Origin of the sequence: Pseudorhizobium tarimense (assembly GCF_022968135.1) — a bacterium.
GTDB lineage: Bacteria > Pseudomonadota > Alphaproteobacteria > Rhizobiales > Rhizobiaceae > Neorhizobium > Neorhizobium tarimense.
On the sequence record NZ_JALJRA010000001.1, the window covers coordinates 163668 to 221338 of the forward strand.

The following is a 57671-nucleotide window of genomic DNA, read 5'->3' on the forward strand; positions in this document are numbered from 1 at the left end:
CGGGAAATTGATTGATCAGCGAATGGAGGTTCAGCTCGTTGATGACGAGCAGTGCCTCGCTAATATCCGCTTTGGTGGAGACTCGCAGGAGACGGGTACACAGCTCCTCCAGCGACACCGAGTCGGGGTGCAGATGCACGTCATGTGACACAGGACTTTCCATCCAATGCCTCTCCTCATTCGCTGGGCTAACGAAGATGCTTCACTCGGTTCGCAGGATACTGAGGCGCAAATCCTTAATCTTCTTTAAGATAATGCGGTAAAATGCCGACTTCGGCAAAGGAACCGCGCTTGCCTTTCCTCACCGGCGCGGCGCAGGACGGCGGAGGCCCAGGTGATCACGAGGCGGAATACACTTGCCATGCTGGCTCTGGCGGCAGGATCCAGCTTTGCCGGCCGGCGCGCCTCGGCAAATCCGGCGCTGTCCCTGACGGATCTGCGTGGCTCCCTCGACGCTGGCGCAGCCGGACTTTCACCCGGACGCGAGGATCAGACCGGAAAGCTTCTCGCCTTGATCCGTGAGGCAGTCCGCACGAATCAGTGGGTCTTTCTGCCAGCCGGGCGCTACGAGGTTGGCAGGCTTTCACTGCCCGACAAGACCCGGCTCGTAGGGATTGCCGGAGCGACGGAGATTGCCTTTGCCGGCGGCGGGAGCTTCCTCGGTTCCGAAGGTGCGGGACGGATAGAGCTTTCCAACATCACCTTCGACGGCGCCGGTCTGCCGCTGTCGGAGAATGCGCCGGCGATGCTGCATCTGCGCGATGTCGATGAGCTTTCGATCAACAACTGCGTGGTGACGGGATGTAGAAAGACCGGCCTCCAGCTGGAGCGCTGCGGCGGGACGGTCCGTGACTGCCAGATTTCCGGCATCGGCGAATACGGCATCTATGCACTCGACAGCCGCGGCCTTTCGGTGCGGGAGAACAGACTTGCCGACTGCGGCAATGGCGGCATCCTGATCCACAGAAGCGAAGTCGGCGAGGACGGTTCGATCGTTTCCGGCAACCGCATCACGCGGACCGGCGCGACCTATGGCGGTACGGGACAGTTCGGCAATGCGATCAACCTCTACCGCGCCGGCGGGGTGATCGTTTCCAGCAACCACATCTCCGACAGCGCCTTTACCGCCATTCGCGCCAATGCGTCCTCCAACATCCAGATATCCGACAACCAGTGCCTCCGTTCAGGCGAAACAGCAATCTACTCTGAATTCGGCTTCGAGGGCGCCATGGTGACCAGCAATCTGATCGACGGAGCCGCCAATGGCATCAACATCGCGAACTTCAACGAAGGCGGCCGGCTGGCGATCGTTTCCAATAACATCGTCCGCAACATTTCGCTGACGGGTCCTTACGAGCATGACAGCGTCGGCTTCGGGATCGGCATCGGCGTCGAGGCGGACACCGTGGTTTCCGGTAACCTGCTCGAGAACGTTCCGCGCTTCGGCATGCTGCTCGGTTGGGGTCCCTACCTGCGCAATGTCGCTGCCACCGGAAACATCGTCCGCTCTGCCCGGATCGGCTGCGCGGTGTCGGTCGTGGAAGAGGCCGGGAGCGCGCTGATCAGCGACAACATCTTCGAGGGCTGCGGCGACGGCGCCATCCGCGGCTTCCGCTGGCATGAGACGGCAACCGCTGAACTGGCCGCGGGCGGCGCAACCTTCGAGCATCTGACGATCGGCGGCAACCGTATCGGCTGATTCATCGAAAGAATTCATCGTGACCGAACGCACAATGATCTTCCGCTTTTGCCTTGCCGCCCCTAGCGTGCGGACAACACTCGACAGGAGAACACGATGCTGACGATCTATGGTGTCTATCGCTCGCGCGCCACGCGGCCGCTCTGGCTTCTCGAGGAGATCGGCCTCGATTTCGCCCACCAGCCGGTGATCCAGGCCTATCGCCTGCCGATTGCCGAGGCGCCCGACGCACCGCTCAACACCCGCTCGCCGCAGTTCCTCGCGGTCAACCCGATGGCACTCATTCCGTCGATGGACGACGAGGGCTTCGTGCTGCACGAGTCGCTCGCCATCACGCTCTACCTGGCGAAGAAGTATGGCGGGCAACTCGGCCCGAAGGATCTGCAGGAAGATGCGCTGATGGTGCAGTGGGCGCTCTTTGCCGCAACCGGGATCGAAACTCCGGCGCTCGACATGCAGAAACTGCTCGGCGGTGATCAGGCCAACACACCCGAAGGCACAACCAAGGCGCAGGCACTGGCGGCCAGCCTGGAGCGGCCCTTTGATGTGCTTGAGGCGCACCTGAAGCAGACCGGCACCATGGTCGGTGGCCGCTTTACCGCAGCGGACATCATCGTGGCGGAGATTGTCCGTTACGCACAGGGCTACGCACCGCTGCTTGCGGCGCGCCCGGCGCTGAAGGCGTGGCTGGAAGGCTGCCAGGCCCGCGCCGGGTTCAAGGCCATGTGGGAGAAGCGCCTGCAGGAGCCCGCATAAGGCGGTCCACCGACCGCATCTCCTCGCGCAGCCAGTCACGGAACGCCCGCACCTTTGCGGGCGATTTGCTTCCGGCCGGGGTGACGAGATAATGCGCCATACCGGTGGAAGCCTCGATGTCGAACGGCTTCACCAAGCGCCCCTGCTCCAGAGCGAATGCTGCCAGCGTCTGCCAGGCGAGCATGACGCCCTGCCCCGCAATGGTGGCATCGAGGCAGAGCGAGGCGTCGTTGAAGACGTGCCGGGTTTCAATGCTGCCACCGGTGAGCCCCGCCTTTTCCAGCCAGATTTCCCAGGAGAAGAGCGAGGGACCATCGATGATCGCCGGCAGCTTCAGGATGTCGGCTGGCTCCTGCAGCCTTTCCGCAAGCGCCGGCGCGACAACCGGGTAGACGCGCTGCTCCATCAGCAATTCGGCATCGACACCCGGCCACTGCCCGCCGCCGACGCGGATGGCGAGGTCGATATCGCCGGTGCCGAGATCGGCGAGCGCTGTGGTCGCCTCTATGCGCAGGCGAATGTCCGGGTACCTCTGCGAGAACCGGTCCAGTCGATGGACGAGGAAGCGGGCAGCAAAGACGGGCGCCACCGAGATCGTCAGGAGCGTCTCGTCCGTCTGCCGACCAAGCATCACCGCCTGCGAGAGACCGTGAAAGGCTTCCGTCAGCCGCGCCAGCATCGGCCTTGCGCCTTCAATTGGGACAAGGCCTCTCGGCGTTCTGTGGAAGACGGTGTGGCCGAGTTGTGTCTCGGCCTTGATCACCTGCTGGCTGACCGCTCCGAGCGTCACGCCGAGCTCATCGGCCGCCGCCTGCAGCGAGCCGAGCCGCCCGACTGCTTCCAGCGCCCGAAGGCCGTTGAGGTGGAGCGTATTCAGGTTCTTCATACAGCTTTTCTATAGGGTGAGCCTGAAGAACTCAATGGATCGCCTCATCAATCGGCACCATTATGCACCTGCAAGTCAACCTACTTGCGAGGTCTAGGCCATGCTGCCGCTACAGATAATCTTGAAGCTATTTTACTGGCTCGCTTCCCCCGACCAGCCGCCGTTCGATACTGATGATCCCTTCCGACACCCACACATCGCCCGGATGTCGGCGCGGCAGCTTGCCGACCTGCCGATGTCCCGCCCGGAGCGGAAGCCTAACGATGCCAAGGATAAGCCACCGCTCAAACGCTGCGCCTGAGGATCAGGCCGCCGCCGCCTCCTTCTCCGTTTCCAGCGCACGCTGGACCGCCGGGCGCTGGCGCAGACGGCGGTAATGCTCCGCCACTTTCGGGAAGGCATTGATGTCTACGCCGGCGCCACCCAGCCAGTCTGCCATGGTGAATAGGTAGCAATCCGCAACGGAATAGTTTTCGCCGAGCACGTAGGGGCCTTCGAAGAGGTCGTTCTCGATGACGGCGAAAGAGTCCCCCATGTTGCGGGGCATCTTCGCCGCCATGTCCTCCAGCGATTCCGGCTTCTCCGCCCAGCGATAGCCGCGGCGCTTGTGGGCGTAGGCGACGTGGACCGTAGAGGCGATGTAGCTGTTGAAGCCCTGCATGCGGGCGAACTCGAAGGCATCGTCCAGCGGCGCAAGCTTTGCCTCCGGCGCGGCCTGGGCAATGAAGGCGAGAATGGCGGGGCTTTCGATCAGCGTGCCCTTGTCCGTCACCAGTGCCGGGACGCGGCCATTCGGGTTGTGCTTCAGGTAATCCGGCGAGCGCTGCTCATCCTTGGCGAAGTTCACCCGACGCAACTGATAGGGCAGCCCGGATTCCGCGAGCGCAATGTGGCTCGCCAGCGAGCAGGCGTTTGGTGAAAAGAACAGCGTGAACATCAGCGACCTCCATCCGGGTGACGGAGGTCATCTGTCGTCCTCGGCGGCAGGTTCAAGTGGCCGGCAGCCGGATCAGCTGAAGAGCGCGTCCGTCACGCGAACCTTACCCACCTCGATGCCGTTCCAGTTCTTCAGCGAATGGTTCGCCATAGCCATCAGCTGGGCGTGGGTATCACCGTCCTTGTCGAAATAGCGGGCGATGAGGGCGAAGATCATGGATTCGGCCGCGCGCGTCGTGCCGTCCTCACATTTCACCGCCATAGCGACGCCCTGCTCCGGCAGAGCCGCAATGAAGACGCCTTCGGCACCCGTCTTGGCGAAGATCTTTCCGGGCGCCACCTGCATCAGCTTCGTGCAGGCGCGGTTGGTGCCGGCGACATAGAAGGGCACCGCCATGCACGCCTCCATCAGCCGCCGCGATGCCTTTGCCCGCAGCGGCTCCAGCCCCTGCCCCGTCACCATCTTGGCAAAGCCGTGCGCAAGCCCGCGAAGCGGGATCGCGTAGCTCGGGATCGAGCAGCCGTCGATGCCGCAGTTGTCGTGGCCCAAGGTCGCGCCGGTCAGGCTTTCCATCGTGGCGCGAATATCGGCCTGCAGCGGATGATCGTAATCGACATAGCCTTCAACCTCATAGCCCAAATGGGCGCAGGTGCAGACGAAGCCGGAATGCTTGCCCGAGCAGTTGTTGTGCAGGGCGTTCGGCTTTTCCAGCGTGCGCGCCTGGTGGATCAAGGTCCTCTGGTCGCTCGACCAGTGGGAACCGCATTCGAGTGCGGAGGCATCGCGGCCGACCCGCTCCAGCATGGAGGCGGCGAGCGCCACATGCGCATCTTCGCCCGAATGCGAGGCGCAGGCGATTGCCAGTTCCTTATCACCAAAGCCATAGGCGTCTGCCGCGCCACTCTCCACCAGCGGCAGCGCCTGCATGGCCTTACAGGCCGAGCGGGGGAAGACGCCGGCATCCGGATCACCGAAGGAGAAGAGAGACTTGCCGTCGCCGTCGAGGACAATCCCCAAGCCGCGATGGCGGCTTTCCACGATGTTGCCACGGGTGACTTCGACGGTAACGGGGTTTTGCATTGGCTTGCCCTGGATTTGCTGACTTCAATCGCTCATAGCCGACCGGTACGTGACTTGCACAGGGTCTATCGCATGAAATCGTTGAAGCGGCTGCTTCTGGTGATCTTCGTGGTCTATCTTCTGCCGACCTTCGCTTCGGCTGGATGGTGGGCGATCCAGGACCGGCCGGGACGCTGGAGCGAGGCGCTCTGGTCGTCGGCGCATGTCCTGCCCCCAGCGAGCGAGAGTGAAGAGGCCGCAATCTACGTCTTCTCAGCCACCACCGGCGGCATGAAGGGCGCTGTTTCAAGCCATGCCTGGATCGTTACGAAGGAAAAGGGTGCCGCTAGCTATACGCGCTACGACAAGGTTGGTTGGGGCTCACCGATCCGTCGCAACCACCGGCCGGCGGACGCCTACTGGTACTCGAACCCGCCGCAGTTGGTGACCGCCGTCACTGGCACGGCGGCGGAACTGCTGATACCGAAGGTGGAAGGGGCGATCGCGGACTACCCCTACGCGCAGCCGGGCAGCTACAAGATCTTCCCCGGGCCGAATTCCAACACCTTCGTAGCGCATGTGCTGCGGACGGTTCCGGAGTTGGGCGTGGTCCTGCCGCCCCATGCCGTGGGCCGGGACTATCTGCCGGACGGCGATTTCGTCCTTCTGGATGCCGACGGGCGCGACCTGCATGTGACGCTGCGCGGACTGCTCGGCTTCTCAGCCGGCGTGCGCAGCGGCATTGAGGTTCATTTCCTTGGACTGGTGGCGGGGCTAGACCTCGCCGAGCCGGGCATCAAGGTGCCGGCGCTTGGGCGGATCGGCATCTAGGAGAGCGGTCTTCCAGAAATGCAAAACGCCCGCTTTTGGCGGGCGCTCACATGGACTAGGTCTCGACCAGCTTAGAAGCCGGCGGCCTGGCGGGCGACGCGATGGATATCGCCGCGTGCAATGCCAAGATCGCTCAGTTCGCGCGGGGTCATGCGGCCCAGCTCGTTGACAGTCTGACGGTATCTGCGCCAGTTGCTGAAAGTGCGTGCTACGTTCATGATGATCCCCCTTTCCGTGGGTTTTCGAAGCTTTGGCGGCCACTCACTGGCGCCTTCGTTCGCTTCGATGTCCCTTAGATAAGCAGAGGCGCTTCCGGTTAGAAGCGCCCAATAAACAGGCCACCCATGCATGAGATGCATAGGGCTGGTCTCAAGTCATCTACGAAAAGGTGGGAACGAAAAAGGGCCGCACCAGGCGACCCTTCTCGTGAATTTGGTCCGTTCAACGAACCCGGATGCTTCAAGCGTCCGAAGGAAAATGTGTTCAGGCCGAGGGCTGCCCCGTCATGACCATCACCTTTCCAAAGTCCGAAACGCAGACCGAAATCTCACTCGACATTGGATCACCTTCCTTTCATTACGTTGACGATGATCAAAAGGTAGGTGCTCCGTCCGGAGCATGCAAGGCACGTTCTGTGACAACTTTTGAATGTAAGTGAGTTGCGGTGTCATCCGAACTGCTTAGCATTCGCCTGCCGGTTATTGATTCCCCTCACCGCAGATCAAGCACGATCTTGCCGATATGACTGCTCGTTTCCATCAGCCGATGCGCCTCCACCACCTGATCGAACGGCATAACCGAATGGATGACCGGCGCCACTGCCCCGTTCGCGAGAAGCGGCCAGACCTGGTCCCGCAGCTCGTCGCGGATCGCCCGCTTCTCCTCCGCCGTGCGGGGGCGCATCGTTGAACCGGTCACCGCCAGTCGCTTGACCATGATCGGCGAGAGGTTGACCTTTTCGGCAACGGCGCCGCCGAGGAAAGCGATGATGGAAAGGCAGCCGTCCTTTGCGAGCGCGCTGAGGTTCTGCTCGAAATAGCTGGCGCCGATCATGTCGAGGATGACGTCGACGCCTTTGCCCTGCGTTTCTGCCTTCACCACCTCCACGAAGTCTTCCTCGCGGTAGTTGATGGCACGCTTGGCGCCGAGCTTGCGGCATGCGTCGCATTTTTCGGCCGAACCGGCCGTAGTGTAGACGTCGGCGCCGAAGGCCTTGGCAAGCTGGATCGCGGTCGTGCCGATACCGCTCGATCCGCCATGGATCAGAACGGTCTCGCCTTCGGTCAGGCCGGCCATCTGGAAGAGGTTTGCCCAGACGGTGAAGAAGGTTTCCGGCAGAGCCGCGGCCTTGACGGCATCGTAGCCCTCAGGGAACGGCAGCGCTTGTCCCTCTGGCAGGGCGCAGTATTCGGCATAGCCGCCGCCGTTTGCGAGGCCGCAGACCTTGTCGCCGATGGTAAAGCGGCTCACACCCTCGCCGAGCGCAACGACCGTTCCGGCGACCTCAAGCCCGAGGATGGGGCTGGCATCCTTCGGCGGCGGATAGTTGCCGCTTCGCTGCGCCACGTCTGGACGATTGACGCCGGCTGCCTCCACCTTGACGATGATCTCCCCTGGGCGAAGCTGTGGTACCGGGCCCGTCGCCAGTTGCATGACCTCCGGCCCGCCAAAGCTTTGCAAGTCAACGTGGCGCATCTGTTGGGGAAGTGGCATGGCAGTCTCCTCGTGGTGGCGGAGAAGGAGACTTAGGACGGGGCCTCGCCGCTGAAAAGATGAGGCGCCGTTTCGGTGTCATTTTGTCTCGCCGAAGGTGGCGAAGACGAGGCCGGATGCCGCCTCCTTGGCCTGCGCCTTCACCGCCGCAATACTGCTTGCAATGCGGTTCGCATCGTCGAGCAGCAGGCCCTTGGGAAGCTCCATCACCCCGATCGAGCAGCGTAACAGGGGGAAATCGCGTTCAAGCCCTTGGCGATCACGACCCTTGATGCGGCCGGCCTCCCGCTCTTCGGGCGAATAGAGGGCGATCACATCGTCGTGGAAGTCGCTCAGCAGGCGTTCCAGGATTTCGGTCAGTTCGTCCCGGGTCCAGTCATGCACGCCGATAAAGAAGTCGTCGCCGCCCACATGGCCGAGGAAGAGGTCGTCGGAGAAGAAATAGCGGCGGAGCAGCGCGGAGAAGAGCGAGATGGCATGATCGCCGACGTGGAAGCCGTAATGGTCGTTGAACGGCTTGAAGTGGTCGAAGTCGCAGTAGCAAAAAAAGCGGGTGTCGTCCTCGTTGCGCCCGGCTTCCTGCATGAAGTCGCTGATCGCGCGATTGCCCGGCAGCCCCGTCAGCGGGTTCTGGTCCTGGGCGATCTTCAACTGCTTTTCGCTGATGACCTTGATGAGCGAGGCTGCGGACACGACGCCCGCATAGCGCATGTTCTCCGTCAGGATGACGCAGGTGCTGTTGTCCATGCTGGCAAACAGGCTCATCAGTTCCTCGGCATCGGCATCAAGGCCGATGATGGGCGCCATGTCGACGAAATGCGAGATCGTCCGCTCATAGACCTTGTTCTTCAGCAGGTCGCGGCCAAAGGGCTGATAGATGTATTCCTTCAGGTGGTATTCGTTGATGACGCCGCGCGGCTCGCCATTCGCGTTGAGGACCGGGAAGAAGGCCTGGCGCGGATTGCGCCGGAAGAGTTCGAAGACGGTGTCGATACTCTGGTGCTCGAAGACGGTTGGCAGGTTCTCGATCTGCTTGCGGATGAGGATCTCGTCCAGCGACTGGCTGGAGCGTCGGACCCGGCCGATTTCGGCCAGATGCGGGAAGGCCGGCTGCAACTCGTTGAGAAACGTGGTTGGCCGAGCGATCAGGTAGCCCTGCACGAGATCGACGCCGTATTCGCGGCAGGCCAGAAGCTCCGCCTCTGTCTCGATCCCTTCGGCAATCACACGGATGCCAAGCACATGGGCGATGTGAACGATGTTCTTCACCAGGTGGCGCTTGCGCGGGCTCTGGTCCATCTCGGCAACAAAGTGCCGGTCGATCTTGAGATAGTCGACCTGATAATCACAGAGGAGCTTCATCTCGCCGTGCCCGACGCCGAAGTCGTCGATCGCGAGCTTGAAACCTGCCTTGCGCAGCTTGCCGACGAGCGCCGCAAACTCAGGCACGCCAGTATTATCGAAGCGTTCGGAGAGCTCGAAGCAGACGGACGACGGCGGGATGCCCGTCTTGCGCAGATGCTGGACGAGGCGCTCGATGATATAGTCGCCATCCTTGATCAGCCGGACGTCTAGATTAAGGAAAAGTGTGGTCGAGGCGAAGTCAGGGAGCGTCGCGAACTTGGCGAGCGAACGGCCTGCCAACATCTGTTCGAGCGCCAGCAGCTGCCCCGCCTCCGCCGCCTGGTCCAGCAGTTCCAGCGGAGAGGAAAAGCCGATGCGGTCGAACCCGCGCATAAGGGTTTCGTAGCCGAAGACGGTCCCTGTCGAGACCTCGACGATGGGCTGGAAGGCGCTTTCCAGGACCAGCTTCGAGAGCGTGAGCAGCTGATCTCCCGCATAACGCCTGAGGATGGCAGGCTCGATCAGCGAGGCCGAACTCATGACTTACTCCATACGCGCAATCACTTAAAAACACGCGCGGAGCCTTGCCGGAATCCGTCAACAATCCCTTTCCCGAAGATGAAGGTTATATGAAGATTGGACGACAGGTGGCGCGGCTGCGGATCAGCCGCGGGCCGCCATGGCAACGGCGATCATCGCCCATCCCTGTAGCGTCAGATCAACGGCAAGGAAGAGTCCAAGGATCCATAGGCTGTTCACGGGCCAGCCGATCGCGATGATGACGCCGGCAATGATGGTGACGATGCCGCCGAAGATCACCCAGCCGGAGCCGCGCATCGGCCGCATCCGGAAGCCCACCCAGGTGCGGACGGCGCCGGCAATCACCAAGGCTACCGCCATGAACAGCGTCAGGATGACGGCTGTCAGCGCCGGGTTCCAGAACGCCAGGATGCCGGCGATCGTATAGAGCAAGCCGCTCAATCCCCAGTAGATCGCCTCGCTCCAGCCCTTGACCTGAAAGGCGTGGACGAGCTGGAAGGCGCCGCCGGCGAACATCATCGCGCCGATGTAGAAGACGGAGGCGACAGTGGCGAGGAAGAGGTTGAGGAAGGCGACGATGCCGAAGACCAACATCAGGATGCCGAGGGTCAGGAACCACCCCCACTTGCCTCTGACATGCTCTGCATGCGGTGTTTGCATTCCAAAAGCCATGACACGCATCTCCTTTTGGATCGATGTCAGCAACCATAAGCAAGACAACTGGAGGATCATTGCGCGAAATCAACATGGCCGCGCTCCCTCAGGTTTGTTATTGATTGATCAGTCAATCAAAGATAGACTTCTGGAAACTGGAGTTCTCAATCATGCCTCGTATCGGAATGGAGCCGCTGCGCCGCAAGGCGCTCGTCGACGCGACACTGCGAACGATCGGTCAGCAGGGCTCGCTGGACGTGACGATGTCGGAGATCGCGCGTGAAGCTGGCGTCTCGCCAGCCCTGGCACATCATTATTTCGGCAGCAAGCAGCAGCTGCTCGTTGCGACAATCCGCAGCCTTCTTGCGCGACTGCGGACCGATGCCGTCGCAGCTTTAGAGAATGTCGAGACGCCGCGGGAGCGGCTTTCGGCGATTATTCGCGTCTCCTTCCAGGCCGACCAGTTCGCGCCCGAGACCGTGGCTGCCTGGCTTGCCTTCTATGTCGAGGCACAGCGCTCTGAAGAGGTGCGGCGTCTTCTCATCATCTACGCCCGGCGGTTGCGCTCCAACCTGCTCGACAGCCTGGAGCGCCTCTGCCCGCCGGACGACGCGGCACGCATCGCGGAGGGCGTCGCGGCGATGATCGACGGGCTCTACATCCGCCAGAGCCTGCGCTCCGCCCCCATCGGCAGTACTGCCTCCGTGACCCTGACCGAAGACTATCTCGACCTGCAGCTTCGCCCGTTCCTTCGCCAGGACGAACCGGGCACGCTTGCACCGAACCCAAGTCATCGCCGAGGAGAATGATCATGCGCGCGCAACCAAAAGCCAGCCACTTTGTCGATGGCGAATACGTCGAGGACGCAGCCGGCGCCGTGATCGAGAGCATCTATCCGGCGAGTGGAGAGGTCATTGCCAAGCTGCATGCAGCGACGTCCGGGATCGTGGAGCGGGCGGTTGCCTCTGCCAAGCGGGCGCAGGGAGAATGGGCGGCGATGAGCCCAACCGCCCGTGGCCGCGTGTTGAAGCGGGCAGCCGAGATCATGCGCGAGCGCAATCGTGAACTGTCGGAACTGGAAACCCTCGACACCGGTAAGCCGATCCAGGAGACGATCGTTGCCGATCCCACCTCCGGGGCCGACAGCCTGGAATTCTTCGGCGGCATTGCGGCCACGGCGCTGAATGGGTCGCACATTCCCCTTGGCGGCGACTGGGCCTATACGAAGCGCGTGCCGCTCGGTGTCTGTGTCGGCATAGGGGCCTGGAATTATCCGCAGCAGATCTGCTGCTGGAAGGCGGCACCGGCGCTTGCCGCCGGAAATGCTATGGTGTTCAAGCCGTCGGAAAACACGCCGCTCGGGACGCTGAAGATCGCCGAGATCCTGATCGAGGCGGGCCTGCCAAAGGGCGTGTTCAACGTCATCCAGGGGGACCGCGACACTGGTCCCATGCTCGTCAACCATCCGGATGTCGCCAAGATTTCGCTTACCGGTTCCGTTCCCACCGGCCGCAAAGTGGCGGGTGCCGCGGCGGGCCAGATGAAGCACGTGACGATGGAGCTTGGCGGCAAGTCGCCGCTGATCGTCTTCGACGACGCCGATATCGACAGCGCCATCGGCGGCGCCATGCTCGGCAATTTCTATTCCACCGGGCAGGTCTGCTCCAACGGAACGCGCGTCTTCGTGCAGAAGCGGATCAAGGAGGTGTTCCTGTCACGGCTCAAGGCCCGGACGGAAAAGATCGTGGTCGGGGACCCGCTTCGGGAGGAAACGCAGATAGGTCCGCTCGTCTCAAGGGCTCAGCACGAGAAGGTTCTGGCCTATATCGAAAAGGGCAAGGCCGAAGGGGCGAGGCTCATCACCGGCGGCGGCATCCCCAATGATTTTTCCGGTGAGGGTTTCTACGTGCAGCCGACGGTGTTTGCCGACGTCACCGACGAGATGACAATCGCGCGCGAGGAGATCTTCGGGCCCGTCATGTGCGTGCTCGACTTCGACGACGAGGCGGACGTGGTCGCGCGCGCCAACGCCACCGAGTTCGGTCTGTCTGGCGGCGTCTTCACCGCGGACCTGACCCGCGCCCACCGCGTAGTGGACCAGATGCAGGCAGGCACGCTCTGGATCAACACCTACAACCTTTGCCCGGTCGAGATCCCCTTCGGCGGCTCCAAGCAATCGGGCTTCGGCCGCGAAAACTCGGCGGCGGCGCTGGAGCACTATACCGAACTGAAGACCGTCTACGTGGCCATGGGCCCGGTTCAATCGCCGTATTGAGGAGATCGGGATGACCAGTGCAGATTTCGTCATCATCGGCTCCGGTTCGGCGGGCTCCGCCATGGCCTACCGGCTGTCGGAGGACGGCAAGCATTCGGTAATCGTCATCGAGGCGGGCGGCTCCGACATCGGCCCCTTCATCCAAATGCCGGCAGCGCTTGCCTGGCCGATGAGCATGAAACGCTACAATTGGGGTTATCTTTCCGAACCGGAGCCCAACCTCAACAACCGACGCATCACGGCCCCGCGCGGCAAGGTGATCGGCGGCTCGTCCTCGATCAACGGGCTCGTCTACGTGCGCGGCCATTCGGAAGACTACAACCGCTGGGAAGAGCTCGGCGCACGTGGCTGGGCCTATGCGGACGTGCTACCCTACTTCAAGCGCATGGAGCATTCCCATGGCGGCGAGGACGGCTGGCGCGGCAAGGAGGGTCCGTTGCATGTCCGCCGCGGACCGATGGTCAATCCGCTCTTCCACGCCTTCATCGAGGCCGGCAAGGAAGCAGGCTTCGAGCTGACGGACGACTATAACGGCTCCAAGCAGGAAGGCTTCGGCCTGATGGAGCAGACGATCCACATGGGTCGTCGCTGGTCTGCCGCGAACGCCTATCTGCGGCCGGCGTTGAAACGGTCGAATGTGAAGCTGGTCTACGGGCTGGCCCAGAAGATCGTGATCGAGAACGGTCGGGCAACCGGCGTCGAGATCGAGCGGGGCGGACAGACGGAGGTGATCCGGGCAAACCGCGAGGTGATCGTCGCCGCTTCCTCCTTCAACTCGCCGAAGCTCCTGATGCATTCCGGGATCGGGCCGGCGGCGCATCTGAAGGAGATGGGGATCGAGGTCATGCTTGATCGCCCTGGCGTCGGCGCCAACCTGCAGGACCACATGGAGTTCTACTTCCAGCAGGTTTCCAAGAAGCCGGTCTCGCTTTATTCGTGGCTGCCCTGGTTCTGGCAGGGGGTCGCCGGTGCGCAATGGGTGCTTACCAAGGGCGGGCTCGGCGCTTCCAATCAGTTCGAAGCCTGCGCCTTCATCCGCTCTGCCGCGGGCTTGAAGCAGCCGGACATCCAGTATCACTTCCTGCCGGTCGCCATCTCCTATGACGGCAAGGCAGCTGCTCGCAGCCACGGCTTCCAGGTCCATGTGGGCTACAACCTGTCGAAATCGCGCGGCAGCGTGAGGCTGCGTTCGCCGGATCCGAAGGCGGAACCGGTCATCCGCTTCAACTACATGAGCCATCCGGAGGACTGGGAAAAATTCCGCCACTGCGTGCGGCTGACCCGCGAGATCTTCAGCCAGAAGGCCTTTGAGCCCTATCGAGGACCGGAGATCCAGCCGGGCGAGAACGTCCAGACGGACGAGGAGATCGACGCCTTCCTGCGCCAGCACCTAGAAAGCGCCTACCACCCCTGCGGCACCTGTCGGATGGGCGACAGGGACGATCCCATGGCGGTGGTCGACCCGAAATGCCGCGTGATCGGGGTGGACGGGCTGCGCGTGGCAGATAGCTCGATCTTCCCGCACATCACCTATGGCAACCTGAACGGGCCTTCGATCATGACCGGCGAAAAGGCCGCCGACCATATTCTCGACCGTCGGCCGCTGCCGCGCTCCAACCAGCAGCCATGGATCAATCCGCGGGCTGAGATCAGCGACCGCTGATCGACCGCCGATCCCGACCGGTGCCGGCCGATCGGTTGAGGAAAGCGGCCTATCCGCCGGCAAGCGGCCTTGCAATGCTCCGCCACGGGGCGAATAAGGGGCAGCATACAAAGCCCCAACCGATCGTAGACAGATGCCCTTCTCCTACCGCAAGTCCAAGATGCTCCGCCGTTCCCGGGTGATGTGGGGCTCGTGGCAGACCTGGAAGCCGCGGGTCGTGTTCTGGATCGGGGCGATCGCCATCGGGCTTGTGAGTGTTGCCTTCGCCAAGGCGGCCGACGAGGCGCAGGCGCTGTTTCTGGGGGTTACCTCTTCGGGACGCTTCGCTTTCCTGCTGCCGCTGATCGTCACGCCGGCAGGCTTTGCCCTGTGCACCTGGCTGGCGATGACCTACTTTCCCAACGCGCAGGGCAGCGGCATTCCGCAGGCGATCGCGGCGCGCCATCTGCGCGACGAGCCGAGCCGCTCTGCCCTCTTGTCGCTGAGGCTCGCCGTCGGCAAGATCATGCTCACTGTCGTGGGGCTTCTGTCGGGCGCCTCCATCGGGCGCGAGGGTCCGACGGTCCAGGTCGGTGCCTCAATCATGCTCGCCGCCGGGCGTTTTGGTGGCATGGCGCAAAGTAAGGGACTAATCCTCGCCGGTTCCGCGGCAGGCATCGCCGCCGCCTTCAACACGCCTCTGGCCGGTATCGTCTTCGCCATCGAGGAGATGAGCCGGACCTACGAGTCGCGCGCCAACGGCCTGGTGCTGACGGCCGTCGTGCTCTCCGGCCTTGCTGCGCTGGGGCTCGTCGGCAGTTATACCTATTTCGGCGAGAACGGGCTGTCGGTCGCCACGGAACTCGACTGGATGATGGTGGTGCTTTGCGGCGTCGGCGGCGGGGCTCTTGGAGCGCTCTTCAGCCACGGCGGGCTGACCCTTTCCCGCAGCATTCGCCGCTGGGCGCAGCCGGAACCCTTAAAGCGGATGCTGATGCTTGCCAGCGGCTGCGGCCTTGCCGTTGCCTTGATCGGCATCCTTTCCGGCGGACAGACGTTCGGGACGGGGTACGAACAGGCGCGGACGATGCTGGAAGGGGAGATGGTCTCGCCTCTCTTCTTCATCGAGAAGCTCGGGGCCACCTTCCTGTCGATGATCTCCGGCATTCCGGGCGGCATCTTTGCACCATCGCTTGCGGTGGGCGTCGGCTTCGGCGGGACGCTTGGGACCATGCTGGGCGCCAGCATCGGCCTCTCGGCGATGCTTGGGATGGCGGGCTATTTTTCCGGCGTCGTGCAGGCACCGATGACGGCCTTCGTCATCATCATCGAAATGACGGGCAACCACGAGGCGGTGATCCCGATCATGGCGGCCTCCATGCTCGGCTACATCACCTCCCGCATCATTGCGCCGGAGCCGCTCTACCATGGCCTGTCGCGCGCCTTCATCGCGCAAGCGATCCGCGCGCGGCGGACTGGCGAAGAGCGTACCTAGCCAAGCTAGAGGAAGCCGATCCAGCGACCGGCAACGATGGCGCTGATCCAGATCAGGCTGGACAGGAGCGCCGAGAACCGCAGCGGCGCCGGGGCCGTTCCTCCAGCCAATATGGCTCGCCACCCGGCCGTTCGATGAACCGCCAGCGCGTGAGCCACACCAAATGCGACAAGAGAGACCTTCGCCAGGAAGGCCGGGTTCTGCGCGTATTCCTGCGGCCGAACCGAGAAGAGACAGAGGCCGGTCAGAACGGCGAGCACCGCACCGGAGGCGGCGATGCGGGACAGGAAGAGTGCCAGCGACTGAAGCGGCACGGTGGCGAACATGCCGAGGATGCGGAGATCGAGCGACAGGATCGCACCAAACAGGGCGCCGATCGCCATGATATGCGCCGCATTCACCAGCAGATAGACGGTGGGCGAGACAGTCAGCGCCCGCGCCACCATGGTCTGCGATAGTGGCTCAAGCCACTCCAAGCGCTAAGCCTCAGTTGGTCTGGATCCGTTCGGGATAGATATCGTAGGTCTTGTTGCCGACCATGACCCGGACCGCTTTCATTCGCAGTTCATCGCGGTCCTTCGACCGGTTGCCGATCAGGGTGACGGCATCTCCGACACTCGCCACGCCTTCCACGAAGCCGGAGCGCTGCGTCTTGCCGGGATTGCTGAGTTCGACCGTCCACACCCCATCCTCCGCCTGAACCTGCATGGACGGATGCGGCGGCGCGAAGGAGATTTCGGTGATGGTGCCGGTCAGTTCTATCTGCTCGGCCTCGGCCCAGGAAAACCCGTGGTGAGCAGTCGCAGCCGTGGCTGTGAACATGCCGAGGGCGCCGGCAACGAGCAGTTTCGGAAAGAGCATTCGCAGCATGTTCAATCTCCTTTATCGGGACTGTACGCGAAAATGTGGAGCCTCCGGCAGATCGCCAGAGGGCCTCACCTGGAAGTGAAGTGCCGAGGGGGATGCAATCCGGGAATGACCGGCTGACAAACCGCGGCCTCTATGGGCAAATTCTGCTGGAGCCTCGGTCCGCATCCTTGCCGATCCGCTAAAGAAACTTAGTTCCTAGCACTGGACGAACGGCGGAGGAGCACGCGTTCGTTCGGTCGCGGGCTCGTAGGGAGAGAGTATGCCGCATCGCCGCACCAGGTCGGAACGAGTGACGTTGACGGACGTTGCAGATAGCCTCGGCGTCAGCCCCATCACTGTGTCGCGCGCCTTACGCGAACCGGCGAAAGTGTCTGAGACGCTGCGGGAGCGGGTTCTGGCTCGCGTGGACGAAATGGGCTATGTGCCGGATCTTGCGGCGCGGGCGCTCGCAAGCCGCCACAGCGGCGTGATTGGGGTGCTTGCCCCCGCACTTACCAGCCACGCGCATCTCGGCATCATGCGCGGCATCGAGGAGCGAGTGCGGACCTCGGACCTGCGTATTCAATACGCCAGCTCCCGGTATGATCCAGAAGAAGAATGTCGGCAGATCCGCCTGTTCCTGTCGCAGCATCCCACGGGGATCCTTCTTTCCGGCCTGCAGGAACGTGACGGCATCATGGAGTTGCTGCAGCGGGCTCCCTGCCCCGTGGTCCAGATCGTCGACCTTCACCTGACGCAGAGCGGAATGACTGTCGGCATCAATCACTGCGATGCCGCAACGGCCGCTGTCCGCCATCTCCTCGCTTGCGGTTACCGGCGGATCGGCCTCATCGGCGGAACGCGCGACGTGCGCTCCGAGCGGCGACAGGAAGGTTACTGCCTTGCCATGCGCGAGGCAGGACTTGCAGATCTGTCGCTGGTCGCTTCGGAGGATGCGCCCACCAGCGTGCAGCTCGGCTGCCAGCTTCTCCAGCGGCTGAGATCGCAGGCACCTGATCTCGACTGCGTCTTCTGCCAGAACGACGACCTTGCGCTCGGCGCGCTTTTTGAGGCGCAGCGGTTGGGACTTGCCGTGCCTGATCTCGGTATCTGCGGCTACAACGATCTCGGCTTTGCGCGCTACAGCCATCCCGCAATCACCACGGTGCGCGTCCCCAGGTTCGAGATGGGGTACAGGGCGATAGACCTCCTGATCCGCGTCGTCAACGGCGAGCGGCCGCCGACCGCGCCGATCGACCTTGGGTTCGAGGTCGTCGAGCGCGGCACGACACGCAGGATCAGCGGCTAGACTTGATCAGTCAGATGTCGCTGCCGGCGTTGGAGAAGAGGTCGGCTGCCTGAGCCGAGGTCATCCGCCGCACATCGGCCTCGTCGCGGCGGTTGGCGAAAAGTTCGCTCGCCATGATCTGATCGGCAAGATCCGCCGGAAGCGAGAGCACGACGCGCTCCCCTTCGTAGCGAATGCCGACGCCGCCGCTGTGCTTGTTGGTGATCATGCCGCCCGCCACGGTGTTGTGGGTCTCGGGATCAATCAGGATGAAGGCACCGGTGGCGCGGTTCTGGTCGTAAGGGTCGAAGATTGCCTGCTCGTCGAAGCTCAGGCGCACTCTCCCGATGGCATTCATTGCCAGACGCTCGGCATGCGGACGCCAGGACGCAGAGGCAAGCTCCAGCTGCGAAGTCGGCTTTACCGAGACGCGCTGGCGGCGCGAGCCGCTCTTCAGCCAGTAACGCTTGCCTGGCTCGATGCCTTCCGGCTGCAGGGCGACAATCCGTGCCTCGAACTCGAGGCCCTTCATCGGCTGCGCATCGAGGGATACGATCATGTCGCCGCGCGACACGTCGACCTGGCGGTCGAGCACGAGCGTGATGGCGTCTCCGGCAACGGCAGCATTGCGGACAAGGTCGAAGGTGACGATCTGCTTGACGTTGGCGACCATTCCTGACGGCAGGATGGCGACGGAATCGCCGGGCTTAACCGAACCGCCGGCTACGGTTCCCTGATAGCCGCGGAAGCTTTCGCCGGGACGTGAAACACGCTGCACTGGAAGACGGAAGCCGCCGGCCTGGGAGGATCTGACCGTGGCAAGCTCCAACGTCTCCACCAGGGTGGGGCCGTCATACCAGGGGATTACATTGCCTGCGGGATAGACGACATTTTCGCCCTTCAGCGCCGACATCGGTATCGCGGTGATCTGGCGGACGCCGAGCGAGAGCGCCAGTTCCTTAAAGTCATGGGAGATCTTGTCGAAGACAGCGCGGTCGTAGCCGACAAGGTCGAACTTGTTGACCGCCAAAACGAATTGCCCGATGCCCATCAGCGAGGCGATGGTGGCGTGGCGACGGGTCTGCTCCAGAAGGCCGGCACGGGCATCGACAAGCAGCACCGCAAGATCGGCCGTCGAGGCGCCGGTTGCCATGTTGCGGGTATACTGCTCGTGACCGGGCGTGTCGGCGACGATGAAGGAGCGGCGGTCGGTGGCAAAATAGCGGTAGGCGACGTCGATGGTGATGCCCTGCTCGCGCTCGGCCTGCAGCCCGTCGAGCAGGAGCGCGAAGTCCGGCAGGCCCAGATCGTTCTGCTGGCCCGAATCCCGCTGCAGCGTGGCAGCTTGGTCTTCCTTGACGGCCTTGGTGTCCCAGAGCAGCCGGCCGATCAGAGTGGACTTGCCGTCGTCAACCGAGCCGCAGGTGATCAAACGCAGCGGTCGGCTGTCACGCGTCATTGGCACGGCGTCAGACGCGGGATGAACGGCGACCGAGGCGGCGGTGGCGGATGCGATCATCTCAGAAATATCCTTCGCGTTTCTTCTTTTCCATCGACCCGGACTGGTCGCGGTCGATCGCGCGTCCCTGGCGTTCGGAGACGGTGGCAATCTCGAGTTCGGCAATCACTTCCTCCAGCGTCGTGGCCGTGGAGCGGATGCCGCCGGTGAGCGGCCAGCAGCCTAGCGTGCGGAAGCGCAACATGCCCTCCTGCACCTGCTCACCCGGAAGCGGCTCGAAGCGAGGATCCTCCGCCCACATCAGCATGCCGTCGCGCTCCACGTACTTGCGTTTCTTGGCGTAGTAGAGCGGCGGCAGCGGGATGTTTTCGGCCTGGATGTAGCGCCAGATGTCGACTTCGGTCCAGTTGGACAGCGGAAAGGCGCGGACGCTTTCGCCCTTCCGGACCATGCCATTGTAGACGTTCCAGAGCTCCGGGCGCTGGTTGCGCGGATCCCATTTGTGATCGGGGGTGCGGAAGGAATAGATGCGCTCCTTGGCCCGCGAAGCTTCCTCGTCGCGCCGCGCGCCCCCGAAGGCTGCGTCATACTTGCCGGCGTCCAGCGCCTGGCGGAGTGCTTCGGTCTTCATCACGTCCGTGTGGTAGGCGGAGCCGTGGGTGATCGGCGAGATGCCTTCGGCCGCACCGCGCGGATTGGTGTGGACAATCAGGTCGAGCTCGAAGCGGCGTGCCATCTCATCGCGAAAGGCGATCATTTCCGGGAATTTCCACCCGGTATCGATGTGAAGCAGCGGGAACGGGATGCGGCCGGGATGGAAAGCCTTGCGTGCCAGATGCAGCAGGACGGATGAGTCCTTGCCGATCGAATACAGCATCACGGGCCGTTCGAATTCGGCGGCCACCTCGCGGAAGATGTGGATTGCCTCGTTTTCCAGCGCCTTCAGGTGCGGATCGAGCGGTGGCTTGTTGGACGAAGCAGGCTTGGGTTCTGCTGCGTGAAGAGTATCGGACATGCAAACATTCTCCGGGGCGAACTGCGGCTGTTCGCCGGGGCTCAAAGGGAACTGGAGGTCAATGAAGGTGCGGGAATCTCCGGCACGTGCAGGCCGCATTCCCGCTTCTCGTCGTTTTCCCACCACCAGCGGCCGGCGCGCTCCGGCTCGCCGGGCTTAATGGCGCGGGTGCAGGGCTCACAACCGATCGACGGGTAGCCGCGCTTGTGCAGCGGGTTCGTCGGTACCGCATGCTCCTCGACATAGGCGTTGATGTGATCCAGCGACCAGTCGGCAAGCGGGTTGACCTTGATGAGGCCACGGTCAGGATCATACTCGACGAACGGGGTGCTTGCGCGGTTGCCGGACTGGCTGCGGCGCAGGCCGGTTACCCATACTGTCGCTCCTGCAAGCGCTTGGGCCAGCGGCTTGACCTTGCGCACGTGGCAGCAGGCGTGTCTGGCCTCGACGCTCTCGTAGAAACCGTTGAGACCATATTGTGCCGCATAGGCATCCACATCTGCCGGCTCGGGGCGGAATTGGCGGATGTCGATGCCGAAGCGATCTTCGGTCTCGTCGATCAGCGCAAGCGTCTCGGGAAACAGGCGACCGGTTTCCAGCGTCGCGATCTCGACGTCGAGCCGCGCGATGCCGATTGCGGCAGTGATGACCTGATCTTCTATGCCCAGGCTGGTCGTGAAGACGGCTCGGCCCAGCTCGGCGGCGAGCGACAGCCGCCCGGCAAGATCAAGCCGTTCGAACTGCGCATCAAGACCAGCGGCGATATCGGCCAGAGGACGGCCGGAGGCTTCTTGGATCGTCATCGGGTTCTTCCATTTTCTTTTCCCGATTATGGAGACACGAGCCGGTGACGGACAGAAACAGCGGTTTCATGAGGCGCTCAGGATGAGCAAATCTCTCTCCAAACCCTGCGCCAAGGAGAAAAGCTGACATGTGAGCGCATCGACTGTTCCAGGTTTGAAATCCCGAGCCGTTTCCGTTATGGCCAAAGCCCAGGACGCCGCCGCTCGTCGAAGATCGAAAATCGGCGCAGATATTTGGTTTGCAAGATGATTTCTCAAAAGGCGAGATATGCGCTGCGGGCGCTGACGGCTCTGGCACAGGCCGAAAGCGGCGCGTCGATGATGATCTCAGAGATTGCGGCCCAGCAGTGCATTCCGAAGAAGTTCCTGGAGCAGATCCTGCTCGACCTCAAGCGCGCCGGCATCGTCGCCAGCCGCCGCGGCAAGCAAGGGGGCTATCTGCTGCTCAAGCCCGCCGACAGCATCACCTATGGTGACGTCCTGCGCCTGATCGACGGACCGATCGCGCCCCTGCCCTGCCTTTCCGTTACCGCCTACCGAAAATGCGAGGATTGCGACGGCGAGCAGCTTTGCGAGATCCGGCACGTCTTTGCCCGCGTCGCCGACGCCACCCGCGACGTCCTGTTCAGCACCACCATCGCCGATGCCCTCGGCGACACAGCGAAATCGCGCGAACGTCTCAGCGCCTAAAGCGGAAGTTTTCAGCCCGGACACCGGAAATATCGTTGCTGCGAGTTGCAGCTTCTGCAATCTGCTCCTTCTTCCACCGCCCCCGGCAGCGATAACATCAAGTCGGCGCAGCAGGCGGAAGGGAAAGACTTTTGCGTCCGCTTGGCCGCCGATTGCTAAACACTAACAGGTAGACTTACCCGGGTCAGAGCGGAGGAAAGTCAGCATGTTCAAGTTCAGTCATGGGTTGGGCGCCCTCGCCCTCAGTCTCTTCCTCACCTTCGGCCTCTTCACGCCGGCCAACGCCGAGACCACTCTCCTCAACGTTTCCTATGATCCAACCCGGGAATTCTACGCGGAGTTTAATCGGCTGTTCGCCGATCACTGGAAGAAGGACACGGGGGAAACGATCCAGGTCGAGCAATCGCAGGGCGGCTCCGGGCGGCAGGCCCGGGCTGTCATCGAAGGCTGGACGCCGATGTCGTCACCTTGGCGCTCGGCAGCGACATCGGCGCGATTGCCAAACGCAGCGGCAAGATCGCGCCGACTGGCGCGGCAAGTTCCCGCACAATTCCGCCCCCTATACGTCGACGATCGTCTTCCTCGTCCGCAAGGGTAATCCAAAGGACATCAACAACTGGGGCGACCTCATCAAGGAGGGGATCGAGATCATCACGCCGAACCCCAAGACCTCCGGCGGCGCCCGCTGGAACTATCTGGCCGCCTGGGCCTGGGCCAACGATGCCTTCGCCGGCGACCATCAAAAGATCAAGGATTACATGGCCGATCTATTCCGCCACGTTGCCGTGATGGATACGGGTGCACGCGGCGCGACCACCACCTTTACAGACCGCCAGATGGGAGATGTGCTGCTGGCATGGGAGAATGAGGCCTACCTCGCGCTCAAGGAGGTCGGTGACGATGCCTTCGACATCGTGGTGCCGCCGATTTCCGTCCTGGCGGAGCCGCCGGTGGCCGTCGTGGATGCAAATGTCGACAAGCGCAAAACGCGCAATGCGGCGGAAGCCTACCTTAAGTATCTCTATTCGGACGAGGCGCAAAACCTCATCGCCAAGCACTTCTTCCGCCCGGCCAATCCCGCGGCAGTCGCGCCCAAGCTCCTGCAGCGCCTGCCACAGGTCAAGCTGTTGACGATCGACGATCCGATCTTCGGTGGGTGGCCGAAGGCGCAGGCACAACACTTCGCAAATGGCGGCATCTTCGACCAGATCTATGCCGGCCGAAACTGACCGCATCCGCAGGATCATGTGACATTCCTGTGAAAGAGCGGGGAACAAAATCGATTCATCCGAATTCGGGCTATGTCCCGTCGAAATGGAGAGCAGCATGGCAGCGTCGGCGCATATCCACGTCAAGCCCGAGGATCATATCCTGACCATCCAGGAAGCGATCGAGCCGGTCTACAACCGTCTGGCCCTAGAATGCGAGGCCAGGATCATCGATGCAGCCGTACGCGCCGGCTGGTCGGCAGAGGAAGCGGTCTCGGCCATCGAGGATCTGCGCAAGCGCGACGTGCTGGAGAGCACGCACTGATGTCGTCGACCAGTGCGACGCAGTGTTGCCGAGCACCTCTGGTGCAGAGTGTCTATTGAGAGCTTGGGAGAGGTGCAACCGAGGGAGTGGCAGGTTCGGCCACTGCCAGCGGCTGCAATTCGTCCGCACCGAGCGTTTCCACTTCGAGCAGTTTCGTTGCGGAGGCCTCCAGCGTGTCGCGGCGACGCGTGAGAGTGTCCACTGCCGGTTCGAAGGCCCTATCAATGATGCGGCGCACCTCCTCGTCGATCGCATCGGCGGTGTGCTCGCCGTAGTCGTGCTGCCTTGCGCCGCTGAAGAACGGATCCGGCGCGAGGTATGAGCGCTGCTCGGTTTCCAGAGCAATATGGCCGATCTTCTCCGACATGCCGTAGCGGGTGACCATGGCACGGGCAATGTCGGTAACCTTCGCCAGATCGTCTGCCGCACCGGTGGACAGGTGCGCGAAGACAATGAGCTCCGCCGCCCGCCCGCCCAGGAGCACCGCCATCTTGTTCTCCAGTTCTTCCCGCGTCATCAGGAAGCGGTCCTCCGTCGGCCGCTGAATGGTGTAGCCGAGCGCCCCGACGCCGCGAGGAGTGATCGAGACCTTGTGGACCGGATCCACCCCCGGCAACGACAATGCGACCAGTGCATGCCCCATCTCGTGATAAGCGACGATCTGGCGCTCCTTCGGATTGAGGAGCCGGTTGCGCTTCTCAAGACCCGCCACGATCCGTTCCACCGCATTGGTGAAATCATTCATCGTGACCGCCTCGGCTTTGCGCCGGGTCGCAAGAAGGGCGGCCTCGTTCACGAGGTTTGCAAGATCGGCGCCGGTGAAACCGGGCGTCAGCGCTGCCACCTGCTCCGGATCCACATCGGCGCCGATTTTGGCCTTGGCCATATGGAGCTTCAGGATCTGGATGCGGCCGCCCTTGTCGGGACGGTCGACCAGAACCTGCCGGTCGAAGCGGCCGGCACGCAGCAAGGCCGGGTCGAGGATTTCGGGCCGGTTCGTCGCCGCGAGCAGCACGACGCCAAGGGACGGATCGAAACCGTCAAGCTCGACGAGCAGCTGGTTCAAGGTCTGCTCCTTTTCATCATGGCCGCCCATCATCGGGCCGGCGCCGCGAGCCCGGCCCAAAGCGTCCAGCTCGTCGATGAAGATGATGGCCGGCGCCTTGGCACGCGCTTGCTCGAAAAGGTCGCGCACACGGGCGGCGCCGACGCCCACAAACATTTCGACGAACTCTGAGCCGGAGATCGAGAAGAAGGGTACCCCTGCCTCGCCGGCCACTGCCCGGGCAATCAGCGTCTTGCCCGTCCCCGGAGGTCCCACGAGCAAGACTCCCTTGGGCATGCGGCCGCCGAGCCTTCCGTATTCCGTCGCGTTACGAAGGAATTCCACGATCTCCTTTAGCTCATCCTCAGCCTCGTCGACCCCGGCCACATCATCGAAGCTGACCTTCACATCTGTCTCGACATAGATCTTTGCGCGGCTCTTTCCGATCTGCATCAGACCGCCTCCGACACCGGCACCCATTCGCCGGATCATCACGTACCAGATGCCGAAGAAGAGCAGGATCGGCAGGGTCCAGGACAGGATATTGCCGAGCAGGTTGCTTTCGATGCGGCCGGTATAGACGGCGCCGCTTTGCTGCAGCTCGTCCACCAGTGCAGGATCGACACGGGTGCTGACGAACACGGTCTCGCCGCCCGGCAGCGCCTGCTTGAACGTCCCCTGCACGTAGTTGTCGGAAACCGCCACTTCCGCAATCTTGTTCTCGCGCAGATAGGTTTGAAACTGGCTGTAGGGAATTTCGGTGACCTGCTGGCTGTAGGCGAAGAGGTACTGGATGATCAGCACCCCGAAAATCGCCAGGATCCAGTACCAGACATTGAACTTGGCGTTGTTCATCGTGGTCACCGTCCGTTCGGAAAACCGCTGATGCCGGCTCCGAAGCAGAGACAAGCGCATCCCGCAGCCCTGCGCAAGTCTGCAGTCGGCCCACGTCGCGCCGAAAAGCGCGGCAGTCGGAGAAACCCCCGTCCTTTTGGCTGAGACACGGATGCGTGAGGGAACGACTGCCCATCCAACGACTTCGACGCAGACACAAAAAAACCAGGAGGAAACCCATGTCAGCCGATTGGCCAATGTTCATCCTGCAATCCATCGCAGTCTTCGGCATGGTGGGCGCACTGTTTATCCGGACGTGACGTCCGCGCGCTCTGCGACCATTCCGGCCGAAGCGAAGACATTGCATGGAGTGAGGCAAACGGGTCGGGTGCGCGCGTTGCGGCAACAAAAAATCCCGCTCCCGCGGGCATCTTCAGCTGGTCGGAGTGGCAAGATTCGAACTTGCGACCCCCACGTCCCGAACGTGGTGCGCTACCAGACTGCGCTACACTCCGTGACCAGCGGCGCCTCTATAGACCAGCCGGTGGGGTTCGGCAAGCGGTCCGTCGCAAATTTGCGAGAGTGTTTGACGGCTTCATGACGGTCGGACGAAGGGGGCTCCGTGGCAAAAAAGCGGCGGTTGAACTTTTTCGGCGAGGACAGCTTCAGGCATCTGCGATGGCTTGTCGGAATCTGGTAGGCGGTCGGCACACGCCTGAGGGCGCCATCAAACAGGGTTTCAGGAACATGAGCCTCCGCACCATTGCATCGACGGCCGCGTTTGCCGTCCTTCTGTCCGCATGCACCACCACCAGTGCACCCTCCAACCCGATCGAAGCGCGTTGGGTCGGCCAGTCCGCCGGCGCCTTTTTCGCCCGGTACAGCCCGCCGATGAGCGATACCCCGGCAGGCTCGACTACGCTCTACAACTGGCGCGGCGGCTACCAGCGCATCAAGCTGCAGAATGGCCGCACGGCCAATGTCAGCTGCGCGGCCCAGATCACGGTGGACGAAGACTACGTGATCCGCAAGATCCGCATCACCGCCGACCGACAGGGCGCCAAGGGCCAGAGCTATTGCGAGGAACTGCTAACGGAGAGCTGACTCGGGCCGCCGTTTAGCCATAGAGACCTTGGTTATGAACTCGAAAGCCTGCACTACCCATCGGCGGGCTTTCTCTTTTCGCCACAAGGCGCTAGCTTGTCTTCGAAGATGGCTCGAACCACCGTGATGCCTCGCCGCCAATGAAGCGCCTCCTGCTATTCCTCTTTGTGTCTCTCGCGCCGCTGCAGGCGGGCGCGGTGCAGGCTCCCGACCAGCCGAAGAAGTCCGACGATCAAGCACGGCACTGCGTCTCGTCCTGGAAAGATCCCTATTCGGGAGAGGAGCTGTGCATCCGACAGGAGAGCTTTAACCGCGACCTCTGCACCGGGATTGAGCACTTTGCCAAGGCGCGTGCGGTGCCCGCAGACTTCTTCGCACGGCTGATCTGGCGCGAAAGCCTTTTCCGGCCGCGCGCGGTCAGTCCGAAAGGGGCCGAGGGCATCGCGCAGTTCATGCCTGCGACCGCGAAGCTGCGCGGCCTTGATGACAGCTTCGACGTTCTTGCCGCTCTGGAGGCATCGGCCACCTATCTTCGGGAACTGAACGACCGGTTCGGCGGCTATGGGCTCGCGGCAGCGGCCTATAACGCCGGAGAGGCGCGGCTCAGCGGGTTTCTCGCCGGCAAATCACTGCCGCTCGAGACACGCGCCTATGTGCTCGCCATCACCGGACATTCCGTGGAGAAATGGGTGCGCGACCCGCCGGATACGGCAGCTGCACCGCTTGCGAAGAACAAGTCCTTCCTCGAGAACTGCGTGACGCTAGCCGATCGCCGGCGGCTCACACCGACGATGCTCTCTGCCGATGCGGCTTGGGCACCTTGGGGTGTCCAACTTGCGGCGCATCTTGACCCGGATGTTGCGCGCCGGCTGTTCGACCGTGCCCTCGACAGGCTTCCGGATGCTCTGCGTGGCGAGCAGGCGATGATCGTACGCCAGACCCGCGGCAATTTCGGTTACCGGACCCGCTATGCAGCGCGAATAGGACGGGACACAAGGGCGGAGGCGCAGGCGCTTTGCGCGCGTATTAAGGCTGCCGGTGGGGCCTGTACCGTGCTGCGCAACTAGCGCTCGCCCGCGCCCCGTCTCTCTGCGTCACCTGGTGGACGTGGGCGAAGTCGGGAACATCTGCGGCCTCTCCGCTTTCTCTTCTCGTGGCCGGTCAAACCCGGCAAGCAGTGAAGAAATAGGAGAGACCCATGCTGAAATTCATAGGCGGCACGATCGGCGCCATCTTCCTGATCGGCCTGATCGTCGTGATCCTGCTCCTGATGCTGATCTTCTGATCTGTCGGGCTCGAAGAGCGGGCTTTGCCGGCGCCTGATCTTAGGCGTCAGCGAGGAGCCACGTCGCGTTCCCAGTACCACGCGACGTACATGCGTTTGCGATCGTGGCCGCGTGCCTTCAGGATGGCACGGATCGCACGAACATCTTCCTTTTCGCAAGCCACCCAGACGTAAGTTTCCTCGTCGATCGAGTTGACTGCCTCAGCGATCGCCTCACGAAGCTGCCCGCGGCTTCCATGCCCGTAGTCTTTCCGGTGCAGCCAGCGCATGTCGAGTAAGCCCTGAGTCGGCAAAGGCTGTTCCTCCGCCTCATCCTCGACCTCCAGGATGACCGTCATAGAGGTTCCCTCGGAAGCTTCTGCGACGATTCGTGCGATGGCGGGAAGTGCCGCTTCGTCGCCAGCAAGGAAGACCTTGGAAGCCTGCGGCAGATCTCCGCCGCCGGGGCCGATCAGGGCTACCTTGTCCCCGGGCTGAGCGTCGCGGGCGAAATCGGCACCTGGGGTGGCGATGCCGGGTGCCGGATGCTGCAGGAAGTCGATCCAGATTTCGCGGCGCTCCGCGTCAACGTGACGGATCGTGTAGACCCGAACCAGAATCTCATCCTCTCCCGTTGGCCAGGCGATGCGGCCGTCGGCGCCCAGCCCCGGCCACACCGGTAGCCTTCCCTTCGGCGGGACAAGCAGACGCACATGCATGTCACCGCCGATGAAGGGTGAAACGTCAGCGCAGGAGACCTTCACCCGTCGCATGCGCGGCGTAACGTCTTCCGTCGAAACGACCGTCACCTCGTGCAGGTTGGGCAGGCGCGCAACCGGTGCCGGATCAGACCACGACAGTTCGAAGGGCTCCCCGCCGGCAAAGTAGAAGAGGTGCTCGGCGATCATGTTGCGGGTCAGATGAAGGGCCTCTTCGGTCGGGCAGGAGAGCTCGATCATCAAACGGTTCTCGGCAAGCCGGATGTCAGCGGTTCCGATGTCGCTTTTCAGAAGTACGGTGTTTTCGGTCCGCCGGACCTCGGAATGCTCGACGAAGTGCTCACACAACTCGTCGAGCATTCCGATTGCGTTCGTTGGAATGGCGAAACCCGAAAGGTTGAAGGCCGCTACTGCGTTCATGACTATTTCCTCTTCGCCAATGCTGCCTCGGAGAGGCGCCAAAGTTTGGTGTCAGGCATTGTCTCCCTCCGTCCGGTGCCGGCCGATTGGCAGCATGATCGGACGGCCTGAGATGGGATCGGTGATGATGCGGCTTTGAAGGCCGAAGATTGTCCGCACCGTCTCTTCCGTCAGCACATCTTCGGGAGAACCGGCTATGTGAAGGCGGCCACTCGCCATAGCCAGGAGGTGATCTGCATAACGGGCGGCAAGATTAAGATCGTGCAGCACCATGACGATGGTGGTCGATCGCACCTGATTGAGATCGACCAACAGATCGAGAACCTCGATCTGGTGACTGATGTCGAGAAAAGTAGTCGGCTCATCGAGAAGGAGGATCTCGGTCTGCTGCGCGAGCGCCATGGCAATCCAGACGCGTTGGCGCTGTCCTCCGGAAAGCTCATCCATTGTTCGGTTAGCAAGTTGTGCCGTCTTCGTCGCGGCAAGCGCGCTCGCCACGGCCTCATCGTCCTTGGCCGTCCAGCTGGAGAACAGTCTCTGGTGGGGGTGGCGGCCTCGGCTGACGAGGTCGGCGACGGTGATGCCTTCAGGTGCGATCGGAGACTGCGGGAGCAGGCCCATGGTCTGGGCAAGCTGGCGGGACGGCATCCGGTGGATCGACTTCCCGTCGAGAAGCACATGTCCCTGATGCGGGGAAATCAGCCGGGACATTGTCCGCAGCAAGGTGGATTTTCCGCAGGCATTCGCGCCGACGATGACGGTGATGCGGCCGGGCGGCACTGCCAATTCCAGGCCGCGGAGGATTTCCGTCTCGCCATATCCGGCCGACAAACCGCTGACCCTAAGAGAACGGGCGCTCATAGTGATCCTCCGGTCCTGTTGAGGCGGACGATCAGAAAGATGAGATAGGGGGCACCGAGCGCTCCTGTGACGACGCCAACGGGGTAACGGCTCGGCAGGAGAAACTGACCCACGTAATCGCTCAGGAGCACCAGTGCGGCGCCGACAAGTGCGGCGGGCACTAGAACCGAGCCGTTGCCAGCCAAGAGACGGGCGGCGATCGAGCCGGACAGGAAGGCGGCGAAGGAAACGGGGCCGACAATCGCCGTGGCGACGGAGATCAGTCCGACGGCCGCCACCATGACGATAATTCGTGTTTGCGCGACGTCCGTTCCCAGCCCTGCGGCCGTGTCGTCGCCGAGGGTGAGCGTATCGAGGTCACGGCTGCGGCTGAGGAGCAGCCCGCCGAACACCACGAGTGCCACCAGAACCGGAACCGCCTGACTGAGCTGCGCGCTGTTGAGGCTGCCCGACAGCCAGCGGATCGCCTCCTGTAGGTTCCATGACGGCGCTTGGGTCAGAGTATAGGCGATGAAGCTCTCCAGCATTGCAGCCACGCCGATCCCAACGAGGATGATGCGGCTACCGGCAACTCCGTTGCGGAAGGACAGGCCGTAGATGGCGAGAGCCACAGCAATGCCTGCCAGCACGGCAAGAACCGAAACCAGAGGGCCATTCCATTGCAGCACGACGATCGCGAAGACCGCTGCGGCGCTGGCGCCCAAATTGATACCGATGATGTCGGGGCTTGCGAGCGGGTTGCGCAGCATCACCTGGAATGCGGCTCCCCCGAACCCGAAGCACAAACCGGTGAGCATGCCGAGCACGGCCCGCGGCAGGCGCAGCTGCCAAACGCTAAAGCTGACGCCAGGAACGTCCTCGCCAATAAGCACCCGAGCGAGCTCTGCGGGAGGCGTGAAACTCTGACCAAGCATCAGCGTCAGCAGGAAAAGTGCCGCGATCATCGCAAGCAGGATAGTCATCACCATCTGCCGGCGGCGTGCCCTGTTGCGGCGGCCTTCGAGCATCGAGCTCATGGATGCGGTCGTGGCGGTCATAGCTGCCGACTCCGCTGGTGCCTAACCATCCAGATGAAGAAGGGCGCCCCGATGAAGGCGGTCACAACGCCCACCTCCAGCTCGCTCGGCCGTGCGGCAATGCGTCCCACAACATCGGCGGCGACAAGAAGGCACGCTCCGCCGATGGTGGAAAATGGCAGCAGCCAGCGATGGTCCACGCCGACCAGCTGCCGGCAGAGATGTGGGACCACAAGCCCGACAAAGCCGATCGGTCCGCATACGGCGGTCGTGGCGCCGCACAGGAGGACGGCACCAAGAGCGGCGGTGGCGCGGGCAAGCGCAACACGCTCGCCGAGCCCAGCAGCCATTTCGTCCCCCAGCGCAAGGGAATTCAACCGGCGCGCCGACGATAGGCTGAGCAATAGTCCGGCGGCTAGGAAGGGTGCAGCCTCCAGGGTCGCATCGAATGTCGCCCCTCCGACACCCCCTACCCGCCAGGACTGGATGCCACCTGCGATGTCCGTCCGCGGAAGTATGACGGCAGTGACAAAGGAGGCAAAGGCAACGGAGGTTGCAACCCCCGCCAGCGCCAGCTTGAGCGGCGTTGCGCCGCCGCGGCCGAGCGAGCCTATGACATAAACGAAGACGGCCGACAGTGCGGCTCCGACGATCGCCGTCCAGATGTAGGCATCAGCGGATGTGACGCCGAACCAGGCGACGCCAACTACAACGGCGAGCGAGGCGCCGAGATTGACGCCGAGGATGCCGGGATCAGCCAGGGGATTGCGCGTTACACCCTGCATGACGGCGCCCGCAAGCCCAAGTGCAGAGCCCGCCAGGACCGCCAGCAGCGTACGTGGTATCCTGACCGCCACCGCGGCTTGTTCGATAGTTGCCACCTGTCCCCTTAGCGCCGATACAATATCAACCCAGCCCACCTGGCGAGTGCCTACAGCCACCGAGAGAAGACAAAGCGCAGCAAGCAGCGCAAGGGCCGCAGCCAGCCAGGCACGACGGCTGCGGTTCGACCTGCCCGCTCGGTCGCGGGGAAACTGCCCCTGCCGGAGAGCCAGCTTCATTCGGCTTTCTTCACGGCCTGCGCGAGCAGAGCAACGTAATCTTCCAGAACCCAGGAGATCGACAACGGCGTCGGATTGGCGGCGGTCCCAAGCGGATTGCGCCCGAGGAGGACGACGGAATCCTTGGCAACGGCCGGCATTCTCGAAAGCAGCGGGTTGGTCGCCATCGCATCATGCAGATCGGAACCGCCATAGGTGACGACGATGTCGACATCGTCAAAGGCATCGACGCGTTCGGCGCTGATGGAGCCGGAGAAGCGGCCATCCTTCGAAGCCTCGACGACGCTTTTCGGCGACTTCAGCCCGAGGTCCTCGAAGAATCTCACGCGCGCGTCGTGCGTTGTATAGAAGTTGACGATGCTGAGATCCCTGGGATCCAGATGGGTCACGAACATTGCCGACTTGCCATGCAGTTCGGGATGGCCCGCGACCACCTCAGCAATCTCGGCCTCAATGCGAGCGATCAAGGCATCGCCTTCCTTCGCCATCCCGAGCCCTGCACTGTTGAGCCGGATCATTTCGCGCCAGTCGGTGGACCAGGCGCTTTGCGGATAAGCGACCACCGGGGCAATCTGGCTCAGCGTGTCATAGTCACTTTGACTGAGGCCCGAATAGGCAGCCAGAATGACATCGGGCCTGGTCGCCGCAACGGCTTCGAAATCAATCCCATCGCCCTCGTCGAACAGCACCGGCGCTTCGCCACCCCGTCCTGTCAGCGTCTCTTCGACCCAGGGCAGCAGACCGTTTCCGTCGTCATCTCCGAAGTTTGCGGCGGCAAAACCGACGGGAACGATACCGAGTGCAAGCGGCACTTCATGGTTTGCCCACGCCACCGTCGCCACGCGCTGTGGCTTCTTCGTGATGATGGTCGTTCCGAAGGCGTGCTTGATCGTCACCGGATAGCCAGTCTCGTTTCCAGCCCAGCTTTCAGGGACAAGGCAGAGGCACACAAGGACCAACGAGGCAAAGGCGCGAACGCAGCGCAACATCGCGAGACATCCTCTCTAAGAACTTCAACTAACTTGAGTTCAAGTGTCAGGTTCATCCGGCTCCGTCAAGCGCAGGACCGCCTTCCCAATACGATGCGGCGAAGTTTCCGGAGATTCCTACAAATGCGGTGGAATTTACAATACTGGATAATGATGCTCAAGTTAATTGGCGGCAGGGGCGCAAGCGTTCAGCCGTTGCAGGAGCTTTAGGGGAAGAGACTGCGATTGATTGGCAAGGGCTGCGACCAATCAACCATCCGGTCGGGTCACCGACCTACATCAACAGTGTTCAGTTCCGGGTTCAAACATGACAATTGAGAGACGAGGCCGCAATCTTCGGGGGATCGGCACCAAGGGCTGGCAGGCGTTGCTGCTCAGTTGCACGGCGCTTGCCGCAATCTCTGCCACTTCCGCCATGGCGCAGGATGCCGGCAGTGTCGGTTCCGGCACTGAACTCGAGACGATCGTCATCGAGGGCAGCGGGAACGGCGCGGACAATGATGCACGCTCGATCGTGGCCACACAGGCGACGGGTACCGGGAAAATGCCCGCTCCGATCCTGACGACGCCGGCTTCTGTTTCGGTGATCACGTCGAAGGAACTCAAGGAGCGCGGCGCAGAGAGCGTCGAGCAGGCTGTTCAGTACACTGCGGGCGTGGTGACGGATTTCTACGGTTCTGACGATCGGTACGACTACTTCGATATCCGCGGCTTCACGCCTTATACATATCGTGACGGGCTCGCGATCGGCAGAACCTTTGGTGCGGCACGGGAAGAGCCTTACGCATTTGAGCGCATCGAAGTCCTGAAGGGGGCGAGTTCTGCGGGCTTCGGAGCAGCCGAGCCTGGCGGCTCCGTCAACTATGTTACAAAGCTGCCCAAGAGCGAACGTTTCGGCGAGGTTTACGGTACGGTCGGCTCCTTCGCTCACAAGGAGACCGGCTTCGACTTCGGCGACAACATCACCGAAGATGACACGCTTTCCTACCGCCTTACCGGGAAGTTTCAAGACGCAGACGCCGAATACGATTACTCTCAGAACGATGAGAAATTCATCATGGGTGGCCTGACGTGGCGCCCCACCGACTTGACCAGTCTCTCCTTCGTCTTCGACCATCTGAACACAGACGGCGTCCCGGGCAGCGGCGGACAGCCGATCGGCACAGACTTCGACAGGGATCGATTCTTCGGCGAGCCCGACTACTACTTCCGCACGACGAACCGCAACACCTACAGCATGATGTTTGATCATGACTTCGGCAACGGACTGAGCTTCGGCTCCAATGCCCGATATATGAAGTCCGGCGATACGTTCGGGAGTGCCTATCTCTCCAACACCCGCACCGATGGCTCCAGCATTTCCGACCGCTATTACTTCGGCAACGACAAGTCGAGCGAGCAGTTCGTTGTCGACGCGAACCTGATGTACGAGACGCAGTTCCACGAGGTGAAGAGCCGCACACTTGCAGGCATAGACTACAACAACTTCAACTCGCAGAACTTTGGCCTGTATATCCCTGTCGCTCCTCCCATCAATTGGCTAAATCCCGTCTATGCAGGCGGCCCGCCATCCACGGCCCCTAACTCTGGCACGCGCACCGATCAGACGACAAACGGTATCTATCTTCAGCAGGAACTGACATTCTCCGACAGGCTGACCGCAAGCCTTGGGCTGCGTAATGACTGGCTGGACCTGAGCGAAACGAACCTATTTACCGGAGTGACGACGGCTGGCGACTACAGCGAATTCACCAGCCGTTTCGGACTGAGCTACAAGATCACTGAGGAGCTTGCGGCATATGCGAGCTATGCCGAATCCGTTGCACCGCCGGGTGTGGGAAGTGAACCCACCACGGGCAAGCAATACGAGGTGGGCATCAAGTACCAGCCGGAAGCCTTTCCCGCGCTGTTCACTGCGTCTGTCTATGATCTAACCAAAGGCAACATCACGGTCTTCGACAGTGTCACCTATCTGCCGGACACGGTGGAGAAGGTACGACATCGAGGCATCGAGCTCGAAGCCAGAGCAGAAATAACGGACAATATCGGACTGATCGCGGCCTATAGCTACATCGACTCGAAGATCGATGAGCCTGGCGGAGCCAACAATGGGAACCGCCTCATGCGCGTTCCCGAGCATCTCGCGTCGATCTGGGGCACCTACACGCTGCCTGGCAACGGCGTCCGCGGCGACATGACCTTTGGCCTCGGAGCGCGCTACACCGACTCCTATTTCACCGACATCGCCAACACAATTTCCTCGGAAAGTGCAGTCGTATTCGATGCGTCCTTCACCTATGAAATCAGGGAGAACACGACGCTCCAGCTAAACGCCAGCAACCTTTTCGATGAAAAGCACGTAGCGAGCCAGGACAGCGGGGGCGTTTACTACAGCCCCGGCCGCGCCATTTACGCCACACTGCGCCAGACCTGGTAACTCCAATAACTCACCCCGGGAGGTAACGCGGGTGAGTTATACATCTAACGCGTCCTGTGCAGCCGGCGCCAGGCGGCGGGAGTTTCCCCCGCCACCTGGCGGAAGGCCTTGGTCAGATGCGCCTGGTCGGAAAAGCTGAGTTGAGCCGCAATGTCGGCGACACTCAGATCAGACTGCGACAACAGGTTCTTGGCGCGCTCGACCCGTGCTGCGAGTTGCCACTGCAGCGGTGTCTTTCCCGTGGTCTGCTTGAAGACGTTGGTGAACCAGCTCTCCGACAACCCGACAATCTCGGCCATCTCGGCCACACTTAAACGACCGTCGGTACGGCTGTTGAGGCACATGGTGAGCTTGTTGATCTGCGCCTGGGTCAGCCGCCCTGTGCCCGCTTCCGCGCTCTCTGCGGGAATATCCAGAAGCGCCGTGGCGATGCTTCCGGCAAGGTTCTCCGCATAGACGCCGTGCCGGGACGGCATCGACACCTCCCTGACGAGAAGGCCCGCGAGTATCTCCGCCCCCCCAAGATCCTGTATTTCCACGGGCCGGCGAATGATGGTGCGCGCGGCAGAACCGCCGACGGTCGGAGAAAGAAAACGCAACAACCGATCCTGGTGCAGATGCAAATCCAGATGAGAGAAGCTGTGCGCCGAGGTGAACTTCGTCCACAGAGGCACGCCAGCGGGAACGAAGACTGCCCGTGTCATCGGCCGACCGTGCGGCCCGGACACATCCTCCCGATTGGACATCCGTATCTGACACGACACGTCGTTGAAGAAGATCACGAAGCGAGGATCGGGCGACAGGTAGTATCCACGCGCACCGGCTTGCCCCTCGGCGTCCCAGTACACGCTCATCAGGCCTTCCAGACCCCGCCATCGTTCCGGTACAACGGGGCGAATGCCATCCGTGCAGCAGGTCATCGAGTGCTGATACGTCACTACGAGGGACTACCTCTACCGTTCGTTCAAAGCCTATCGTCAGGCCACCGGTGCCTCACTGCGGCGGCATCGCCTAACTAAGTCTACTGCCGTTATCATCTTTTCGCCCCCTCGCAAACACCTAATGGCCGTGCTCTCGTGCTGTCAGATGAGCGGAGGCCGCTGCCGAGATGGAACTATTGGCCCGATCTCGCGTCTGGCCAGGGACGACTTTGTCACAAGCCGTGTCAGAAGAAACCCCGGACACTTGGAGAACACGATGCGGGAAATCTGCCAGAGCTGTCTGAAAGCAAGCTTTCGCCCTGCGGTGTTCCTCGCCGGCCTTCTCCTCTGCGGTGCTACCTTGTCTCAGGAAGCCAATGCCGTTCGACCTGACGCGCCGCCCGTTGTAACCGTGGCGCGGGCGCAGCCACGGGAACTCCTTCGGCGCGTTCCGATCGCAGCGACACTCGTGCCGCGGGACGAAGTTCTCGTCTATCCGCGGATCAACGGCTATCGAGTGACCGAGCTTCTGGCGGAAGCGGGCGATCAGGTGGAGGCGGGGGAGGTCATCGCACGGCTCGAGGACCGCACGCTGCGTCTTGAACTGGCGCAGGCTGAAGCCGCGGAAGCACGTGCACGCGCAGCCGTCGAGCAGGCGACGAGCCAGGTGAGTTCGGCAGAGGCGGGCCTCGCGCGGGCGCAGAGTTCTCTTGAGCGGACCCGCCAGTTGCAGCAGCAGGGAACCGGGACGCAGGCGGCACTGGACGAGGCTGTCGCTGCGGAACTGACGGCGCAGGCGGAACTTCAGTCTGCGCAGAGCGGCGTGACCGTTGCCGAGGCCCAGTTGGAGGAGGCGCAGGCGAGGCTTGATGTGGCCCGGGAGAATCTGGGAAGTGCCGCCATCACCTCTCCGGTTGCCGGTACCATTTCGGCACGAAACGCACAGGTGGGCGCTATCGCCAGTGCGAGCGGCGACCCGCTGTTCCGGATCATCCAGCAAGGCACGGTAGAAGCACGTGCGGAGGTGATAGAGACCGATCTCGCTTTGCTTGAGGCCGGCGACCCGGCGGTCGTCGATGTTGCAGGGCTTGGACCGGTGGAGGGCGAAGTGCGGTTGATCGCCACGGAGGTCGACCCACAGACCCGGTTAGGTACGCTACGTATCAGCCTGAACCAGCAGGATGGGCTGCGGCCTGGCCTGTTTGCCGGTGGCTGGATCACCGTGGACCGCCGGCAGGCGATCGCCGTCCCCGCAGCCGCCATCATTTCCGATGCGGGGGGCTCTTACGTCCTCCGGGTCGAAGACGGCACGGTGGAACGCCGTGCAGTTGAGCCGGGCCTGGTCTGGCAGGACTGGCGCGAAGTGCGTGGCGGCCTCTCAGAGGGGGATGTGGTGATCGCGCGTGCTGGCCCGTTTTTCAACGACGGCGATGAAGTAAGGCCGCGCCCCATGGAAGAGGCCTCCGCCGGTGTTGCCGTGGGCCAGAACGAAGCGGGTGTCGAATGAACCTTTCGACCTGGGCAATCCGTAATCCGGTACCGCCGATCGCGCTCTTCCTCGTGCTGTGCATTCTCGGCTTCGTCAGCTTCTTTCGAATGCCGGTCACGCAAATGCCGAACGTCGATCTGCCCGTAGTGACGGCAACGATCGGTCTTCCAGGCGCCGCGCCGCCTGAGGTGGTGAGCCAGGTGGTGCAGCCTGTAGAGGCGGAGATGAATGACGTGCCGGGAGTTCGCCACCTGACCTCCACCGCGGATGACGGCGTTGCGAGCTTCACCGTCGAGTTTGCCGTGGGCACGGACACGGCCCGTGCCTTGCGGGATGTCGAAGATGCCGTCACAGCCGCCCGCTCGCAAATGCCTGACTCCATCACCGAACCGGTTGTGCAGAGACTGGATTTCAGCGGCGCTCCCATCCTCACCTATGCCGTCTCCGATCCGACGCGCTCGATTGAAGCGCTCTCCTCCTTCATCGATGACGTGGTTTCTCCGACGCTGCAGGCTGCAGGCGGCGTCGGGCGGGTCACTCGCATCGGAGGGGCAGAGCGTGAGATTTCGGTCGAGCTTGATCCGTCACGCCTTCTTGCGCTCGGCCTCACCATCGCAGAGGTCAATTCGCAGTTAAGAGCGAGCAATCTGGATCTCGGCGGCGGCCGGGGGGAACTCGCAGGTCAGGAGTATTCCATCCGTACGCTGGGTGGCGCCGGCAGTCTTGAGGCTTTGGCCGCTTTTCCGGTTCGCCTGTCCGCCGGCGGCACCGTCAGGCTGGACCAGCTAGGCACGATTGAAGACAGCGCGCCGGATCCGCGGAGCTTCGCCCTTTTCGGCGGCCAATCGGTCGTCGCCTTCGGCGTCTTCCGGGCGACAGGGGCCAGCGACCTTCGTGCCGCCGAGAATGCGAAGGAGCAGTTGGCGGACCTCACGGAGCTTTACCCCGACGTCAACTTTGCGCTGGTGGATGATGCCACGATCTACACCGAAGCAAACTTCGAGACGGCCATGGACACCCTTTACGAAGGCGCTTTCCTAGCCATCATCGTCGTCTTCTTCTTTCTTCGCAATTGGCGGGCAACGGTGGTGGCGCTTGTTGCTCTGCCGCTTTCGGCCATCCCGACATTCGCAGTGATGGACTTGCTCGGCTTTTCACTCAACACTTTAAGCCTGCTTGCCATCACATTGGTCGTCGGCGTCCTCGTCGACGATGCGATCGTAGAAATCGAAAACATCGTGCGGCACATCCACATGGGCACGCCAGCCTATGACGCCGCGGAAGAGGCCGCTACCGAGATCGGCACGACGGTCATCGCCATCAGCCTTACCATCGTCGCGGTATTCGCGCCCGTGGGTTTCATGGGTGGGATTGCCGGTCCCTTCTTCCGGCAGTTCGGCATGACGGTTGCAATCGCCGTTCTCTTCTCGCTCCTCGTCGCGCGTCTGATCACCCCGATGTTTGCAGCATATTTCCTCAAGAGCCGAAGCTTCGCCGGGGAGGAGGAAGACGGCGCCATCATGCGGTTCTACATGCGTTCTCTTGACTGGACGCTCAGGCACAAGGCGATCACGCTGGTTGCCGGACTTGGTGTCTTTAGCGGTTCTCTCTATTCCGCAACGCTGTTGCCAACGGAATTCGTGCCGCCAAGCGACACCGGACGCACTACTGTATCCGTCGAATTGCCCCCTGGCTCCGAACTGGAGGACGCCCGTGACGTGGCGCAGGAAGTCACCGCAGCCCTCACGGAAATTCCCGAGGTGCGGTCAATATTCGTTGAAGGTTCTTCTCCGACAGCGCTCAGGGTGCAGGTCAATTACGGTGAGCGCAGCGAGCGGGATCGCTCAGCCGACGAGATCGATGCGGAAATGGAGGCAAGGCTGGCGGATGTCGCGGATGTGCGCCTCTTCGTGCTGCCCGATAGCGGGGCGCGCGACGTCTCAGTAAACGTTTTGGGAGAAACAGAAAGCTCTGCCTCAGAAGCGGCCCGTATGCTCGCCATCAGGCTGAACGACCTGCCGCAGCTGCGCAAAGTCTCCACGGAAGCTGCACTGGCCCGGCCGGAAATCCAGATCATCCCGAGGCCGGACCGTGCCGCTGAGCTCGGAGTCAGCACCGCCTCCCTCGCCGAGACGATCAGGCTGGCGACTGCTGGAGACGCCGAGGCCAACCTGCCGCGTTTCAATGCAGGCGAAGATCAGGTGCCAATCCGCGTTCTGCTTGACGAGGAGGCGCGCAACAACCTTTCACAGCTTGCGGGGCTCCGCGTACCCTCCTCGTCCGGGCGACAGGTTCCCATCATTGCCGTGGCTGACGTGCGGCTTTCGACGGGGCCGAGCGTGATCGAACGCTACGACAGGAACTACCGGGTGACGGTGGAAGCCGATCTTGCCGAGGGTGTCGCACTGGGGCCCGCCATGGCCGCCGTCCAGCAGGCAGCGGATGCGCTGCAGATGCCGGAAGGCACCTCGATACAGGCAGCGGGCGATGCGGAAACGATGAACGAGATCTTTTCCAGCTTCGGCTTTGCGATGGGGGCTGGCATCTTGCTCGTCTATGTTGTCCTGGTCCTTCTGTTCGGCAGCTTCGTCACGCCCATCACCATTCTCCTTTCTTTGCCACTCGCCATCGGTGGTGCAATCTTCGCCCTCTATCTCTTCGGCTCCAGCATCGGGCTACCCGTCGTCATCGGCTTCCTGATGCTGATGGGCATCGTCACGAAGAATGCAATCATGCTGGTGGAATTTGCGCTTGAGGCGGCTCGCAATGGCGTGGATCTCGTTGCCGCCATCAAGGATGCGGGGCATAAGAGGGCCCGGCCGATCATCATGACAACGGTCGCGATGTCGGCTGGCATGGTGCCCTCGGCGCTCGCGTTTGGCACAGGAGGAGAGTTCAGAGCTCCGATGGCAATCGCCGTGATTGGTGGACTGCTGCTTTCAACGCTGCTCTCCCTGCTCTTCGTACCTTCGCTCTTCATTGCAATAGAGTGGGCGAAGCTCCAGCTGAGACGGCTGCTGGCATGGCTCCTGCCGATTGAAGGGAGCTCCGCCGGCCGATCGAAAGGGTAGTGTCAAAGCGTCCTGCCCAAGTGGGCTTCTACGGCCAGAACCATTTTGCTGTTGGCCCGCCAGAATTTCTCGCGCAGTGACAGCCACGTATAGCCGTGTCAGCCACCAGGCGCGGCCAGCGAGGAGATTTCTTTAGCCTCCCGCTGCCGCTTGTGACCATCTCGAACCTTTAGAAAACGTTTTAAGCCTGGAGCGGAACGAGCTTGCCGCTCTGGCGCTTGTAAACGCGTTCGACCACTCCCATTAAACCCACTTTGAATAGTTGCAGTTGCATAGTTCATTGGTGAGCCCGCCCGACCGTGTCAGCCGTTAGTCATGCATGATGTGTGCGCAAAGCGAGAGGTTTGACTGGGGCCGCCTGCACCGATCGATGCGCCGAGGATGCTCTTCAGCTCAGGCCCTTGCCGTTACCGCCTCAAGAGTGCGGCGGTTTTGGGCGTCCTGTTGAAAAGCTCTATGGTCACGACGGGCCCTTTTCTGCTCGTACATTGCAGTATCCGCGCGCTTGAGCAGCGTCTGCATGGGCTCGCTCTCTTCGCTCGTCGCCCAGCCCATCGACAGGCTGAGTGGCATCGCCGAATAGAACTGGTTGTTGATCTTGAGCAGTTCTAGGATTGCCTCTGCAGTCGCCACGACCGCCTGACGATCGGCACCGGGCATGAGGACAGCAAATTCGTCTCCGCCGATGCGGGCCGCCCGATTGGGTGGCGAAACGGCGCCGTTGAGGATCTCTCCCATTCGACGAAGAAGTGCATCACCGGCATCGTGACCAAGCCGGTCATTCGCCTCCTTAAGACCGTCAAGATCAAGGATAATCGCCGACACCGGGCGGAGGGTCTTGCGCTCCAGTCGGTTGAGCTCCTCCATGTAAAAGGCGCGATTGTGAAGCCGGGTTAGAACGTCGTGCTTTCCCAGATATTCGAGATAGGCCTCCGCCTTCTTCCGCGCCGTGATGTCGGTCAGCGCAACCTGAACAAGCGACCAGTCGTTCTCGTGGCCGGGGAAGACGCGAAACTGCAAAAGTACGTGGCGTTCCGAACCGTCCAGCGCGTAATTCAGCACTTCCCGCTGATGCACCAGGTCGCCGTTCCATAGGTCCATCAGCTGCTCGCGGAACTGCTTCTCCATTCCGTCCCGAAAGATGTCGCCCAGTTGCGAAAGGAGCTGCTGTCGATTGTCCGCCACGAAGAGGTCGAGCGTCGCCTGGTTGACGTCAATCACGCGGATCTCGCTCATGCACTGCCGAACGAATTCAGGATGGACATCCATGAAGACGCGGAAGTCCTCAATCCCGCGCCATCTCACGTCGTCGAGGAGCTTCTTGATGCCTGTGAAATCCTCCATCCAGAGGGACACGGGAGAATGGTCGAACATCGCCTGCGAATGGCGACGCTCAATGCGCTCCTGGCGCCGCGCTTCTTCTCGCTCCGTCACGTCCTCGGTTGTCAGAAGGATGCGGTCCAGCGACTGTTTATGACCGGGAAGGACGATGCCGCGCAGCTGGATATCGAGCCGACGCCCTGAGAGCGAGTAATTGATGGCGTTGCTTGAGAACTGGCTCTTTCCCTGCCATAGCTCGCAAAGCTCGTTGATGTGGCTCTCCAGCATTTCGTCGCGAAAGACACTCCCTAGGTTTGCGACGAGGTGATCCAGATCGCGCGCTTCGAACAGCTCCAGCGTCTTTCTGTTGACCTGAAGAACCTTGATTTGTTGGGAGCACATCGCCACGCGGCCGACATCCTGCCTGAGATAGGTGGCCAGATCTTCGATGCCCTCGGCACGCCACCGTGAAAACAAGGCAGCCACTCCGCTGAAATCTTCGATCCACATGGCGACCGGCGCCAGTTCGAATGTATCCAGGCTCTCGTTCAGGTCCATGATCGCTGCAATCCTCGGTATGGTCCACGGTGCTCGCACCACGCATACCGAGCATGATAAGGACGAAACGTAAACCAGTTCGTTTACAGCGCCGCACGCATGATCGCCCCCAACCGATCTGCGTTGTGCAAACGACCCGCTCCGTCCCAAGGGTGCTAGGTGTTGTTGTGCGTGAGCGCTATATCGGGAAGAACGACAGGTTCTTGCCTTTGGTGCGGTGTCGATGATGGGTGGAGTGATGAAGCGAGTGGGAGGCCGGGCAAGACTCGCTAATCCTCTGCAGCGGCCACGTCTCTTCTTCGACAGGTGTCCGGAGGTGATTTATGCGGTGGGTGACGTTCACGGCTGCTTCGACCTGCTTGTTCGGATGGAGGAGCAGATTGCGGAAAATGCCGCGCACCTACAGGGCGAAAGTGGATCGTCCTGCTGGGCGACTATGTCTGCCGGGGCCCTCGCAGCCGTGACGCCCTCGACCACCTGCTTCGGCCGCCGCCCGCGGGCTTCACCCGTTTATGCCTCGCCGGCGAACACGAGGAGCTGATGCTTTCCTACCTGCCCGAACCGGAGCCTAACCATTCCTGGCTGCAGCTCGACGGACGGGAAACGCTGATGTCATACGGCATCAACGCGATTACGGCCGACAGCTGATGCGCACTGTGCTTAAAGGACGGCATGACTGCCGGCCATGTAGAATTTCTAAAAAGCGCGCCGTCGCTCCTCTCGGTCCCGGACTTCGTCTTCGTCCACGGCGGGCTTCGGCAGGGAGTACCGCTGGAGCGGCAGTCTGAAGACGATTTACTCTGGCTCCGTCCCCAGGAAGGTGAAGCGCCCGCTTCGACTGACTTCCTGCTCGTGCACGGCCACACGCCGGTCCCTTCAAATAGAGGTCGGGTCGGGCCGGATCAACGTGGATACCCGTGCCTACAAGAGTGGCATCTTATCCTGCGTCAGGATCAACAGGGATGGCAGGGTCGCGCGCTTCGCTCTTCGCTGAGTGCGCTCCCCACAAGATCCACGATCACGCTTCGTAGTATGATATGTACCTCTCGCGGAACTGCTCCGGCGTTCCCGGCTCCGCATAGCGGTGAAGCTGGGACATGTCGGTGTTGTTGAGCACCGTGCCGATCAGCTTGGACGCAATTTGCGGCTCGGCGGAAAGCACGTTCTGCACCGTCTTTACCGGCGTCGCACCCCATTGAGTGACGAAGATGAAGCCGTCCACCTGCGGTTCCAGCGCTTTTGCATCGATGACAGGCACAAGAGGAGCAAGGTCGATGACGATGACGTCGAATGTATCTCGCGCACTGTCCAGGAAGCGTGCCATCCCGGGCGATGACAGGAGCTCGCTGGTGTGTGCCAGCTTCCTGGCATTGCTCGCGATCGGCAGAATGGCAAGCTTCGACCGGCGATCGACGCGAACCGCCTGCGCCCATTCTGCCTCCTGCAATACGACTTCGACCAGGCCGATCTGAGGCTCGGCGGAGAGCATCTTGCTGAGGCCCGGATTGCGCATGTCGGCATCGACGACGAGGGTCCTGACGCCGCTTGCCGCCAGCACGCCGGCGAAGTTTGCCGCAACCGTCGACTTACCTTCGCCCGGCAGGCAGGAGACGACGCCGATGACCCTCGGCTTCTTTCCCTGCAGGACGACGTCGCAGGCCAGCCGCGTGTTCCTCAGCGTCTCGGCGAAGCTCGACCGCGGAGCGTCCACGGCGTAGCGCATCATCTGTCGGAAATCGATGGCCTCCCCCTCGAGTGCCTGCTGCGGCTCGTTTCCGGCAAGTGCTTCCAAAGGCAGCTTCTTGCTCATGATGTGCGGCAGGTACCCCAGGAAGCGCAGGCCGAGCTTGGACTGCACGTCTTCGCCTGTCCGGAAGTATCGCTCGCGCATTTCGAGGAAGCCGGCGAGGCCACCGCCCACCATCAGGCCGAGGACAATCGAAAGCACCATCGTCATCGTCTTCTTTGGGCTCGATGGCGCGGTGGGAACACCGGCCTCCGAGATGACCCGGGCCTTCGCAATGGGGAAGGACTGAAGCTGCGAGGCGCGCTCGAAACGGGTGAGATAGGACTGATATAGCGTCTTCAGCGCAGCCGCCTTCTGCTCGAGCTCTGCCAGCTGCACCATGGAGACGTTGGCTTCGGAATTTGTGCCAGAGACCTGTTCGATGCTTTGGCGCAGCGACTTCTCCCGCGAGCTTGCGACCTCGAACTCGTTGCGGAAGCTGCTCGTCAGCTGCTCGAGCTCACGATAAATCTGCTGGGCAAGATCCTCCTTCTCGGCGTTCAAGGCGACAGCCTGCTGATGGTCGGCACCGAACTGCTGAACGATCGCCTGCTGGCGTTCGCTGGCTGCAAGATATCTCTTCCGGAGGTCCTGCAGGATTGAATTGTCGGTTTCCCGGGTGGAGACGACGGCATTGTTGACGGCAGCCTCGGGTCCCTGATCAATGATCGCCCTGTATTGCTCGTAGCGTGCCGATGCCGTGGCAGCGTCGGCCTGCGCGATGATGAGCTGGCTGTTGAGGTCAGCCAGCTGCTGTGTCGACAGCAGCTCTCCGCGAGGTGATACCAGTCCGTGCTCGATCTTGTATTGCTCGACCGCCAGGGACGCTTGCTGAGCGCGCGCGTTCAGGTCGTTCAGCCGCTCCTGAAGCCAGACCGACGCCTTCTCGCTCGCGTCGAAATTGGCATTCAGCTGTTCTTCGATATAGGCGTTCGCATAGGTCTTCGCGATCCTTGCCGACAGCTGCGGATCGGGAGACACGACTGCAAGCGCGATGACGGAGCTGCGGCCGACCCTGTTGACGTTCAGGGACTGCTGAAGGACCGCAGCCGCCTTCTCGCGTCGGCCACTGCGCATGGCCTCTTCCGATGCCGGCGGTTCTGCAGGCCGCAGCGCGAATACGACATTCTTGATCGTGCTCTTCACGATATCGAGCGGAGAGCGCGGCGGGTCGACAATCAGGTCGTTGTCGGAGAGTTCCGCATCGTCGACGACCCGAAGGGCGAGAGCCTTGGACTTGAGGATTTCGACCGCGCTCGACATCCGGTTGTCGATCTGCTGCGCGCTCTGGACCTCATCCTGCTCTTCAGCGAACCGCGAGAGGTTCTCGTCGATGAGGATCTGGGTCATCGCCGTATAGGTCGGCTGGGCGGCAAAGAGATAGATGCTTGCGAGGATCATCGCGGCGACGACGCAGGCGATGATGATGCCCAATCTGCGCATTACGGCAGTCCAGAGCTTGTCCAGATCGATGAAGCTATCGCTGTCCTGCTCGTTATCCCTGAACATCGACCGGGATCGGAAACTCATCTGTTCCATGTCGGTCACCTTAATTTCCTGCTCATGTGCCCCAAGAAGGTGGCATCTCTTGTCTCTTGCCTTAAGGACGTTTCCTGCCCTTTCGACCTCTGATCTGTCTGTCGGCCGCTGAAAGCAATTCGCCGGCACCGCGTCCGGCGGCTCATCCAGGCTGGCGAACCCTACGCTTGCGACCACCGGACCGCCCCAGCACATCAGACGACCGGTCGAGGAGACGCTGGACGCGAACCGCGATCGGCATCCGCAGGTGTCGCAGCGCCGCCGGATGGGCAATAGCCGCGCGAATGACGCCGCCCGGCGAGCGCGCCTTGATGGCATCGACCACTGTAAGGAACGTGTGGGCTTCGATCAGGCTGCGCGTCCGACGGTACTGCGCCGCCAGAACACTCCCCTTCAACGGAAAACGAGCTTGGAAATCGCAATCGCCTGCGAGCATGGCATCCACGTGGCGAAGCTCCAGCACGCGGGATATCGACTCCTGCCTCAGGTGATAGATGTAGCCTGCAGAGGGTTCGACCGCACAACGTCCGCCGCTCGCCAGCGCCGACGCCATCATGATGTAGTCTTCGCCGATCCTCAGCTCCTCGCCGAAAACCAGATCATGGCGCAGCAGAAAGTCCCGGCGGAACATCGGCTTCATGTAGCCAAAGTTGAAGGTATCGCGGAAAATCACGTTGGAATCGATGTATTCGGCGAGCGTGATCTCCGTTCGCCGAGCCAGTTCTTCGGTCGTGAACATCTGCGTCGCGTTGCCGCCGCCCATGGGGATCACTTCCAGGTTGTCGACGACGATATCGGCTCCCATCGAGCGGGCGCGCTCGATCATCGCGGATGATCGTTGCGGCCTTACCTCGTCATCGGCGTCCAGCACCGCAATCCAAGCTCCCGATGCAGCGGCGATCCCTGTATTGCGTGCCCTTCCCGGCCCGCCATTCTCAGCCTGCCTGATCACCTTCACGCGCCCGTCGTCGAACCCGGTCGCGATGGCAGAAGTGGAGTCGGTGGAGCAGTCGTCGACGACGACCACTTCGACGGCGACCGAGGTCTGCGCCAAGGCGCTATCGATTGATCGAGCAAGGGTGTCTTCCGCGTTATAGGCGGCAATTACGAATGTGACGTCCGGCTGTTGCGACGCGTCGCTCATGAGGCCTCCACCAGTCCATATTGGCGAATTTCGCGCACTCCCAGCAGGCCGGTGACAGCACCGGCATGAAGGACTGCGCGCAAGATGAATTTGTTGCGGCGTATCGGCATGGCTGCCGTCGCCAGCGCTGCGACAGCGCAATAGGTCGACTTCGCCAGCGCAAGCCCCGCCTGCGGCACGCGGCCGCCCCGTGCATTCTTGCTGGCAAGGATGCGGCCATGGGTTTGGCCAGAACGGAAGCGGCGCTTGCACAACCAGGTGAAACAGGTCCGGGCGGCGGGCACCGGCTCTCGCAGAAGTGCTTTCGGCGCAAAGGCGATGGAGCCGCCGTCGTCCGTCATGGCAGAAAAGAACTGCGTATCCTCGCCACCACTTTGTCCAAGCGCCAGGCTGAACCGACGTCCCGCAACATGGGGCGAGCGCATGTCGAGGATGACGTTGCAGGTATAGCCCGTCTTGATCGTCCCCGAGACCCAGACCGGCCTCGTCGAATGCAGATCCCCGTTTCGCATCCATTCGGGCGCCGTGTCGTCATAGACGGCTTCGACAGGACCCAGCACCGCGTCCGCGCCGGTGGTACGGATGGTCTCGTAGAGCTCCTGCAACCACCCCCGAGTGGCCACTTCGTCGTCATCGATGAAAGCAAGATAGTCCGCCTTGCAGGCAGCCAGGCATGCGTTTCGGGCGAGCGAAATGTTCGATTGCGGGCAATGGACGTATTCGATCTCGTAGGGCGCCTCCGCCCGCATTGCATCGACCAAAGCATGCGCATTGGGCTCTGCCTCGTTGTCGGCGACGATCAGCCGGATGTTCAACCCGGGCGGAGGCGTCAGCTCGAAAAGAGAAATCAGCGTGTCACGAAGCGCGGGGCGCCGGAAGGTACAAACGGCAATGTCTACCGAAACGGGTGCGTGGGTCATGCCAGTCACTGAGCGACCCTCCTTCGTCCAATCCGCAAAAGCTCCGACCAGAATCCCGCCGACCAGGCAAAGTGCATGATCATTGCCGAAACCGCTGCCATCGGGCCGTATGGATTCTTCTGCGAAACCGCGATCCAGAAGCCATAGGCGACGCACAAGCCTGCCCACAGGACGAATGGCACAGCCGCGATCCAATGCAGGAATGCCAGCAATGCCCCGACGAAGACGGGAACCACAGCCAGCGGAAGAGCCTGCCGAAGCTTGGGCACCATCCGGTGCTTCAGCATGTTTCTCGCCCTGCCCCGTCCATAGCCGAGGTACTGACGGTAAAGGGACCAAGCCGTGGACCGCGGGTAATAGGTCATGAATGTTTCACCCGTCATCCAGATTCTGAAGCCAGCTATCGCAAGGCGGTAATCGAGCTCGGCATCCTCGTTGTGGCTGAAGCTCTCGTCATAGCCGCCGACGGCACGAAAGGCCGAGATGCGCATCAGCGCATGGTGGCCGTGATCCACCCAATGGCCGCCTCCACCGTCGCGGTGCTTGGAGCCTCCGTTGCCGAGCTTGGAATTTTGGGCGACAGCCGTTGCTCGCTGGAAGAAACCAAATCCGACCGTCTTCATGCCGACCACGACGGAATCGGCTTGTCGTGCGACGGCTTCTCCCAACAGAACCTGGCAATAGTCTGGCGGGTAATCCCCGTGGGCATCGACGCGGATCAGAAATTCGCAGTTGTCGCCGAAGTGCTCCACCGCGAGATTGACGCCGGGGGCCTGAAGGCGCTTTGGATTATGGAGAAAGCGAACATCAGGAAATTCCCCTGTTACGTCCTCGACGATCTGCCTGGTCCCATCGGTGCTGCCTCCGTCGACAACGACGATCGGCATACTCCGGTCGCCACGTCCTTGGACAAGCTGGCGCAAGAGCCGCTCAATGTTCGCTTCCTCATTGAGGCAGGGGATCGCGATCAAGGCATCGTGCTGTTTCATTGCCTCACCCGTCATGGTGTGCCTCCGGACTGCAGCGGTGACTGAAGGGGACGCGCAGATGGCTGGGTGCTGCCGTACAGGCCCGACAGGCGCTGAACCAGTGCCCGACTCTCCTCGGGGCCGCTGACCCAGCTCGAGGGGTCGATCATCGCCATACGCTGGGAGAATTCGCTGTATTCGCTCGCGTTCATCTCGTCGAAGATTGCCGCCAGTTCCTCAGGCGCTGCGGTCTTCAGGGTGAGTCCGATCGATTTGCGCTGCAGGAAGCGACCCGTTTCCGTCGAGCAGAGCGCAATGGGGACTGCTCCATAGAGCGAACCCTCGTACAGGCGGTTCGGCAGCAGCCAGTCCGAATTCAGGCCCTCTTCGAAGAAGTCGATCGCCCAGGTGAAATGGACGTTGCGATAGATTTCGGCCAGGTCTTCCGGGTTGCGGTAGGGGCCAGCGAAGTGGACGTGGGGCGCTTCCCTGACCAGCCTATCGAAGTCTTCGAACTCGCTGTAGGCAGGTCGGCCGCGAAGCACGATTTCGATTTTCCCCTCCATCTGCCGCGCGAAATCGGTCAGGATCTGCAGGGACTTTCTGCAGCGGAGCGCGCCGAACCAACCGATGCGCCAAGGTTCCCCCGCAGACGGAGGGGCAGGGCGCGGTTGACCGGTGCGAAGGCGACCACCAAGATTGAGCACCTTGTTTTCCAAAAGCAGGGTCGGAAGATCGAGCCGGGACCGCTTCTCGAAGTAGTTCTCGATGAATGCAGGCGAGCTCGTCAGGATGAGGCTGGCGTTTCGGCCGAAATAGCCCTCTGCTGTCCGCAGCATCCGTCCCTTGCTGCCGTTATCGAGAAGCAGGCGGTGGATATCCAGGCACTCGTAGACGATCGGTGTCTCGCCGCCGAACAGGTTCGACGCCCGGCCCGCCAGCGCGAGCATTTCGAGATTTCGAGCCAGGATAACGTCTGGTCTTGTGACGTCTGCAAGCTTGCGCTTCAGCGTCACCGATGCCGACAAGACTGCGGCCACGCGTTGGCCCATGCGAGCATCTGCTGTTCGTCCGAGAACAATAATGCGCACCTCGGGGTCATCCGCGAGCATATTACCGGCACGCTGGAAGCCTGCCACGGTGACGCGTGCTCCGCCCGCCTTCAACATCAGCACGCGGCGACGCACAGCGGCGTCGCTCAGGTCATGTGCAAGGTAGAGAACATCAGTCATACAGCCTGTCTCCTTCGCTTACTCTCGCCCGGCTTTTGCTGGCGGCTCAGTCCAGCTTGCAAAGGAGCGACTCCGGAAACTGGCAAACATCGCCTTGAGCCGTGAAGGCGACGCGCTCGACCTCCATCGTCCGCGGCCCTTCGTAAGAGAAGGGACCCATCCAGTTCTTCAAGTTGTCGGAGCCCCAGAAGCTGAGAAAGATCTTCTGCGGGTTTGACGGTATCTTGGAGGCATCCGTGACTTCGTGAACAAGCTCGCCATTCACGAAATAGCGCAGCCGCCCTTCCTCCCACATGAAGGCAAAGTCGTTGAAGACTTCATCTGCGCTCTCCTCCAGGCTGACGAGCTTTTCGTTGCCGCCCTTGCCCGAGACATATTGATTGAGCTGCACCTGATCGAGGTTCTTGCCGAGCACCTCGAAATCGATCTCGTCGTGCGGCTTCTTGTCGGTGGGCCCGATATAGGTAAAGAAGGCGGAATTGCGTCCGGATCCCTCTCCCGCCTTCATCCGAACCTCATAGGTGCCGTGGCCATAGCGTGCGCGGGTCTGGATCTCGCCACAAGCGAACTTGCGATCGCCAGCCTCGGCTGCTTCGAACCCCAGCTGCAGGGTGCCGTTCTCGATCTGCACCTGCCGTTTCGACCAGGTGCAATTCTGGTGGGAGCCATTGCTCCAGCCATCGGAGACATACCAGCGGGAGGTGTCGAGCCGATCGAACTCCTCTACGAAGGATCCACCTCCGGTGCCGGTCTGAGCAACGGCACTAGAGCCGGATGCAATCAGAGCCAGTGCGATCAAGGGGGCGGTAAGCGTGTGCTTTGCAGCGGGGGACGTTGTCTTCATGACTTATCTCCAATCTTGGCTGAGCGCGGCAGCGTTGGTGGCGGTGGCTTCAGCATTGCGCGCACCACCGGGGGCGAGCGCCGATGGCCGGCGGCGACCTCGGCTTCCGGTCAGGACCTTATAGACGGTGGGCAGCAGTCGATTGATCATCGCATTGGATGTGACCAGGACCGTGAACGTCACGATGAGCGCGCCGACGTAAAAGAACGGGTAAGCGTCCGCCGAACCCACGCGGTTCCAGACCATCCACAACCCGACGAGCAAGGGGTAGTGGGCGCAGAAGACCCAGAAGCTGAGGCTTCCCGTTTGCGCCAGTTTCTGCCCGAGCGCGCTCCGGATCAGCAGCGCCGAAAGCAGCCAGAACCCTAGAGCTCCCACGATCGAGAGCGTATTTTGTGCGAGCTCGAGCCAATACGGGAAGGCCGGCCCCGTCCAATATAAGCCGGCTGCCAGGACGATGGCAGCAAGGAGGACGACCACCACTCCTGCCGCGGCGTGTCGATCAAGTGCCTTCGCATCGAGCCCGTGTATCGCGACAGCGATGCCGAGAGCGAAGCTGAACAAGATCGACTTCTTCAGCACCAACCCGATCGTTACATAAGGCAGTATCGCAAGGAGAAACAGGCTACCGCAGGTAAGCCAAGGCGCCCGATGGACCAGCGCAGCAAGAATGGGGGAGAGCAGGATGCAGACGAGCAGATCCCGCAGGAAGTAGAGCGGCAGGTTGACGGGATATCCCTGCAGCGCGAAGGCATGATCGGCCATTTCCGCAGGGCCACTATTAGCCATATCGGGAAAGTAGCCGATCCCGATCTGCGCTTGCTGCATCAGCAGGACCAGCAGCAGGAGCCCGAGGTTCCACAGCAGGAACGGCAACAGCACCGTGTTGAGCTTCGACAGAACGACCGGAGCGAACTGGAAATTCGAGACGCCACGGCGAAAAAGAAGATAGCCGGAGATTGCACTCAAGCACGGGACACCGATGCGAAAGAGGCTCTCTCCAAGGAAGACCCTGAGCCAGTCGAACGCCCCGAACGTGCCGAGGAAGGGACTTGTCTCGTCGTTGAACGGCACGTGAACGAAGACGATGCCGCCAATCAACAGGATGCGCATCAAGTTGATGCGGGAGGATAGGTTCTGATCGACTGCCAAACGAGTCACCCCTATTTGGGCAGCGCCTCCCTTCGCCACCGTTTCAGTCAGAGCAGACTTTCGCCCGCGTCCGCAGAACATCAACGTCGCATTGGAGGAAAATGTGGCGGCGCAGCAAAAAGGGAAGGCCGTGTCAGACTTTTGGAGCCCGGCAAGTTTGACGTTGTTCCCGCTCCCACTGAGAACAAGGGAATGTTAGACTCCTCAAACGGACCTTGATGATCCGGATTTCTGTTCGCATTCGAATAATTTTGGGAGGGTGCATCGACCTGCGCCTACACCGGTTGCGCGCAATATGGCTCCAATCGGGCAGTTACACTGCAACAGCCGATCGCGTTTTCACGAGCTGGAGGAGTTTTCGCAGCAGCGTTCTTTCCGTCAGCAGAAGAAGAACCCCATAGACGAGGCCCCCGAGCGCCGCGCCTGCGACGAGTTCAAGGTAGGGATTGTCCAGGCGGGCCTGGAAGTGGCCCATGGCTGCGCGCACGCAAACGGCCATAACCATGGCGTTGATCATGGACCGGCTGCTCGTCACCAGGCCGCTCAGCAACGGGATATCTTCGACGCGGAACACCACCCAGGAATAACCGATGAGCGTGACGGCGTTCACGACGCAAAGGGCGATCATCGCATCTACCAGATTGCCGTACCAGGCCGCGAAGGCGATGGCTGCCGTGGTGACGATCGCCCGAATGACTGCCGACCAGAACAGAACTCTCCCGTGCCCCGTTCCCTTCAGATAAGGAATGAACGTGCTGCAGGGCGTGATGATACCTTTCGACAGGGCGAGCAGTCCAAGCACCGGCCAGGCATGAGCCCAACCCTGGCCGAAGATAGCGGTCATCGCCGGCTGGGCCACCGCCCACAGGCCGAACATGGCTGGCGCGAGCAGCACCGTCGTTACCTGCGTGCTCAACATCAGTGCGTTGGAGCGGCGCTTGCGATCGTCTCCCATCAGGCTGAAGGCTGGAAACAGCACGCCCATGACCGCCGTCAGCACGACCTGATTGGGGATGCTTGCGAAGCGGTTGGCGACCGAATAGGCGCCGGCATCCGCCAGTCCCAGCAGACGGGCAATCACGATCATCGGAGACTGGAAGGTGACAAAATTTGCGATCTCGGAACCCATGACACCGGAGCTGAACCCCAGGAGCGGCGTTAGCTTTCGGGGGCGCAGCACTGGCCTCGGCAGGTAGCGTGAGGCGGAATAAAGTCCGACGAGGCGGATCAACGCCGCGCAGAACAACTGCGTCACAAGCGCCCAGACGCCGAACCCGTGGTAGGCCATGACCACTGCGGCGATCGCGGCCACGGATTCCGAGATCGTGCTCCACATCGCGTCCTTGCTGAAGTTCATCCGCTTGGCGAGAAGCGTATAGGCGACGTCGCCCGAGAGCTGCAGGGGAATCAGCAAGGCCATGACCTGCAAGAGCGGTCCGCTTTCGGGCGCCCCCATCAGGGTTCCCAGCGGCTCTGCGCCTGCGTAAAGGAAAAAAGACATCAGGCACGCGATGGCAAGATTGGCCCAGAACACGCTGTGAACCGTGTCCTCGTCCGTGTCCTGCTGCATGATCAGAGCAGCCGTCAGTCCGGCGCCTCCGATCATCGTCAGGAACTGCACCACGGTAAGCGCAATCGCCACCACGCCGAACTCATCCGGCGACAAAAGCCTTGCCAAGATCGGTACTGTGACAAACTTCAGCCCGAATGTCGCAGTCTTTGACAGGACACTCCACCCGACGTTTGTGGTGATCGTCTTCACGCCATGAACTGGAGCCATAGAGGAGTAGGTCCGTGGTTGGAGCGTCGGCGCAAGGAGTTGTGCCAGCCGCTCGCAGGCAAGAAATCAGGCTGTAGCTTTCATTCCTTCAGGACAGCAGGGGCGAAAAGATGGCGACCTTCACAGTGATCATTCCCTTCTATCAACGAGAGGCCGGAATCCTGCGCCGTGCGCTGGACTCCATCTTCAGTCAGACGCTTCAGGATTTCGACGTGCTCGTCGTCGATGATGAATCCCCCGTTCCGGCAGAGAATGAACTGGAGCCTCTTGACGCGAATGCAAGATCAAGGATCACCGTCTTAAAGCAGGCAAATGCTGGCCCAGGCGGCGCTCGAAACACCGGTCTCGACAATGTGCCGGCATCGACCCGCTTAGTCGCCTTTCTGGATTCTGACGATCTATGGCTTCCCGATCATCTGAACAACGCGCAGGAGTTCATGACGCGCTTCGACGGCGACTGCTATTGGGATTCGATGCAGGCGAGTTCCGAATTCTACTATCACTTCGGAATGGCGGAACTGGAGGCGAAGGAAGGTGGCAAGCGCCTTTCGGATGCGCCTCTCGTCATCGAGATGCCGGATCTTGCCAGCGTGATGCTGAAGAACTGGAGCTTCCTGCACCTTTCCTGCATGGTGCTTGGGCGCGATCTCTTCGAGAAGATCCGCTTCGATGCGGCCTTGCGCCTTGCCGCCGAAGACGTCTTGTTCTTCTGCGATTGCATCATGGCCTCGAAGCGCACGCTGCTGTGCGACGAAGCGGGTGCTGTCAGGGGGCTGGGGCTGAACATCTTCCACAGCATCGACAACCAGTCTCCGCAGTTTCTGCGGCAGCAGTTCAACACCTGGGAAGCGCTTGATCGCTTGGAGCAGCGCTTTTCGCGCCGCCCCGAAGACGTCGCATCCATCACGCTTTACAAGGACCGGGCGCGCCAGCAGGCGCTGTGGAGCCAGGCGGGCCGTGTGCGCAAACGCGCCGCTCCCGATATCGGCCTGCTGGCACGGTGGGCCTGGCGCGACCCGAGACTTCTACGAACCTTGGTGGAGCTTGGCGCCGGCAAATTTCCGCGTACCAACCGGCAATCAAGCCCCTAACCTTTCGCCCCATCACGGAGAGCAGAGATGAAGCCGTATCATTGGCCATCACATCATGGAAATTTCGGCGACGACCTGAACCTGTGGCTCTGGGATGCGCTGCTGCCGGGCCTGCGGGAGGTGCGGGAGGAAACGCTGCTCGTGGGGGTCGGCACCGTCTTGAACCCGACCTTGCTTCCGAGCGGCGTCCATAAACTCGTCATCGGTAGTGGTTATGGCTATGGCGAGCCGCCGGATACGAATGACACGCGTGAATGGGACATCCGCTGCGTTCGCGGCCCGAGAACCGCGCAGCGACTGGGCCTGCCGCCCCAGATGGGGATCGTCGATCCCGCGGTGATGATCAGCGACATGGCAGAATTCCTGAACCTGCCGAAGCTTCACAAGAAGACCTTCGTGCCGCACTGGGAATCGGCGGAATTCGGCATCTGGCAGTCGGTGTGCGAACCCGCAGGCCTGACCTATCTCGATCCCCGCGGCGAGGCCAAATCGGTGATCCGCCACATCGCGCAATCCGAACTAATAATCGCGGAATCCATGCATGGCGCCATCCTTGCGGATGCCTTCCGGGTGCCGTGGGTCGCGGTGACGACCTCCTCCTCGATCAACGACTTCAAGTGGAACGACTGGGCAACGAGCGTCGGCGTCACCTACCGGCCGCGCTTCGTTCCGGTGTCCACCCGGGCCGAAGCGATCAAGAAGAGGACCCGTTTCTGGGGGCTCTCCTTTGACCGTGACACGGCGACGCCGGTCACCGCCGAACCCGCGTCCGGCGAGGTTCTTGCGCGGCCGAAGCCGTCACAAGGCGGCGTGCGCGGGGCAGCTAAGCAACTGCTGGCGGCACCTTCCATCCTGTCGCTTTGGCAGGCGAGCCGCGAGGAGCCGCAGCTGAGCAATGACCACACCCTTGCATCCCTCAAAGAGCGCTTTCACGAGGTTCTCGATGGTGTCCGCCGTGACTACTTATGAGCCAATGGCACGCCCGGCAGCAGGTATCTGAAGCCGGTTTCCGGAGCGACATCCGCCTGCGCCGGTCGGAGGCGCTGCGTCTTATCGCTGTAGATCCCTGACGCGATGGCAGGCATGGCAGCCGGATCGCGAAGGGCGAAGCGCAACGCCTCCGCCATGCCACCGCGTTTCTTGCTGTCGAGGAAGGCGCGCAGGCGGTAGCGATCGCGGATATGGCTTTCATGCCGCCTGATTGCTGCCGCGACGTCCTCGGGTAATCCCGGTGTCTTGCGAACAGCCGCATCGGCTTCACAGAGGCGCCGCAAGTCCTCGGTCCTGTGTTGCCCGCTCAAGGAGTCGGGCCTGACTACGGCGCCGTAGCCGACGTGCTCGATGACCGTATAGCGGGCGCCCTTGACCAGAGCGCGCAGGTAGAGATCATAGTCTTCGCCCAGCCGAAGGTTCTCGTTGTAGCGCAGACCGTGCTCGTCCAGGAAGCTCCGCCGCATCACCGGCTTCAGAAACCCGATCTCACCCCGCCGCAATCCGGGCTGGCTGATATTGCCCTCGATGAATTCGATCGTCGATAGCGACCGTGCCCGCGCCTGGAAGTCCTGAGGCTGATGCTGCGGATGGGAGGTTCGGGTGAAGGCGATATTGTCGGCGATCAGGTCCCAGTCACGATGCTGCAGCATCGCCTCAAAGCGCCCGGGGAAGAAGAAGTCATCTGCATCCAGGATGGCAATCAAAGGCGCAGCCGAGTTCTCGATCGCGACATTTCGTGCAGCCGCCGGCCCGCGATTGGTTTTCAGCGAGATCACCCGCAGCCGTCCGCTGCCATCGCCTGCGCTTTCGGCCACCGCCGCCGTGTCGTCGGTGGAGGCGTCGTCGACGAGGACCACTTCCGTCACGCCCGGCTGGGAGAGCGCCGAGCGTATTGCCGCCGGAAGGATCGCGGCCGCATTCCTGGCGGCGATGATCACACAGATCGCATCAGGGAAGGGTTTTGTCATGTCCGTTGTCTCTCGTGATGTCGTGCGACGCCACTAGAAGCTAGGAAGATGACCGTGATGTGGAAGACCGATGGATGGACCTCAGTGCCGAGCTGCGTCAGCAGGAATGTCATCTGCTGCATGAGCATCCACTGCCTGCTGCGGATGTGAGGGTTCTGCTGCTCCGCTTCGGTGGCGCTTCTCCTGGCGAACCAGATAGAGAATTCCTACGAAGTAGCCGACCTGCAGAAGAACAGCGCAAACGACTGTTGAAAGCAACGCTGTCAAAAGGGATCCGCTCTGCCAGAAAGCCGCGACGGCAAATACCAGCAGGACACAAATCATACTGAAGAATACGCGCGGCGCGTACATGGACTCAATCCTCCCGGACATGCAGATCGTAGGTGGTCTGTTTGCTCCTCTCCAGTCATTGAAGCATATCGAGCTTTACAGGTACACAGGTTCAGACAGCGAATATGCAGGGAAGTGATGAAACTTTCGTAAGTTTCGCCCTCTCCAACCGATCGAGCCATTGGGCGGTGGCTGGCCCTGCCTCAGGTCGGACACAATTCCGCCCGCGTGCGACACTTGCTGCTGCGCCAGGGGTTCGACGGAGATTGATATCGATCAACTTTTGTATCGCAGGTGTAGCGGCAAGCCCCACAACTGCTGCGTTGCAACAATGTATTGCACTGCACA

At 61.8% G+C, this 57671-nt stretch carries 49 protein-coding genes, 1 tRNA gene and 1 pseudogene (1 of these 51 only partly in view); 19 read left to right on the forward strand and 32 right to left on the reverse strand.

What is annotated here, in order from left to right; all coding sequences use genetic code 11:
- Positions 1–163, reverse strand: partial view of a diguanylate cyclase domain-containing protein gene (locus MUU54_RS00905; RefSeq protein ID WP_247242134.1) — the 5' end (the start) only. 1349 nt of this gene lie to the left of the window's left edge; the window shows 163 of its 1512 coding nt (coding positions 1–163); its start codon is at positions 161–163; its stop codon lies off the left edge, out of view.
- A 171-nt stretch (positions 164–334) separates the two neighbouring features.
- Between MUU54_RS00905 and MUU54_RS00910 the strand changes: the two genes are divergently transcribed.
- Together MUU54_RS00910 and MUU54_RS00915 are read left to right on the forward strand one after the other, a co-directional pair.
- Positions 335–1699, forward strand: a complete 1365-nt coding sequence (locus MUU54_RS00910) for a TIGR03808 family TAT-translocated repetitive protein (RefSeq protein WP_247242135.1) — start codon at positions 335–337, stop codon at positions 1697–1699.
- 96 nt (positions 1700–1795) lie between these two features.
- Positions 1796–2455: a glutathione S-transferase family protein gene (locus MUU54_RS00915; protein WP_247242136.1), complete on the forward strand. Its 660-nt coding sequence runs from the start codon at positions 1796–1798 to the stop codon at positions 2453–2455.
- Here MUU54_RS00915 and MUU54_RS00920 read toward each other — a convergent pair.
- The 3 genes from MUU54_RS00920 to MUU54_RS00930 form a co-directional block, all read right to left on the reverse strand.
- A complete protein-coding gene (locus MUU54_RS00920) occupies positions 2415–3341 on the reverse strand; it encodes a LysR substrate-binding domain-containing protein (protein ID WP_247242137.1) in 927 nt (308 codons plus the stop codon). The genes MUU54_RS00915 and MUU54_RS00920 overlap by 41 nt on opposite strands.
- A 304-nt stretch (positions 3342–3645) precedes the next feature.
- Positions 3646–4278 (reverse strand): glutathione S-transferase family protein, encoded by a 633-nt coding sequence (locus MUU54_RS00925; RefSeq protein ID WP_247242138.1) that lies wholly within the window; start codon positions 4276–4278, stop codon positions 3646–3648.
- A 72-nt stretch (positions 4279–4350) separates the two neighbouring features.
- Positions 4351–5358 (reverse strand): asparaginase, encoded by a 1008-nt coding sequence (locus MUU54_RS00930; RefSeq protein ID WP_247242139.1) that lies wholly within the window; start codon positions 5356–5358, stop codon positions 4351–4353.
- A 72-nt stretch (positions 5359–5430) separates the two neighbouring features.
- Here MUU54_RS00930 and MUU54_RS00935 point away from each other — a divergent pair, with 72 nt between their 5' ends.
- Positions 5431–6168, forward strand: coding sequence for a DUF3750 domain-containing protein (locus MUU54_RS00935; protein WP_247242140.1), 738 nt, complete (start codon positions 5431–5433; stop codon positions 6166–6168).
- A gap of 71 nt (positions 6169–6239) precedes the next feature.
- Here MUU54_RS00935 and MUU54_RS00940 read toward each other — a convergent pair whose 3' ends face one another.
- From MUU54_RS00940 to MUU54_RS00955, 4 genes are all read right to left on the reverse strand, one after another.
- Entirely contained in the window at positions 6240–6386 is a 147-nt protein-coding gene (locus MUU54_RS00940) for a DUF1127 domain-containing protein (RefSeq protein ID WP_247242141.1), read from the reverse strand.
- Between the two features lie 493 nt (positions 6387–6879).
- The gene (locus MUU54_RS00945; protein ID WP_247242142.1) at positions 6880–7881 is read right to left on the reverse strand and encodes an NAD(P)H-quinone oxidoreductase; all 1002 of its coding nucleotides are present in this window, start codon (positions 7879–7881) and stop codon (positions 6880–6882) included.
- Between the two features lie 78 nt (positions 7882–7959).
- Positions 7960–9765, reverse strand: a complete 1806-nt coding sequence (locus MUU54_RS00950) for a bifunctional diguanylate cyclase/phosphodiesterase (protein ID WP_247242143.1) — start codon at positions 9763–9765, stop codon at positions 7960–7962.
- Positions 9766–9888: 123 nt separating this feature from the next.
- The gene (locus MUU54_RS00955) at positions 9889–10437 is read right to left on the reverse strand and encodes an HdeD family acid-resistance protein (RefSeq protein WP_247242144.1); all 549 of its coding nucleotides are present in this window, start codon (positions 10435–10437) and stop codon (positions 9889–9891) included.
- Positions 10438–10589: 152 nt separating this feature from the next.
- On the opposite strand from MUU54_RS00955, the gene betI reads away from it, so the two are divergent.
- The 4 genes from betI to MUU54_RS00975 all read left to right on the forward strand — a co-directional run bounded on the left by betI (position 10590) and on the right by MUU54_RS00975 (position 15831).
- Positions 10590–11228, forward strand: coding sequence for a transcriptional regulator BetI (gene betI, locus MUU54_RS00960; protein ID WP_247242145.1), 639 nt, complete (start codon positions 10590–10592; stop codon positions 11226–11228).
- A 2-nt stretch (positions 11229–11230) separates the two neighbouring features.
- Entirely contained in the window at positions 11231–12694 is a 1464-nt protein-coding gene (betB, locus tag MUU54_RS00965; protein ID WP_247242146.1) for a betaine-aldehyde dehydrogenase, read from the forward strand.
- Between the two features lie 10 nt (positions 12695–12704).
- A complete protein-coding gene (gene betA, locus MUU54_RS00970; RefSeq protein WP_247242147.1) occupies positions 12705–14357 on the forward strand; it encodes a choline dehydrogenase in 1653 nt (550 codons plus the stop codon).
- A gap of 133 nt (positions 14358–14490) precedes the next feature.
- A complete protein-coding gene (locus tag MUU54_RS00975; protein WP_247242148.1) occupies positions 14491–15831 on the forward strand; it encodes a chloride channel protein in 1341 nt (446 codons plus the stop codon).
- Positions 15832–15836: 5 nt separating this feature from the next.
- Here the strand turns inward: MUU54_RS00975 and MUU54_RS00980 are convergent, their stop codons facing one another.
- Both MUU54_RS00980 and MUU54_RS00985 read right to left on the reverse strand, forming a co-directional pair.
- Positions 15837–16277 (reverse strand): DUF6644 family protein, encoded by a 441-nt coding sequence (locus MUU54_RS00980; protein ID WP_247242391.1) that lies wholly within the window; start codon positions 16275–16277, stop codon positions 15837–15839.
- A gap of 40 nt (positions 16278–16317) precedes the next feature.
- A complete protein-coding gene (locus tag MUU54_RS00985; RefSeq protein ID WP_247242149.1) occupies positions 16318–16701 on the reverse strand; it encodes a DUF6152 family protein in 384 nt (127 codons plus the stop codon).
- Positions 16702–16990: 289 nt separating this feature from the next.
- Between MUU54_RS00985 and MUU54_RS00990 the strand changes: the two genes are divergently transcribed.
- Positions 16991–17989, forward strand: a complete 999-nt coding sequence (locus tag MUU54_RS00990) for a LacI family DNA-binding transcriptional regulator (RefSeq protein WP_247242392.1) — start codon at positions 16991–16993, stop codon at positions 17987–17989.
- A 10-nt stretch (positions 17990–17999) separates the two neighbouring features.
- On the opposite strand, the gene cysN is transcribed toward MUU54_RS00990, so the two are convergent.
- From cysN to MUU54_RS01005, 3 genes are read right to left on the reverse strand one after another with little or no spacing between them, the layout of a single operon-like run.
- Positions 18000–19484 (reverse strand): sulfate adenylyltransferase subunit CysN, encoded by a 1485-nt coding sequence (gene cysN / locus MUU54_RS00995; RefSeq protein WP_376742039.1) that lies wholly within the window; start codon positions 19482–19484, stop codon positions 18000–18002.
- 4 nt (positions 19485–19488) lie between these two features.
- Positions 19489–20442 (reverse strand): sulfate adenylyltransferase subunit CysD, encoded by a 954-nt coding sequence (cysD, locus tag MUU54_RS01000; RefSeq protein ID WP_247242151.1) that lies wholly within the window; start codon positions 20440–20442, stop codon positions 19489–19491.
- Positions 20443–20483: 41 nt separating this feature from the next.
- Complete coding sequence (locus MUU54_RS01005; RefSeq protein ID WP_247242152.1) at positions 20484–21245, reverse strand: phosphoadenylyl-sulfate reductase; 762 nt, start codon at positions 21243–21245, stop codon at positions 20484–20486.
- 246 nt (positions 21246–21491) lie between these two features.
- Here MUU54_RS01005 and MUU54_RS01010 point away from each other — a divergent pair, with 246 nt between their 5' ends.
- The 3 genes and pseudogenes from MUU54_RS01010 (at position 21492) to MUU54_RS01020 (ending at position 23468) form a co-directional block, all read left to right on the forward strand.
- Positions 21492–21935, forward strand: a complete 444-nt coding sequence (locus MUU54_RS01010; protein WP_247242153.1) for an RrF2 family transcriptional regulator — start codon at positions 21492–21494, stop codon at positions 21933–21935.
- A gap of 205 nt (positions 21936–22140) precedes the next feature.
- Positions 22141–23164 (forward strand): annotated as a pseudogene (locus MUU54_RS01015) (sulfate ABC transporter substrate-binding protein).
- 97 nt (positions 23165–23261) lie between these two features.
- Positions 23262–23468 carry a hypothetical protein gene (locus tag MUU54_RS01020; RefSeq protein ID WP_247242154.1) on the forward strand — a complete coding sequence of 69 codons (207 nt, stop codon included), beginning with the start codon at positions 23262–23264 and terminating at the stop codon, positions 23466–23468.
- A 52-nt stretch (positions 23469–23520) separates the two neighbouring features.
- On the opposite strand, the gene ftsH is transcribed toward MUU54_RS01020, so the two are convergent.
- Both ftsH and MUU54_RS01030 read right to left on the reverse strand, forming a co-directional pair.
- A complete protein-coding gene (gene ftsH / locus MUU54_RS01025) occupies positions 23521–25368 on the reverse strand; it encodes an ATP-dependent zinc metalloprotease FtsH (RefSeq protein WP_247242155.1) in 1848 nt (615 codons plus the stop codon).
- Between the two features lie 417 nt (positions 25369–25785).
- Positions 25786–25862, reverse strand: a tRNA-Pro gene (locus MUU54_RS01030).
- Positions 25863–26094: 232 nt separating this feature from the next.
- Between MUU54_RS01030 and MUU54_RS01035 the strand changes: the two genes are divergently transcribed.
- From MUU54_RS01035 to MUU54_RS25180, 3 genes are all read left to right on the forward strand, one after another.
- On the forward strand, positions 26095–26451 hold the full coding sequence (locus MUU54_RS01035) for a hypothetical protein (RefSeq protein WP_247242156.1): 357 nt from the start codon (positions 26095–26097) through the stop codon (positions 26449–26451).
- Positions 26452–26591: 140 nt separating this feature from the next.
- Positions 26592–27518 (forward strand): lytic transglycosylase domain-containing protein, encoded by a 927-nt coding sequence (locus MUU54_RS01040; RefSeq protein ID WP_247242157.1) that lies wholly within the window; start codon positions 26592–26594, stop codon positions 27516–27518.
- Positions 27519–27649: 131 nt separating this feature from the next.
- Positions 27650–27736 carry a small membrane protein YohP gene (locus MUU54_RS25180; protein WP_446676981.1) on the forward strand — a complete coding sequence of 29 codons (87 nt, stop codon included), beginning with the start codon at positions 27650–27652 and terminating at the stop codon, positions 27734–27736.
- 47 nt (positions 27737–27783) lie between these two features.
- Here the strand turns inward: MUU54_RS25180 and MUU54_RS01045 are convergent, their stop codons facing one another.
- The 5 genes from MUU54_RS01045 to MUU54_RS01065 are packed head-to-tail and all read right to left on the reverse strand — an operon-like array spanning position 27784 to position 32781.
- The gene (locus MUU54_RS01045; protein WP_247242158.1) at positions 27784–28854 is read right to left on the reverse strand and encodes a DUF2218 domain-containing protein; all 1071 of its coding nucleotides are present in this window, start codon (positions 28852–28854) and stop codon (positions 27784–27786) included.
- A gap of 51 nt (positions 28855–28905) precedes the next feature.
- Positions 28906–29715, reverse strand: a complete 810-nt coding sequence (locus tag MUU54_RS01050) for an ABC transporter ATP-binding protein (protein WP_247242159.1) — start codon at positions 29713–29715, stop codon at positions 28906–28908.
- A complete protein-coding gene (locus MUU54_RS01055; RefSeq protein ID WP_247242160.1) occupies positions 29712–30752 on the reverse strand; it encodes a FecCD family ABC transporter permease in 1041 nt (346 codons plus the stop codon). The genes MUU54_RS01050 and MUU54_RS01055 overlap by 4 nt, the downstream gene beginning before the upstream one ends.
- On the reverse strand, positions 30749–31792 hold the full coding sequence (locus MUU54_RS01060) for a FecCD family ABC transporter permease (protein WP_247242161.1): 1044 nt from the start codon (positions 31790–31792) through the stop codon (positions 30749–30751). The genes MUU54_RS01055 and MUU54_RS01060 overlap by 4 nt, the downstream gene beginning before the upstream one ends.
- The gene (locus MUU54_RS01065; RefSeq protein ID WP_247242162.1) at positions 31789–32781 is read right to left on the reverse strand and encodes an iron-siderophore ABC transporter substrate-binding protein; all 993 of its coding nucleotides are present in this window, start codon (positions 32779–32781) and stop codon (positions 31789–31791) included. The genes MUU54_RS01060 and MUU54_RS01065 overlap by 4 nt, the downstream gene beginning before the upstream one ends.
- A 307-nt stretch (positions 32782–33088) precedes the next feature.
- On the opposite strand from MUU54_RS01065, the gene MUU54_RS01070 reads away from it, so the two are divergent.
- Complete coding sequence (locus tag MUU54_RS01070; RefSeq protein ID WP_247242163.1) at positions 33089–35218, forward strand: TonB-dependent siderophore receptor; 2130 nt, start codon at positions 33089–33091, stop codon at positions 35216–35218.
- 44 nt (positions 35219–35262) lie between these two features.
- On the opposite strand, the gene MUU54_RS01075 is transcribed toward MUU54_RS01070, so the two are convergent.
- Complete coding sequence (locus MUU54_RS01075) at positions 35263–36156, reverse strand: helix-turn-helix domain-containing protein (protein ID WP_247242164.1); 894 nt, start codon at positions 36154–36156, stop codon at positions 35263–35265.
- Between the two features lie 259 nt (positions 36157–36415).
- Here MUU54_RS01075 and MUU54_RS01080 point away from each other — a divergent pair, with 259 nt between their 5' ends.
- Together MUU54_RS01080 and MUU54_RS01085 are read left to right on the forward strand one after the other, a co-directional pair.
- Entirely contained in the window at positions 36416–37645 is a 1230-nt protein-coding gene (locus tag MUU54_RS01080; protein ID WP_247242165.1) for an efflux RND transporter periplasmic adaptor subunit, read from the forward strand.
- Positions 37642–40698: an efflux RND transporter permease subunit gene (locus MUU54_RS01085; protein WP_247242166.1), complete on the forward strand. Its 3057-nt coding sequence runs from the start codon at positions 37642–37644 to the stop codon at positions 40696–40698. Before MUU54_RS01080 ends, MUU54_RS01085 begins: the two co-directional genes overlap by 4 nt.
- A 393-nt stretch (positions 40699–41091) precedes the next feature.
- Here the strand turns inward: MUU54_RS01085 and MUU54_RS01090 are convergent, their stop codons facing one another.
- From MUU54_RS01090 to MUU54_RS01130, 9 genes are all read right to left on the reverse strand, one after another.
- A complete protein-coding gene (locus MUU54_RS01090; protein WP_247242167.1) occupies positions 41092–42576 on the reverse strand; it encodes a sensor domain-containing diguanylate cyclase in 1485 nt (494 codons plus the stop codon).
- Between the two features lie 1018 nt (positions 42577–43594).
- A complete protein-coding gene (locus MUU54_RS01095; protein ID WP_247242393.1) occupies positions 43595–45901 on the reverse strand; it encodes a polysaccharide biosynthesis tyrosine autokinase in 2307 nt (768 codons plus the stop codon).
- 142 nt (positions 45902–46043) lie between these two features.
- A complete protein-coding gene (locus tag MUU54_RS01100; RefSeq protein ID WP_247242168.1) occupies positions 46044–47045 on the reverse strand; it encodes a glycosyltransferase family 2 protein in 1002 nt (333 codons plus the stop codon).
- Entirely contained in the window at positions 47042–47965 is a 924-nt protein-coding gene (locus MUU54_RS01105) for a glycosyltransferase family 2 protein (protein WP_247242394.1), read from the reverse strand. Before MUU54_RS01105 ends, MUU54_RS01100 begins: the two co-directional genes overlap by 4 nt.
- A gap of 5 nt (positions 47966–47970) precedes the next feature.
- Entirely contained in the window at positions 47971–48969 is a 999-nt protein-coding gene (locus tag MUU54_RS01110) for a glycosyltransferase family 2 protein (RefSeq protein WP_247242169.1), read from the reverse strand.
- Complete coding sequence (locus tag MUU54_RS01115) at positions 48966–50165, reverse strand: glycosyltransferase family protein (protein ID WP_247242170.1); 1200 nt, start codon at positions 50163–50165, stop codon at positions 48966–48968. The genes MUU54_RS01110 and MUU54_RS01115 overlap by 4 nt, the downstream gene beginning before the upstream one ends.
- 46 nt (positions 50166–50211) lie before the next feature.
- Complete coding sequence (exoK, locus tag MUU54_RS01120) at positions 50212–51009, reverse strand: endo-1,3-1,4-beta-glycanase ExoK (protein ID WP_247242171.1); 798 nt, start codon at positions 51007–51009, stop codon at positions 50212–50214.
- Positions 51010–51012: 3 nt separating this feature from the next.
- Entirely contained in the window at positions 51013–52161 is a 1149-nt protein-coding gene (locus tag MUU54_RS01125; protein ID WP_281433162.1) for an acyltransferase family protein, read from the reverse strand.
- 313 nt (positions 52162–52474) lie between these two features.
- Positions 52475–53941, reverse strand: a complete 1467-nt coding sequence (locus tag MUU54_RS01130; protein ID WP_247242172.1) for a lipopolysaccharide biosynthesis protein — start codon at positions 53939–53941, stop codon at positions 52475–52477.
- Positions 53942–54051: 110 nt separating this feature from the next.
- On the opposite strand from MUU54_RS01130, the gene MUU54_RS01135 reads away from it, so the two are divergent.
- Positions 54052–55032: a glycosyltransferase family A protein gene (locus tag MUU54_RS01135; RefSeq protein ID WP_247242173.1), complete on the forward strand. Its 981-nt coding sequence runs from the start codon at positions 54052–54054 to the stop codon at positions 55030–55032.
- A 27-nt stretch (positions 55033–55059) separates the two neighbouring features.
- Positions 55060–56001 (forward strand): polysaccharide pyruvyl transferase family protein, encoded by a 942-nt coding sequence (locus tag MUU54_RS01140; protein ID WP_247242174.1) that lies wholly within the window; start codon positions 55060–55062, stop codon positions 55999–56001.
- Here MUU54_RS01140 and MUU54_RS01145 read toward each other — a convergent pair.
- Complete coding sequence (locus MUU54_RS01145) at positions 55992–56993, reverse strand: glycosyltransferase family 2 protein (protein WP_247242175.1); 1002 nt, start codon at positions 56991–56993, stop codon at positions 55992–55994. The two genes, MUU54_RS01140 and MUU54_RS01145, sit on opposite strands and share 10 nt — an antisense overlap.
- A gap of 81 nt (positions 56994–57074) precedes the next feature.
- Complete coding sequence (locus tag MUU54_RS01150) at positions 57075–57344, reverse strand: exopolysaccharide production repressor protein (protein ID WP_247242176.1); 270 nt, start codon at positions 57342–57344, stop codon at positions 57075–57077.
- Positions 57345–57671 lie beyond the last annotated feature (327 nt).

Excerpts from the sequence above, each read along its gene's own strand:
- MUU54_RS01145 (WP_247242175.1), bottom strand. The coding sequence starts at position 56,993 with ATGACAAAACCCTTCCCTGATGCGATCTGTGTGATCATCGCCGCCAGG.
- MUU54_RS00920 (WP_247242137.1), bottom strand. The coding sequence starts at position 3,341 with ATGAAGAACCTGAATACGCTCCACCTCAACGGCCTTCGGGCGCTGGAA.
- MUU54_RS01115 (WP_247242170.1), bottom strand. The coding sequence starts at position 50,165 with ATGACTGATGTTCTCTACCTTGCACATGACCTGAGCGACGCCGCTGTG.
- MUU54_RS01110 (WP_247242169.1), bottom strand. The coding sequence starts at position 48,969 with ATGACGGGTGAGGCAATGAAACAGCACGATGCCTTGATCGCGATCCCC.
- betB (WP_247242146.1), top strand. The coding sequence starts at position 11,231 with ATGCGCGCGCAACCAAAAGCCAGCCACTTTGTCGATGGCGAATACGTC.
- MUU54_RS01005 (WP_247242152.1), bottom strand. The coding sequence starts at position 21,245 with ATGACGATCCAAGAAGCCTCCGGCCGTCCTCTGGCCGATATCGCCGCT.
- MUU54_RS01070 (WP_247242163.1), top strand. The coding sequence starts at position 33,089 with ATGACAATTGAGAGACGAGGCCGCAATCTTCGGGGGATCGGCACCAAG.
- MUU54_RS00930 (WP_247242139.1), bottom strand. The coding sequence starts at position 5,358 with ATGCAAAACCCCGTTACCGTCGAAGTCACCCGTGGCAACATCGTGGAA.
- MUU54_RS01035 (WP_247242156.1), top strand. The coding sequence starts at position 26,095 with ATGAGCCTCCGCACCATTGCATCGACGGCCGCGTTTGCCGTCCTTCTG.
- ftsH (WP_247242155.1), bottom strand. The coding sequence starts at position 25,368 with ATGAACAACGCCAAGTTCAATGTCTGGTACTGGATCCTGGCGATTTTC.
- MUU54_RS01050 (WP_247242159.1), bottom strand. The coding sequence starts at position 29,715 with ATGAGCGCCCGTTCTCTTAGGGTCAGCGGTTTGTCGGCCGGATATGGC.
- MUU54_RS00985 (WP_247242149.1), bottom strand. The coding sequence starts at position 16,701 with ATGCTGCGAATGCTCTTTCCGAAACTGCTCGTTGCCGGCGCCCTCGGC.
- MUU54_RS01095 (WP_247242393.1), bottom strand. The coding sequence starts at position 45,901 with ATGGAACAGATGAGTTTCCGATCCCGGTCGATGTTCAGGGATAACGAG.
- MUU54_RS01010 (WP_247242153.1), top strand. The coding sequence starts at position 21,492 with ATGATTTCTCAAAAGGCGAGATATGCGCTGCGGGCGCTGACGGCTCTG.
- MUU54_RS00955 (WP_247242144.1), bottom strand. The coding sequence starts at position 10,437 with ATGGCTTTTGGAATGCAAACACCGCATGCAGAGCATGTCAGAGGCAAG.
- MUU54_RS01080 (WP_247242165.1), top strand. The coding sequence starts at position 36,416 with ATGCGGGAAATCTGCCAGAGCTGTCTGAAAGCAAGCTTTCGCCCTGCG.
- MUU54_RS00935 (WP_247242140.1), top strand. The coding sequence starts at position 5,431 with ATGAAATCGTTGAAGCGGCTGCTTCTGGTGATCTTCGTGGTCTATCTT.
- MUU54_RS25180 (WP_446676981.1), top strand. The coding sequence starts at position 27,650 with ATGCTGAAATTCATAGGCGGCACGATCGGCGCCATCTTCCTGATCGGC.
- MUU54_RS00945 (WP_247242142.1), bottom strand. The coding sequence starts at position 7,881 with ATGCCACTTCCCCAACAGATGCGCCACGTTGACTTGCAAAGCTTTGGC.
- MUU54_RS01020 (WP_247242154.1), top strand. The coding sequence starts at position 23,262 with ATGGCAGCGTCGGCGCATATCCACGTCAAGCCCGAGGATCATATCCTG.
- MUU54_RS01065 (WP_247242162.1), bottom strand. The coding sequence starts at position 32,781 with ATGTTGCGCTGCGTTCGCGCCTTTGCCTCGTTGGTCCTTGTGTGCCTC.
- MUU54_RS01135 (WP_247242173.1), top strand. The coding sequence starts at position 54,052 with ATGGCGACCTTCACAGTGATCATTCCCTTCTATCAACGAGAGGCCGGA.
- MUU54_RS01085 (WP_247242166.1), top strand. The coding sequence starts at position 37,642 with ATGAACCTTTCGACCTGGGCAATCCGTAATCCGGTACCGCCGATCGCG.
- MUU54_RS01100 (WP_247242168.1), bottom strand. The coding sequence starts at position 47,045 with ATGAGCGACGCGTCGCAACAGCCGGACGTCACATTCGTAATTGCCGCC.
- cysD (WP_247242151.1), bottom strand. The coding sequence starts at position 20,442 with ATGTCCGATACTCTTCACGCAGCAGAACCCAAGCCTGCTTCGTCCAAC.
- MUU54_RS00975 (WP_247242148.1), top strand. The coding sequence starts at position 14,491 with ATGCCCTTCTCCTACCGCAAGTCCAAGATGCTCCGCCGTTCCCGGGTG.
- MUU54_RS00915 (WP_247242136.1), top strand. The coding sequence starts at position 1,796 with ATGCTGACGATCTATGGTGTCTATCGCTCGCGCGCCACGCGGCCGCTC.
- MUU54_RS00925 (WP_247242138.1), bottom strand. The coding sequence starts at position 4,278 with ATGTTCACGCTGTTCTTTTCACCAAACGCCTGCTCGCTGGCGAGCCAC.
- MUU54_RS01105 (WP_247242394.1), bottom strand. The coding sequence starts at position 47,965 with ATGACCCACGCACCCGTTTCGGTAGACATTGCCGTTTGTACCTTCCGG.
- betI (WP_247242145.1), top strand. The coding sequence starts at position 10,590 with ATGCCTCGTATCGGAATGGAGCCGCTGCGCCGCAAGGCGCTCGTCGAC.
- MUU54_RS01150 (WP_247242176.1), bottom strand. The coding sequence starts at position 57,344 with ATGTACGCGCCGCGCGTATTCTTCAGTATGATTTGTGTCCTGCTGGTA.
- MUU54_RS01055 (WP_247242160.1), bottom strand. The coding sequence starts at position 30,752 with ATGACCGCCACGACCGCATCCATGAGCTCGATGCTCGAAGGCCGCCGC.
- MUU54_RS00940 (WP_247242141.1), bottom strand. The coding sequence starts at position 6,386 with ATGAACGTAGCACGCACTTTCAGCAACTGGCGCAGATACCGTCAGACT.
- MUU54_RS00950 (WP_247242143.1), bottom strand. The coding sequence starts at position 9,765 with ATGAGTTCGGCCTCGCTGATCGAGCCTGCCATCCTCAGGCGTTATGCG.
- MUU54_RS01040 (WP_247242157.1), top strand. The coding sequence starts at position 26,592 with ATGAAGCGCCTCCTGCTATTCCTCTTTGTGTCTCTCGCGCCGCTGCAG.
- MUU54_RS01060 (WP_247242161.1), bottom strand. The coding sequence starts at position 31,792 with ATGAAGCTGGCTCTCCGGCAGGGGCAGTTTCCCCGCGACCGAGCGGGC.
- MUU54_RS00980 (WP_247242391.1), bottom strand. The coding sequence starts at position 16,277 with ATGGTGGCGCGGGCGCTGACTGTCTCGCCCACCGTCTATCTGCTGGTG.
- MUU54_RS01140 (WP_247242174.1), top strand. The coding sequence starts at position 55,060 with ATGAAGCCGTATCATTGGCCATCACATCATGGAAATTTCGGCGACGAC.
- MUU54_RS01130 (WP_247242172.1), bottom strand. The coding sequence starts at position 53,941 with ATGGCTCCAGTTCATGGCGTGAAGACGATCACCACAAACGTCGGGTGG.
- MUU54_RS01090 (WP_247242167.1), bottom strand. The coding sequence starts at position 42,576 with ATGGACCTGAACGAGAGCCTGGATACATTCGAACTGGCGCCGGTCGCC.
- betA (WP_247242147.1), top strand. The coding sequence starts at position 12,705 with ATGACCAGTGCAGATTTCGTCATCATCGGCTCCGGTTCGGCGGGCTCC.
- exoK (WP_247242171.1), bottom strand. The coding sequence starts at position 51,009 with ATGAAGACAACGTCCCCCGCTGCAAAGCACACGCTTACCGCCCCCTTG.
- MUU54_RS01045 (WP_247242158.1), bottom strand. The coding sequence starts at position 28,854 with ATGAACGCAGTAGCGGCCTTCAACCTTTCGGGTTTCGCCATTCCAACG.